Source organism: Novosphingobium subterraneum (assembly GCF_000807925.1).
Taxonomy (GTDB): Bacteria; Pseudomonadota; Alphaproteobacteria; order Sphingomonadales; family Sphingomonadaceae; genus Novosphingobium; species Novosphingobium subterraneum.
This window is the reverse complement of the sequence record NZ_JRVC01000013.1, coordinates 56,976-112,561: the sequence shown is the minus strand read 5'-3', so window position 1 is coordinate 112,561 and position 55,586 is coordinate 56,976. Positions and strand designations below refer to the sequence as shown.

Annotated in this window: 59 protein-coding genes, 2 pseudogenes and 1 other annotated feature (2 of these 62 cut by a window edge); of the genes and pseudogenes, 31 read left to right on the top strand and 30 right to left on the bottom strand. The window is 65.0% G+C overall.

Features of this window, described 5'->3' with window-relative positions; all coding sequences use genetic code 11:
* From NJ75_RS13815 to NJ75_RS13790, 6 genes are all read left to right on the top strand, one after another.
* Window positions 1-618 carry the 3' portion of a copper resistance system multicopper oxidase gene (locus tag NJ75_RS13815; protein WP_039335437.1) on the top strand. 1,311 nt of this gene lie to the left of the window's left edge, so 618 of the gene's 1,929 nt are visible here — the last part of the coding sequence; its start codon lies off the left edge, out of view; it ends in the stop codon at window positions 616-618.
* A complete protein-coding gene (locus tag NJ75_RS13810) occupies window positions 618-1,736 on the top strand; it encodes a copper resistance protein B (RefSeq protein ID WP_039335436.1) in 1,119 nt (372 codons plus the stop codon). The genes NJ75_RS13815 and NJ75_RS13810 overlap by 1 nt, the downstream gene beginning before the upstream one ends.
* A gap of 90 nt (window positions 1,737-1,826) precedes the next feature.
* On the top strand, window positions 1,827-2,300 hold the full coding sequence (locus NJ75_RS13805; RefSeq protein WP_015449253.1) for a DUF305 domain-containing protein: 474 nt from the start codon (window positions 1,827-1,829) through the stop codon (window positions 2,298-2,300).
* Window positions 2,301-2,358: 58 nt separating this feature from the next.
* On the top strand, window positions 2,359-3,894 hold the full coding sequence (locus tag NJ75_RS13800) for a PAS domain-containing sensor histidine kinase (protein ID WP_030089528.1): 1,536 nt from the start codon (window positions 2,359-2,361) through the stop codon (window positions 3,892-3,894).
* The gene (locus NJ75_RS13795; RefSeq protein ID WP_015449255.1) at window positions 3,884-4,507 is read left to right on the top strand and encodes a response regulator transcription factor; all 624 of its coding nucleotides are present in this window, start codon (window positions 3,884-3,886) and stop codon (window positions 4,505-4,507) included. Before NJ75_RS13800 ends, NJ75_RS13795 begins: the two co-directional genes overlap by 11 nt.
* A gap of 81 nt (window positions 4,508-4,588) precedes the next feature.
* The gene (locus NJ75_RS13790) at window positions 4,589-4,996 is read left to right on the top strand and encodes a response regulator (protein WP_013039094.1); all 408 of its coding nucleotides are present in this window, start codon (window positions 4,589-4,591) and stop codon (window positions 4,994-4,996) included.
* A gap of 61 nt (window positions 4,997-5,057) precedes the next feature.
* On the opposite strand, the gene NJ75_RS25115 is transcribed toward NJ75_RS13790, so the two are convergent.
* The 3 genes from NJ75_RS25115 to NJ75_RS25105 all read right to left on the bottom strand — a co-directional run bounded on the left by NJ75_RS25115 (window position 5,058) and on the right by NJ75_RS25105 (window position 6,514).
* Window positions 5,058-5,291, bottom strand: coding sequence for a hypothetical protein (locus NJ75_RS25115; protein WP_236727151.1), 234 nt, complete (start codon window positions 5,289-5,291; stop codon window positions 5,058-5,060).
* Between the two features lie 393 nt (window positions 5,292-5,684).
* Window positions 5,685-6,002: a Rossmann-fold NAD(P)-binding domain-containing protein gene (locus NJ75_RS25110; RefSeq protein ID WP_234792544.1), complete on the bottom strand. Its 318-nt coding sequence runs from the start codon at window positions 6,000-6,002 to the stop codon at window positions 5,685-5,687.
* A complete protein-coding gene (locus NJ75_RS25105; RefSeq protein WP_236727150.1) occupies window positions 5,999-6,514 on the bottom strand; it encodes an SDR family NAD(P)-dependent oxidoreductase in 516 nt (171 codons plus the stop codon). The genes NJ75_RS25110 and NJ75_RS25105 overlap by 4 nt, the downstream gene beginning before the upstream one ends.
* A gap of 69 nt (window positions 6,515-6,583) precedes the next feature.
* Between NJ75_RS25105 and NJ75_RS13775 the strand changes: the two genes are divergently transcribed.
* The 4 genes from NJ75_RS13775 to NJ75_RS13760 all read left to right on the top strand — a co-directional run bounded on the left by NJ75_RS13775 (window position 6,584) and on the right by NJ75_RS13760 (window position 12,037).
* Window positions 6,584-7,150, top strand: coding sequence for a TetR family transcriptional regulator (locus NJ75_RS13775; protein ID WP_039335533.1), 567 nt, complete (start codon window positions 6,584-6,586; stop codon window positions 7,148-7,150).
* A 738-nt stretch (window positions 7,151-7,888) separates the two neighbouring features.
* Window positions 7,889-10,591, top strand: coding sequence for a TonB-dependent receptor domain-containing protein (locus NJ75_RS13770; RefSeq protein ID WP_015449259.1), 2,703 nt, complete (start codon window positions 7,889-7,891; stop codon window positions 10,589-10,591).
* Window positions 10,592-10,601: 10 nt separating this feature from the next.
* Entirely contained in the window at window positions 10,602-11,306 is a 705-nt protein-coding gene (locus NJ75_RS13765; RefSeq protein WP_015449260.1) for a PepSY domain-containing protein, read from the top strand.
* Window positions 11,303-12,037, top strand: a complete 735-nt coding sequence (locus NJ75_RS13760) for a PepSY domain-containing protein (protein ID WP_004213137.1) — start codon at window positions 11,303-11,305, stop codon at window positions 12,035-12,037. The genes NJ75_RS13765 and NJ75_RS13760 overlap by 4 nt, the downstream gene beginning before the upstream one ends.
* A 3-nt stretch (window positions 12,038-12,040) precedes the next feature.
* Here NJ75_RS13760 and hutC read toward each other — a convergent pair whose 3' ends face one another.
* The 20 genes from hutC to NJ75_RS13660 all read right to left on the bottom strand — a co-directional run bounded on the left by hutC (window position 12,041) and on the right by NJ75_RS13660 (window position 29,306).
* A complete protein-coding gene (hutC, locus tag NJ75_RS13755) occupies window positions 12,041-12,730 on the bottom strand; it encodes a histidine utilization repressor (RefSeq protein WP_230588639.1) in 690 nt (229 codons plus the stop codon).
* A 191-nt stretch (window positions 12,731-12,921) separates the two neighbouring features.
* A complete protein-coding gene (locus tag NJ75_RS13750; protein ID WP_004213035.1) occupies window positions 12,922-13,359 on the bottom strand; it encodes a DUF411 domain-containing protein in 438 nt (145 codons plus the stop codon).
* Window positions 13,360-13,427: 68 nt separating this feature from the next.
* Complete coding sequence (locus NJ75_RS13745; RefSeq protein ID WP_015449261.1) at window positions 13,428-14,669, bottom strand: MFS transporter; 1,242 nt, start codon at window positions 14,667-14,669, stop codon at window positions 13,428-13,430.
* Complete coding sequence (locus tag NJ75_RS13740) at window positions 14,663-15,649, bottom strand: copper resistance protein B (protein ID WP_174544608.1); 987 nt, start codon at window positions 15,647-15,649, stop codon at window positions 14,663-14,665. The genes NJ75_RS13745 and NJ75_RS13740 overlap by 7 nt, the downstream gene beginning before the upstream one ends.
* Window positions 15,646-17,352 (bottom strand): copper resistance system multicopper oxidase, encoded by a 1,707-nt coding sequence (locus tag NJ75_RS13735; RefSeq protein WP_015449263.1) that lies wholly within the window; start codon window positions 17,350-17,352, stop codon window positions 15,646-15,648. The genes NJ75_RS13740 and NJ75_RS13735 overlap by 4 nt, the downstream gene beginning before the upstream one ends.
* Before the next feature lie 25 nt (window positions 17,353-17,377).
* The gene (gene adhP, locus NJ75_RS13730) at window positions 17,378-18,403 is read right to left on the bottom strand and encodes an alcohol dehydrogenase AdhP (RefSeq protein ID WP_037569599.1); all 1,026 of its coding nucleotides are present in this window, start codon (window positions 18,401-18,403) and stop codon (window positions 17,378-17,380) included.
* A 26-nt stretch (window positions 18,404-18,429) separates the two neighbouring features.
* On the bottom strand, window positions 18,430-19,950 hold the full coding sequence (locus NJ75_RS13725) for an aldehyde dehydrogenase family protein (RefSeq protein ID WP_039335428.1): 1,521 nt from the start codon (window positions 19,948-19,950) through the stop codon (window positions 18,430-18,432).
* 252 nt (window positions 19,951-20,202) lie between these two features.
* Entirely contained in the window at window positions 20,203-20,532 is a 330-nt protein-coding gene (locus NJ75_RS13720; protein ID WP_039335426.1) for a hypothetical protein, read from the bottom strand.
* Between the two features lie 147 nt (window positions 20,533-20,679).
* The gene (locus NJ75_RS24900; RefSeq protein WP_015449265.1) at window positions 20,680-21,081 is read right to left on the bottom strand and encodes a hypothetical protein; all 402 of its coding nucleotides are present in this window, start codon (window positions 21,079-21,081) and stop codon (window positions 20,680-20,682) included.
* Window positions 21,082-21,399: 318 nt separating this feature from the next.
* A complete protein-coding gene (locus NJ75_RS13710) occupies window positions 21,400-21,690 on the bottom strand; it encodes a hypothetical protein (RefSeq protein ID WP_007406388.1) in 291 nt (96 codons plus the stop codon).
* A gap of 228 nt (window positions 21,691-21,918) precedes the next feature.
* Window positions 21,919-23,220, bottom strand: coding sequence for a glycoside hydrolase family 130 protein (locus NJ75_RS13705; protein ID WP_438830636.1), 1,302 nt, complete (start codon window positions 23,218-23,220; stop codon window positions 21,919-21,921).
* 254 nt (window positions 23,221-23,474) lie between these two features.
* Entirely contained in the window at window positions 23,475-23,915 is a 441-nt protein-coding gene (locus NJ75_RS13700; RefSeq protein WP_015449267.1) for a four-helix bundle copper-binding protein, read from the bottom strand.
* A gap of 14 nt (window positions 23,916-23,929) precedes the next feature.
* Complete coding sequence (locus NJ75_RS13695) at window positions 23,930-24,373, bottom strand: DUF1622 domain-containing protein (RefSeq protein WP_007406411.1); 444 nt, start codon at window positions 24,371-24,373, stop codon at window positions 23,930-23,932.
* Entirely contained in the window at window positions 24,360-25,082 is a 723-nt protein-coding gene (locus NJ75_RS13690) for a cytochrome c3 family protein (RefSeq protein WP_039335417.1), read from the bottom strand. The genes NJ75_RS13695 and NJ75_RS13690 overlap by 14 nt, the downstream gene beginning before the upstream one ends.
* Window positions 25,079-25,807 (bottom strand): hypothetical protein, encoded by a 729-nt coding sequence (locus NJ75_RS13685; protein WP_017503491.1) that lies wholly within the window; start codon window positions 25,805-25,807, stop codon window positions 25,079-25,081. Before NJ75_RS13685 ends, NJ75_RS13690 begins: the two co-directional genes overlap by 4 nt.
* Window positions 25,807-27,723: a 2Fe-2S iron-sulfur cluster-binding protein gene (locus tag NJ75_RS13680; protein WP_039335413.1), complete on the bottom strand. Its 1,917-nt coding sequence runs from the start codon at window positions 27,721-27,723 to the stop codon at window positions 25,807-25,809. Before NJ75_RS13680 ends, NJ75_RS13685 begins: the two co-directional genes overlap by 1 nt.
* A gap of 23 nt (window positions 27,724-27,746) precedes the next feature.
* Entirely contained in the window at window positions 27,747-28,067 is a 321-nt protein-coding gene (locus NJ75_RS13675) for a hypothetical protein (protein ID WP_039335411.1), read from the bottom strand.
* Window positions 28,068-28,127: 60 nt separating this feature from the next.
* Window positions 28,128-28,349, bottom strand: coding sequence for a hypothetical protein (locus tag NJ75_RS13670; RefSeq protein ID WP_039335409.1), 222 nt, complete (start codon window positions 28,347-28,349; stop codon window positions 28,128-28,130).
* On the bottom strand, window positions 28,346-28,825 hold the full coding sequence (locus NJ75_RS13665) for a heavy metal-responsive transcriptional regulator (protein ID WP_004212654.1): 480 nt from the start codon (window positions 28,823-28,825) through the stop codon (window positions 28,346-28,348). The genes NJ75_RS13670 and NJ75_RS13665 overlap by 4 nt, the downstream gene beginning before the upstream one ends.
* Before the next feature lie 142 nt (window positions 28,826-28,967).
* Complete coding sequence (locus NJ75_RS13660) at window positions 28,968-29,306, bottom strand: hypothetical protein (protein ID WP_037447968.1); 339 nt, start codon at window positions 29,304-29,306, stop codon at window positions 28,968-28,970.
* 260 nt (window positions 29,307-29,566) lie between these two features.
* On the opposite strand from NJ75_RS13660, the gene NJ75_RS13655 reads away from it, so the two are divergent.
* The 7 genes from NJ75_RS13655 (at window position 29,567) to NJ75_RS13625 (ending at window position 38,161) form a co-directional block, all read left to right on the top strand.
* Window positions 29,567-29,929, top strand: a complete 363-nt coding sequence (locus NJ75_RS13655) for a hypothetical protein (protein WP_039335402.1) — start codon at window positions 29,567-29,569, stop codon at window positions 29,927-29,929.
* A 77-nt stretch (window positions 29,930-30,006) separates the two neighbouring features.
* Window positions 30,007-30,264, top strand: a complete 258-nt coding sequence (locus tag NJ75_RS13650) for a hypothetical protein (RefSeq protein ID WP_039335400.1) — start codon at window positions 30,007-30,009, stop codon at window positions 30,262-30,264.
* Between the two features lie 62 nt (window positions 30,265-30,326).
* Window positions 30,327-31,589, top strand: coding sequence for a TolC family protein (locus NJ75_RS13645; RefSeq protein ID WP_039335398.1), 1,263 nt, complete (start codon window positions 30,327-30,329; stop codon window positions 31,587-31,589).
* A complete protein-coding gene (locus tag NJ75_RS13640; RefSeq protein WP_039335396.1) occupies window positions 31,586-33,076 on the top strand; it encodes an efflux RND transporter periplasmic adaptor subunit in 1,491 nt (496 codons plus the stop codon). The genes NJ75_RS13645 and NJ75_RS13640 overlap by 4 nt, the downstream gene beginning before the upstream one ends.
* Window positions 33,073-36,216 (top strand): efflux RND transporter permease subunit, encoded by a 3,144-nt coding sequence (locus NJ75_RS13635; RefSeq protein WP_039335394.1) that lies wholly within the window; start codon window positions 33,073-33,075, stop codon window positions 36,214-36,216. Before NJ75_RS13640 ends, NJ75_RS13635 begins: the two co-directional genes overlap by 4 nt.
* Entirely contained in the window at window positions 36,213-36,617 is a 405-nt protein-coding gene (locus NJ75_RS13630; RefSeq protein WP_039335392.1) for a copper-binding protein, read from the top strand. Before NJ75_RS13635 ends, NJ75_RS13630 begins: the two co-directional genes overlap by 4 nt.
* A 281-nt stretch (window positions 36,618-36,898) precedes the next feature.
* A complete protein-coding gene (locus NJ75_RS13625) occupies window positions 36,899-38,161 on the top strand; it encodes a hypothetical protein (RefSeq protein WP_007683327.1) in 1,263 nt (420 codons plus the stop codon).
* A gap of 121 nt (window positions 38,162-38,282) precedes the next feature.
* On the opposite strand, the pseudogene NJ75_RS25100 reads toward NJ75_RS13625, so the two are convergent.
* Window positions 38,283-38,414 (bottom strand): annotated as a pseudogene (locus NJ75_RS25100) (integrase); the annotation flags it as partial.
* A gap of 31 nt (window positions 38,415-38,445) precedes the next feature.
* Window positions 38,446-39,617, bottom strand: a protein-coding gene (locus NJ75_RS13620) for an IS3 family transposase (RefSeq protein WP_156135803.1) whose coding sequence is annotated in 2 segments (ribosomal slippage) — window positions 38,446-39,353 and window positions 39,353-39,617 — 1,173 coding nt in all. Because the reading frame shifts where the segments join, the coding sequence is not laid out codon by codon here.
* Window positions 39,618-39,733: 116 nt separating this feature from the next.
* Between NJ75_RS13620 and NJ75_RS13610 the strand changes: the two genes are divergently transcribed.
* From NJ75_RS13610 to NJ75_RS25085, 6 genes are all read left to right on the top strand, one after another.
* Window positions 39,734-40,456: a HupE/UreJ family protein gene (locus tag NJ75_RS13610; protein ID WP_039335385.1), complete on the top strand. Its 723-nt coding sequence runs from the start codon at window positions 39,734-39,736 to the stop codon at window positions 40,454-40,456.
* Window positions 40,457-40,475: 19 nt separating this feature from the next.
* Window positions 40,476-40,736, top strand: coding sequence for a hypothetical protein (locus NJ75_RS25095; RefSeq protein WP_226018253.1), 261 nt, complete (start codon window positions 40,476-40,478; stop codon window positions 40,734-40,736).
* Complete coding sequence (locus tag NJ75_RS25090; protein ID WP_236727149.1) at window positions 40,737-41,129, top strand: hypothetical protein; 393 nt, start codon at window positions 40,737-40,739, stop codon at window positions 41,127-41,129.
* 32 nt (window positions 41,130-41,161) lie between these two features.
* On the top strand, window positions 41,162-41,680 hold the full coding sequence (locus NJ75_RS13600; RefSeq protein WP_236727148.1) for a YqaA family protein: 519 nt from the start codon (window positions 41,162-41,164) through the stop codon (window positions 41,678-41,680).
* 37 nt (window positions 41,681-41,717) lie between these two features.
* Window positions 41,718-43,052: an MFS transporter gene (locus tag NJ75_RS13595; protein WP_039335384.1), complete on the top strand. Its 1,335-nt coding sequence runs from the start codon at window positions 41,718-41,720 to the stop codon at window positions 43,050-43,052.
* Window positions 43,053-43,162: 110 nt separating this feature from the next.
* Window positions 43,163-43,504 carry a hypothetical protein gene (locus NJ75_RS25085; protein ID WP_030541579.1) on the top strand — a complete coding sequence of 114 codons (342 nt, stop codon included), beginning with the start codon at window positions 43,163-43,165 and terminating at the stop codon, window positions 43,502-43,504.
* Between the two features lie 114 nt (window positions 43,505-43,618).
* Here the strand turns inward: NJ75_RS25085 and NJ75_RS25080 are convergent, their stop codons facing one another.
* Complete coding sequence (locus tag NJ75_RS25080) at window positions 43,619-44,011, bottom strand: Rossmann-fold NAD(P)-binding domain-containing protein (protein ID WP_236727147.1); 393 nt, start codon at window positions 44,009-44,011, stop codon at window positions 43,619-43,621.
* Between the two features lie 117 nt (window positions 44,012-44,128).
* Window positions 44,129-44,323 carry a heavy-metal-associated domain-containing protein gene (locus NJ75_RS13585; RefSeq protein ID WP_030541577.1) on the bottom strand — a complete coding sequence of 65 codons (195 nt, stop codon included), beginning with the start codon at window positions 44,321-44,323 and terminating at the stop codon, window positions 44,129-44,131.
* A gap of 134 nt (window positions 44,324-44,457) precedes the next feature.
* Between NJ75_RS13585 and NJ75_RS13580 the strand changes: the two genes are divergently transcribed.
* From NJ75_RS13580 to NJ75_RS13570, 3 genes are all read left to right on the top strand, one after another.
* Window positions 44,458-46,911 carry a heavy metal translocating P-type ATPase gene (locus NJ75_RS13580; protein ID WP_052242504.1) on the top strand — a complete coding sequence of 818 codons (2,454 nt, stop codon included), beginning with the start codon at window positions 44,458-44,460 and terminating at the stop codon, window positions 46,909-46,911.
* A gap of 11 nt (window positions 46,912-46,922) precedes the next feature.
* On the top strand, window positions 46,923-47,351 hold the full coding sequence (gene cueR / locus NJ75_RS13575; protein ID WP_082013386.1) for a Cu(I)-responsive transcriptional regulator: 429 nt from the start codon (window positions 46,923-46,925) through the stop codon (window positions 47,349-47,351).
* Window positions 47,352-47,463: 112 nt separating this feature from the next.
* A complete protein-coding gene (locus NJ75_RS13570) occupies window positions 47,464-47,796 on the top strand; it encodes a four-helix bundle copper-binding protein (protein ID WP_039335527.1) in 333 nt (110 codons plus the stop codon).
* Between the two features lie 126 nt (window positions 47,797-47,922).
* Here NJ75_RS13570 and NJ75_RS13565 read toward each other — a convergent pair.
* Window positions 47,923-48,309 (bottom strand): annotated as a pseudogene (locus NJ75_RS13565) (FTR1 family protein); the annotation flags it as partial.
* Window positions 48,310-48,474: 165 nt separating this feature from the next.
* Window positions 48,475-48,529, top strand: a sequence feature (sul1 is cis-regulatory element that is thought to sense ions involved in sulfur or methionine metabolism; They are found in Alphaproteobacteria).
* Window positions 48,530-48,616: 87 nt separating this feature from the next.
* On the opposite strand from NJ75_RS13565, the gene NJ75_RS13560 reads away from it, so the two are divergent.
* From NJ75_RS13560 to NJ75_RS13540, 5 genes are all read left to right on the top strand, one after another.
* Window positions 48,617-50,101, top strand: a complete 1,485-nt coding sequence (locus tag NJ75_RS13560) for a SulP family inorganic anion transporter (protein WP_007684580.1) — start codon at window positions 48,617-48,619, stop codon at window positions 50,099-50,101.
* A gap of 11 nt (window positions 50,102-50,112) precedes the next feature.
* Window positions 50,113-50,955 carry a universal stress protein gene (locus tag NJ75_RS13555; protein ID WP_004213296.1) on the top strand — a complete coding sequence of 281 codons (843 nt, stop codon included), beginning with the start codon at window positions 50,113-50,115 and terminating at the stop codon, window positions 50,953-50,955.
* Window positions 50,956-51,109: 154 nt separating this feature from the next.
* Window positions 51,110-51,304, top strand: a complete 195-nt coding sequence (locus tag NJ75_RS13550; protein ID WP_004213295.1) for a TraR/DksA family transcriptional regulator — start codon at window positions 51,110-51,112, stop codon at window positions 51,302-51,304.
* 18 nt (window positions 51,305-51,322) lie between these two features.
* A complete protein-coding gene (locus NJ75_RS13545) occupies window positions 51,323-51,556 on the top strand; it encodes a cold-shock protein (protein WP_004213294.1) in 234 nt (77 codons plus the stop codon).
* A gap of 141 nt (window positions 51,557-51,697) precedes the next feature.
* The gene (locus NJ75_RS13540; RefSeq protein ID WP_004212894.1) at window positions 51,698-52,264 is read left to right on the top strand and encodes a recombinase family protein; all 567 of its coding nucleotides are present in this window, start codon (window positions 51,698-51,700) and stop codon (window positions 52,262-52,264) included.
* 6 nt (window positions 52,265-52,270) lie between these two features.
* On the opposite strand, the gene NJ75_RS13535 is transcribed toward NJ75_RS13540, so the two are convergent.
* Window positions 52,271-53,695: a transposase gene (locus NJ75_RS13535; protein ID WP_039335373.1), complete on the bottom strand. Its 1,425-nt coding sequence runs from the start codon at window positions 53,693-53,695 to the stop codon at window positions 52,271-52,273.
* A 130-nt stretch (window positions 53,696-53,825) separates the two neighbouring features.
* A protein-coding gene (locus NJ75_RS13530) for a heavy metal translocating P-type ATPase (RefSeq protein ID WP_004212886.1) crosses the window boundary here: on the bottom strand, window positions 53,826-55,586 show its 3' portion. 741 nt of this gene lie beyond the right edge of the window; 1,761 of the gene's 2,502 nt are visible here — the last part of the coding sequence; the start codon falls outside the window, past its right edge; its stop codon occupies window positions 53,826-53,828.

Sequence of the window (55,586 nt, the reverse complement as noted above, 5' to 3'; positions counted from 1 at the left end):
CACGGGGCGATGGGCGCCGATGGCCAGATGGCGGGCATGGATCATGGCGGGCACGCGATGGGCTCGATGAAGATGCGCGACTTCTCGAATGCGCCCCAGGTGAAGCGCGACCCGAGCGTCCAGACCATCTCGCCGATGCCCGTAGACCGCACCGGCGAGCCCGGCCAGGGCCTCGCCGACGTCGGCCACAAGGTGCTTGTCTACAGGGACCTGATGGCGCTCGATCGCAATCCGGACGTGCGCGCGCCGAGCCGCAGCATCGACATTCACCTCACCGGCAACATGGAGCGGTTCATGTGGTCGTTCGACGGCGAAAAAATGTCGGACCATCACGAGCCGATCCCCTTCATCGAAGGCGAGCGGGTGCGCGTCAATCTCATCAACGACACGATGATGGGGCATCCGATCCATATTCACGGGCATTTTTTCGAGCTGGTGACGGGGCATGGCGATCATGCGCCGCGCAAGCATACGGTGATCGTCCAGCCCGGCGGCAAGGTGACCTGGGACTTCACCGCCGACGCGGTCGGCGACTGGGCCTTCCACTGTCATCTCCTCTACCACATGCATGCAGGGATGATGCGGGTCGTGAGCGTCCGTCCGAAGGGAGACGCGTAATGACCCGCATCCTCACGCCGCTGGTGAGCGCGATCGCCCTTTTCGCTGCCGCGCCCGCCTTTGCCCAGGATCATTCGATGCACGGCATGCCCGGCATGGCGCCGCCGGGCGAAGTGGCGCCGGCGCAGGAGAAGAAGAAGGACAAGGCCGCCGCCAGGCCGCGCGCTCAGACACCAGCGCCGGACGCCACCTCGGCGATGGACCATTCGCAGCACCAGGCCAGTCCTGCGCCGCAGGGAGATGCGGCCGGTCAGCCGCAACCCGCGTCTCCCGCGATGCCGGAGATGCCGGGTATGGACCATTCGCAGCATGGCCAGACAACGATGCCGGGAATGCCCGCCATGCCCGGCATGCAAATGACCGGCACGGCGCTTCCGGCCGGCAATGCGCCCCCGCCGCCTCCCCCAAGCGACCACTTCGCCGATCGTGATTTTCCCGGCGGCGAGATGGCGCGCTCGCGCGACATCATGATGAAGGATAGCGGCGGCAACAATTTCGGGCAGGTGCTGCTCAACGTGTTCGAGTATCAGGCGCATAGCGGCCGCGATGGCTATCGCTGGGATGGCGAAGGCTTTTACGGCGGCGACATCAACCGGCTCTGGCTCAAGAGCGAGGGCGAAGGCGAGTTCGGCCGCGGCATCGACAGCGCCGAGGTGCAGGTGCTCTACAGCCGGGCCATCGACCCCTATTTCAATCTTCAGGGCGGTATCCGCCAGGACTTCGGCCGCGGGCCCGACCGCACCTACGCGACGATCGGCGTCGAGGGCCTGGCTCCTGGCATGTTCGAGGTCGAAGGCGCGCTGTTCCTCTCGACCAAGGGCGATGTTCTGGGCCGGGTCGAGGGCTATTACGACCAGCGCATCACCCAGCGCCTGATCTTGCAGCCGCGCGCCGAGGTCAATTTCGCCGCGCAGGATATTCCGGAGAACGACATCGGTTCGGGGCTGGTCAACATAGAGCTCGGCGCGCGCCTGCGCTACGAATTCAGCCGCCAGTTCGCACCTTACATCGGCGTTTCCTATCTGCGCAAAGCCGGAGACACGGCGCGGCTGTCGAGGCTTGCGGGCGAGGACGTCCATGCCACCAGCTTCGTCGCCGGCGTTCGCTTCTGGTTTTAGCATCAGGACGGTTGATGGCGGGGGCGAACAAGAGAGCGGGGCGTTACACTCATACCCAGGTCGGCCGGCGCCGAGCGAAGGAGATACGCCATGGACCATTCGTCCCACATGAACACCCGGAAGATGGGTGCCTATTGGAGCCTTGCCGTTCAGACCGTCATCAGCGGCGTCATCATGTATCTGGTGATGTTCGTCATGATCGACGGGCTCGACAGCTTCTACAACAACCTCAACATGCTCTACATGACGCTGATGATGGTCGCACCGATGGTGGTGCTGATGATCCTCGCCATGCGACACATGTTCGTGTCGAAGGCCGCCAACATCGCGCTGATCGCCGCGTCGCTGGTCGCCTTCTTCGGCAGCTTTGCACTCATCCGCACCCAGACCACGATCGGCGACACGGCCTTTCTGCGCTCGATGATCCCGCATCATTCCGGGGCGATCCTGATGTGCCAGGAAGCAAAGCTCAGCGATCCGGAAGTCATCCGGCTTTGCGAAGCGATCAAGCGCTCGCAGCGGCAGGAAATCGACGAGATGAAGGCCATACTCGCGCGGCGCTGAGTGGCACGGTCGGGCTACGCCCGGATACGTGCGCCCGGCCAGGTATGTGAGCCGGCCGATGGTCGACACGAGGCGCGGGGCGGACGAGATTGCCAGGGAGGTGGTGCGGCTTGCGCCGTTGTTCCTGCGACAGGCTGGCGGCCATGTCCTGACGCTGCTCGATCCTGCCGGGATCGTGCTGAGCTATAATGAAGAAGGCGAGCGTGCCGAATGCTGGCCCCTCGATCGCGTCCTGGGACAGCCCCATGACCTGTTCTACCCGCCCGACGAGATTGCGGCCGGCCGCCCGTGCGCAGACCTGGCGGCCGCCCTTCACGAAGGCACGCTGGAGCGCGAAGCGTGGCGGGTCTGCGAGAACGGAGCGGAGTATCTCGCGCGCCTGACGATCAGCGCCCTGTTCGAAGGCGACGCACATCGAGGCTTTGCCTGCATCAGTCGCGATGTCACCGACGAGGCGGCGGTCCGGGCGTCAATCGAGACCCGCGAGCAGCATCTCCAGTCGATCCTGGCGACCGTCCCCGATGCGATGATCATCATCGACGAGACCGGCGACATCACGTCGTTCAGCGCGGCCGCCCAACGCCTGTTCGGCTATTCGGAAACCGAGCTCGTCGGCCGCAACGTCTCCTGCCTGATGCCCCAGCCCGATCGCGACCGGCATGACGAATATATCGCGCATTATCTCCAGACCGGCGAGCGCCGGATCATCGGCCTCGGCCGCGTCGTGGTCGGCCAGCGCCGCGACGGCTCGACCTTCCCGATGCAGCTGTCGGTTGGCGAGGCCGGTGAAGACGGGCAGCGGTTGTTCACCGGCTTCATCCGGGATCTCACCGCCAAGGAGCAGGATGAGCTCAGGCTCAAGGAACTGCAGGCAGAGCTGGTCCATGTCTCCCGGCTGAGCGCGATGGGCACGATGGCCTCGACCCTCGCGCATGAGCTCAACCAGCCGCTTGCCGCGGTCGCGCTCTATCTCGAGACGATCCGCGACATGCTCGACGAGCGGGACGACGAACCCTTCGTGTCGCTACGGTCGGTGATGGATGATGCGGCACAGGAAACGCTGCGGGCCGGCCATATCGTCCGGCGCCTGCGCGATTTCGTCGCCCGCGGCGAGGTCGACAAGAGCCTCCACGATCTGCCGCAGGTTGTCGCCGAGGCGAGCGAGCTCGCGCTGGTCGGTGCACGCGAGCGCGGCATCCGCAGCTTCTTCGCGGTCGATCCCGCCGCGACGCCGGTTCTCGTCGACAGGGTGCAGATCCAGCAGGTGCTGGTCAACCTGATGCGCAACGCCATCGAGGCGATGGCGGCGTGTCCTGTTCGCGACCTCAAGGTAGCGACCAGGTTGCGCCCTGACGGGCTGATCGAGGTGACCGTGGAGGATACCGGCCCCGGCATCGCCGACGAGGTCCGGGAGCAGCTCTTCACGGCGTTCAAGTCGACAAAGGCCGACGGCATGGGCCTCGGCCTTTCGATCTGCCGGACCATCATCGAAGCGCATGGGGGCCGTATCTGGATGGAGCGCCCCGACCGCGGCGGCGCGCGCTTTCATTTTACCTTGATCCATGCGCGGGCGGAGGAGGAACATGGGGGATAGACGCGTCATCCATCTGGTCGACGACGAGGAGAGCATCCGCAAGGCGGCGAGCTTTGCGCTCAAGACCGCGGGCTACGACGTCGTGACCTATGCCTCGGGCGTGGAGTTTCTCAAGGAGGCGAAGTCGGCGGCCGTCGGCTGCGTCATCCTCGACGTGCGCATGCCCGAGATGGACGGTCTCGAGATTCAGGCCGCCATGGCAGCACGCGGGGTCAATATGCCGGTCATCGTCCTGACCGGCCATGGCGACGTGTCGGTTGCGGTGCAGGCCATGAAAGGCGGCGCGGTCGACTTTCTCGAGAAGCCCTTCGAGAAAGCCGCCCTGCTCGGCGCCGTCAGCCGCGCGTTCGCGCGTCTCGACGATGTCGACCTTCGCACTCTGGAAACCTCTGAAGCCGGCGTGCGGGTCGCTGCACTGACGCCCCGGGAGCGTGAAGTGCTGGAAGGGCTGGCGAACGGCCTGCCCAATAAGACGATCGCCTATGACCTGGGCTGTTCATCGCGAACGGTCGAGGTCCATCGCGCGAGCCTGATGGCCAAGCTCGAGGTCCGCAATTTGTCCGAAGCCCTGCGGATCGCCTTTGCCGCGGGCATGGGCCGCAAGCCGAAGTGACTGCGACCTCTACGTAGCGACGGGACGAGGCGCGATATGCGATCGATGGTGCAATCGTCACACGGGTGTCCGCTTCTCGCAATGCCATCGGTCCGTTCCACTCAGCATGATGGCAGATACACCATCCTCGTCTCCGACGACGATCCCGGCGTGCGGCGTGGCCTCCAGCTGCTGCTGAGATCGCGCGGCTATGCCGTGTGGGGATATACGACCGGCCACGCGCTGTTGGCCGACCCCCGCGCGAAGGAGGCAGACTGCGTCATCCTCGACTATCGCATGCCCGACATCGACGGATTCGCGATGCTGCGTCACCTTCGCGAGATCGGATGGTCGGGACGCGCCATCATGATCTCAGGCTTTCACGACACGCTGCTGGCCTCGCGGGCCGCCGAGGCGGGCTTCGATCACGTTCTCGCAAAGCCTTTGATCGGCAGGGCTTTGCTCGATGCGTTGGACCGGCACCGCGCCGAGACGCTTCGAAAGCATTGAATTGTGGCAACCTACCCCCGGCGGCCTCAGCCCTGCGCGATGTGGACAGCGGTCAGCGACGTCAAAGCCAGTGGTTGCGTTTGAACCGGATGTAGAGTCCGATGCAGACTGCGGCGATGACGCCGAGGATTACGCACACGAAGTCATCCTCGGCGATATGCTCGCACACCGGATCGATCAGGGTCACCGGCCGTAGCCGTTTGCCCTCATGATATAGAAAGGCGGCGACGACGCTCATGCCACTTTCCGGTGCCACCACCTGCGGCGGCGACCGGAAGCCGTGTGCCTCGCCCATTGAGACGCGTGCGCAAGCAGGCGCGCCTCGCCCTTTAACCCCAGTCGCAGGAAGACAAAGGCGGCGCGCAGCAATTCGAGCGAGAGCTTATAGAAAATGCGGCGGAGCGTTGGGTTTCGCAGAAGGCCGCTCCCGTTCATGTCGCGCGTGGCTGGGCGGCGCGCTGCCAAATCAAGGGCACGCAGACTGCGAAGGTCCACGCACCCTTGATTGGCGACCGCGAGGGTATTTTCCTCTCTTGCGATGGTACCAAGCGATTGCCCGTGTGGCGCCTCTGCAATCGTGTCGGATGACTATACCTAAGTATCGGATAACGGCGCTGACGACAGGGTTGCCGGGCCCCGGTGAGGCGCGTCGCACCGCGCGGAGACGAAAGCTGGAAGACGGAAAAGCTCAACTGTCGAAAGCGACCGAGCGCGCGAGCGCTTCCTGGGACTGCAGAAAGGCGAGCCGCGATTGCAGCGCCGCCTGGACAACGCCGAAAGCGTCACCCCCCAGAGTCACGCGCAGCGGCGGATGGTCGCTGGTTGCGACATCAACGATCGCTTGCGCGATCTTTTGCGGGTCGAGCGTGTAGAGCTCGTTTCCGGCGGTCTCGAACATCTTGCGGATATGGCCGGCGGGCGTATCGCGATACGCGGCGATCTCGCTGGCGAATTGCAGATTGTGGCTGAAGCTGGTGCGCGCCCCGCCCGGCTCGATCAGTGTCACGAACAGGTTGAAGGGTTCAAGCTCCTGGCGGAGGCATTCGCTGAAGCCTCCAGGCCCCATTTGGCCACATGATAGAGACTGCTCGTCGGAAGCGAGCCCTGACCACTAGCGCTGGAGATCTGGATGATCCGGCCGCTCCCGCGCAGCCGCATGGCGGGGACAAAGGCGCGGGTGATGTGGATGGGCGCCATGAGATTGAGCGCGATCTGGCCTTCGACCTCGGCGTCCGACATCTCTTCGGTGGCGCCGATCACGCCGCCGCCGGCGTTGTTGACCAGAATATCGACGGGTCGACGCGCCTGCGCCCGGGCCACGACCGCAGCAATATCGTCCTTGACCGTGACGTCGAGCGCTTCGACGCGCAGCTGGCTCGGATATTTCGCCGCGAGATCATCGAGGCTTTCGGGCTTGCGGGCCGTCGCGGTAAGGTCGTCGCCAGCGGCCAGGATCAGTTCGGCCAGATGGCGGCCGATGCCGCTGGACGCGCCCGTGAGAAACCAGTGATTGGACATATGTTACTCCATATATTACCAACTGGTAGGCAACTTGAAACCTGGAATGCGTCAATGCTTGGAGGTGTGATGAAGCAACGAACCCGGCGGAATGCCGCACAGAGCCGCGAGACGCTCCTGGCTGCAGCGACCGAGGAGTTCGCGTCCCATGGGCTGGCGGGCGCGCGGATCGACCGGATTGCGCAGGCGGCGGGTATCAGCAAGCCGATGCTCTACACCTATTTCGGGGACAAGGAGGCGCTCTTCGATGCCGCGCTGACGCAGGAAGTGATGGACGCGGCGCATGCCGATCGCTTCGATCCCAATGATCTTGAGGGTTATGCGGGGCGCACCTATGACTTGCTGGTCGAACGCCCGCGCCTGTGGAGGCTGCTGACCTGGCATCATTTGGAGCGTGGCCAGGATGTTCTGATGCTCCCGGCCGGCGAGGTCCTTCTCGGGGAGAAGCTGGACGGGATCGCAGCGGCGCAGGCCGAGGGGCGGATCGTCGCCGACTTCACGCCCCTGGATGTCGTCCGGCTTGTCGCCGCCCTCACCCAGCTCTGGTGCATGACCGGAGCTGCACGCGACGCTGCCGAGCACGCGGCGCGCCGGGCGACGATCATGCGGGCGGTGGGGCGACTGCTGCGCGTGTGATCGTGCGAGGCGCGAGCTGCACGCCCGCGCGCCGACCGGGACACAGCAAGCATTTTTCGCAACCTGCCGTACTGCCCAGCGGCAAAATCAGGGCGGCTCATGCACAAGCCGGCCCGTCGGCTCCGCGGATGCGATCGACGTTCGAGGACTGCGCCGCCACTGCCGAACCGGATTGGATCATCGCCAAGTGACCCAGTGGCTGCGCGACGATCTCAGGTCGCCGGACTCGTCGCACGACGTTTCGTCAGGAGTCGTTTCATCTGCCTCAAAAGGCGAACCTGCGGCTCAATCCGGAAGAAGGCGCGACACATCCAGGAAACGAGGATCAAATGCGGTCCGCATCGGTATTACTTTCCCTGGCGCGTGCAAGCTCAGCAAAGGACTAATGTTCCCGGAGCATCTCTAGCGCTATACCTAGGTATATCACGCCGACACCAATAACATGTGATCATGCCGCTTCGCATTCTTGCCGGCCAAATGTCCCGATCATCAAATCGAAGCGTGCGAGGCTGTATTACGATATGATATTCTATCTCCTATCTCAGCAGCTTTACAAATGAGCGCTCGCAAAAATATCTCTTCAGTCATGAGGGTTCGACGTCTGGCGTGCGTATTATAGCTATATCTATATCTAAATTTCACGAGAATAAGGTATTGGAAAAACAGGAAAAATACTGTTGACCTGTATATACAACTGATGTTGTCTGTGGCTGTTCTAAAACGTCAGGGGGATTGCACATGACCATCAGGATGGCCCTGCTCGGCAGCGCCGCCATCGTCGCGGGCTACGCCGCGCCGGCTCTCGCTCAGGCCGATCCGACACCGCAGCCAAAAGCACAAGTCCTGGGGGATGACAGCGACATCGTCGTTACCGGCTCACGAATCCGTCGGCAGGATCTGGCCGGGGTTGGACCGGCCACCGTGGTCACCGCCGAGCAGATCCAAAATACCGGCATCGTCAATATCGAAACCGCCTTGCAGCGTTTGCCGGCCAATGCCGGCTTCGCGGGCAACCAGACATCGGCCTACTGGACCAACAACGGTTATGGCACTGCTCAGGTCAATCTGCGCGGCCTCGGCATCAAGCGCACACTCGTGCTCCTCAACGGCCGACGCCTCGTCGCGGGCGGCACCGGCGCCAATTCCTCACCCGATCTCAACATGATCCCGGTCGTGGCGCTGGCACGCACCGATGTCCTCAAGGATGGCGCGTCCGCTATCTACGGGGCCGATGCCATGGCCGGCGTGGTCAACCTTGTCACGCGCACCGATTATGAAGGCCTGGGTCTCAGCGTCCGACAAGGCATTACCGAGCGCGGCGACGGCTCCGATCTCACCGCGGACCTACTTTGGGGCATTCGCAACGATCGTGGCGGGTTCATGGCAGCAGTCACCTACCAGAAGACCAGCGCCGTCAACATGGCCTCGCGTGCGCCCTGCTCGCTCGCTGAAACGACGCCGGGCTCGCTGAGCTGCGTCAACAGCGCCTCGACGATCGGCGGACGCGCGGTGCTGCCCAACGGCCAACAGATCAACTTCAACCAGGTACCCGGAGGGAACGGGAACTTCTACGAGCCTTACAGTCCCGCCAAGCACAACTTCAACTCGAACCCGTTTCTCAATGCGGTCAGCCCAGTCGAGCGCGTCAGCACGGCCTTCTTCGCGGACTATGCGCTGACCGACGGTATCCAGGCGTTCGGCGAGTTCCTCTATACGTTCCGCAAGTCGAATCAGATCGCTACACCCGGCACGCTGCGCAATCTCTCAATACCAGCCAGCAATCCGACCAATCCGACCGGCCAGAACCTGGTCCTGGCCCAGCGCCGCCTCGCCGAACCCGGCGCGCGCCACTTCTTCCAGGAGACCGATACCTGGCAAGGCACCTTCGGGCTGCGCGGCAAGCTGGCGAACGACTGGGCCTGGGAAGTCGCGGGCAGCTTCGGGCGTAACACGGCCGTCGACGGCTCGACCAACATCGCCAATCTCGAGCGCGTCGCGAACACGCTCGACAGGAGCAAATGCTCCAGCACGGCGGGCGCGGCCATCCCCTGCGGTGACTATCTTGGGTTCGGAGACCTGACACCTCAGGTTCTGGATTATATTCTGTTCACCTCGCGCGATCGCGGAGGCAACGAACTCGGCACGGTCACGGCTGACCTCAACGGCGATCTCTTCTCCCTTCCAGCCGGCGCGGTGTCCTTCGCCACCGGCGTGGTCTATCGGCGCGAAAAAGGCTGGCGCGATCCCGACCCGTTGACGGTGCTCGGCGTGGCGAACGTCAATCAGCAGGATCCTATTTCGGGCTCGAGCACCGCCAAGGAAGCCTATCTCGAGCTATCGGTGCCGGTGCTTGCCAACACAGCTTTCGCCAAGGCGCTCACGCTCGATGGCGCAGTCCGCTACTCAGACTATAATCTCTTCGGGAGCGACTGGAATTACAAGCTCAGTGCCGACTGGGTAGTCAATGACAGCATCCGTCTGCGCGGCACTTATGGGACGGGCTTTCGCATTCCCAACGTGCCGGAGCTTTTCGGCGGCGTCTCGGAAGGCAATCTGACCACGACCGATCCCTGCTCGCGCTACACCTCCAGCGGCAACGTGACCTTGATCGCCAATTGTCAGGCGTCCGGTGTGCCGGCCAACTATACGCAGCTCGGCACCACGATCCTCACCACAGTGGGCGGTAACCAGAGCCTTCGGCCCGAAAGCTCCACGACCTGGACCGTTGGTACGGTGATATCGCCGCGCGGCATCATCCCAGGGTTGTCGCTGACGGCAGACTGGTTCGACATCAAGATCAAGGACGCGATCCGGGCCATTCCCGGCTCGACCAAGCTCGCAGTCTGCTATGCGAGCCAGAACCTGTCGCACCCGTTCTGCAGCGACTTTACGCGCAGCGCGCTGACCGGCGAGGTCACTTACCTCTCCGCCCAGCCCATCAACACCGGCCGCGAGGAGATGAATGGTCTCGATCTGGGTCTGGTGTACAGTGGTGCGGTGGGCGAGGTGAAGATCTCCTTGGATCTCAACATGACCTATCTCAACAAATATGTCGTAAACCCCTTCCCCGGCGGCGCGCCGATCTATTTCGACGGGTTTATCGGGGGCGGCAATGGCGGCTATCCGAAATGGCGTGGTTATGGCGTGCTGACGGCGGAAAAGGACGGCATCAGCGCGACCTGGTCGACACAATGGATCGGCAAGGCGACCGACTTCAACGCATCGGCCGGCGACATCGGCTACCGCACGCCGAACGTCTTCTACCACAATCTTCAGCTTGCCTTCGCGATCGACGAGAAGACACGTTTCCAGATCGGGGCCGATAATCTGTTCGACCGCAAGGCGCCCTATATCCAGAGCTTCACCGATGCCAACACCGACACGATGACCTATGATCTGCTCGGACGGCGCTTCTACGCCGGCTTCCGAACCGCGTTCTGAAGGGCAGCACATGGCAATTCGCTGGCCTTTGGTCATCCGCCGGACGCACAAGTGGCTGGCCCTGATCGTCGGCGTCCAGGTTCTGCTCTGGACGCTGACCGGCTTCTATATGGTGGCCGTCCATATCGACATCATCCATGGCGACGATCTGGTCCGCCCACCGGTCGTCGCCCCCATCGACCTTGCGAGCTTCGTCCCGCCGGCGCGGATTGTTCAATCGGCTCCCGACGCGTCCGAGATCCGCCTGCAACGGTTCATGGATCAGCCCGTCTGGCGCGCGCAAACCTCGGGTGGTCCAAGACTCTTCGATGCAGGTTCGGGACAGCCCATCCCCGATTTGAGCGAGGCACAAATCCGCGCCGCCGCTCGGCGCATCTACAGCGGCACCGGGGACATCGTCGCAGCCCGGCTGCTGACGACGGCGCCACTGGAAATGCAGGCGCGCAAGCCTCCCTATTGGCAGGTCGAATTCGATGCCTGGAACCGGCCAACCCTGTATCTCTCTCCGCAGACCGGTGAGCTGATCTCGCGCCGCCATGCGCTGTGGCGCGTGTTCGATTTCGCGTGGATGCTGCACATCATGGACTATGACGATCGCTCCGACGTCAACAATCCGCTGCTGCGCGTGGCGACCTGGAGTGCCCTTGCCATGGCGCTGGCCGGGGCTTGGCTGCTGCTTTGGTCGTTCCCGCGGCGCAGGAAGAAGAAGGCATGAAGAAAATCCGGTTCACCCCGCTCTTTTTTCGGCGCATCCACAAATGGGTCGGCCTGATCCTGGGCGTGCAGTTTCTCCTTTGGGCTCTGAGCGGCTCGATGATGGCCTTGCTCGATCAGGAGAAGGTCGGCGGACACAGTGCGCAGGCCAGCCATCAGCACGCCCTACCTGCCGGTGACTATATTGCGCCGGCAAAGCTCGCTCTTGATGGTCCCGTGCTCGGCATCGCCTTGCGGTCCCTTGCCACACGCCCCGTCTACGAGCTTCGATCCACCACGGGCACGCGGCTAATCGACGCGACGAGCGGCGCCCCGGTTCGGGTCGACGAGCAGGTCGCGCGCGACGTCGCGACGATGGTGAATGAAGCACCGATCCGCAAGGCAACGTTGCTCGCCGAACCGAATGTGGAAGCGCGCGAGCACGAAGGCACCATGTGGCGACTGGATTTCGCGGACGCAGAGAACAGCAGCGCCTACATCTCCGCCGACACCGGCCGATTCCTGGTCATGCGCGGCGACACATGGCGCACCTGGGATTTCTTCTGGATGCTCCACAATATGGACTATGTGAACCGCACCAGCTTCAATCACCCGCTGATCGTCTTCGTTGCGTTCGGTACTTTGTGGCTGTCGGGGACGGGCTTCTACCTGCTGTTTAAGAGCTTCAGTCGCGCCGACGTGCGATGGTTGCGGCGCAGGCGCAAATCGGCCGTCAAGTTGGGCGCGGGCTGATCGCTAGGTCCCAACAGAAAAAGCCGCCGATAGCTCGAACCGATTGCCCGGGTGCGTGAGCCAAGCGTGCGATACGAGACGTCCGCGACTCCAGGTTCTGCGCGTCATCATTAGCACTGGTTCTCCTTCAGCGAGGCCCAGCATTGTTCGCATGGCTGTATCCGGCATCGCCGCGCACACCCGGTGCTCTACTCGCTCGAGCGGGGCAACACGTGTCAGATATTCATTCGGCGTCGAGGCGCTGAAATCCCTCTCTCCGTAGCGTGGCGCAGCAGATGCCAGCACAAAGCGCTCCTCGACCTGAATTGGGAATTCGGTCTCGTGATGGACGATAAGCGAATGGAAGAGGCGCGTGCCCAAGCCGACTTCCAGCAGAGCTGCCCTTTCCGCATCAGCCCGTATCTCGATATTATAAATGACGCGCGCGCGATAGGCGTGGCCCCTGCCGCGCACCTCCTCCGCGATGTTGCGGATCTCGATCAGCTGCCCGATCGGCCGGGGCTCGGCGACAAAGCTGCCCCGCCCCGCCCGCCGTACCACGACACCGGCCGATTGCAGTTCCCGCAACGCCCGGTTTGCGGTCATGCGCGAGACTTTGAACGTCTCGACGAGCTCGGCCTCTGACGGCGTCTGGTCGCCGGGCTTCAGGCGACCTTCCCGGATGTCCTCGAAAATGCTGTCTTTGATCGCCACATAGCGAGGTTGCTTCTCCGCACCGGCAGCGTCGACCGCGGGTTCGCCCACAGAAGCAGCTTTCGTCCGGGGAGCGGATGCGCGGCTATGGGGGCGAGCGGGAGCATGCATCAAATGACTATACAGGTGGGGGCGAGCAAGTCCCAGTCATTCAAACAGGAAATCACCAGCGAGAGCCGAGGCGTGCGTGATCAATGCCGCGCGAAGACCTTCTGGCCCGAACTGCCGAACGACACCACCGCATAGGGTTGGCGGGCGGCGCCTGCCACTTCCATGCCCTCCGAGCCGATCGGCATCCCCGCCACCGCAATGCCTCTGACGCCTACGGGACGGGTTGCCAGCAGGCGCTTGATATCGGCGACCGGGACATGGCCCTCGATCAGATAGCCATCAACCATCGCGCTGTGGCAGGATGCCAGCGTGCCCGGCATGCCGGCCCTCCGCTGAAGCGCCCCGCGCGACGCATCGTCGCGCATGACGACCGTGCGGCCCAGCTTCGCGCGAAGCGCCTGGGCCCACTTCTCACAGCATCCACAACCCGGGTCCCGGTGGACGACGACATCATTCGCCGCAAGCGCTGCGCCGGGCAGGGCGAGGAACAGCAAGGCGGCAGAAAGACGGGTCTTCATGAACGGCTCCCGGAAGCATGCGATAGGGTTCCTAATGATCTATACGCATTGATGCCCCCTACCCCTCATCACGCTGAAGATTTCACGATGGCGCGCGGCCTCCAGGCGAGCGGCAAGGACACAAGCAGCGCCAGCGACAGACCACCAATCCCCCACAAGACTAAGTGCTGCGCCCCGGGAGCGACGACGGCGATCGCCAGCGGCGCGAGCGCCTGCCCGATGCTGGCGGCGGAATGCTGGAGACCGAGCTTCAGACCCGAAGGGGCTGCCGCACCGCTGATCCAGAAGCTGGTGACCAATCGAAGGGTTGCCGAGCTCCAGCCGGCAGCAACGATGATCCCACTGAGTTCGGCCATGCTCGCGGCGACAGGGAACAGGAAGAGCGCCGCAGCCAGCAGGCCGAGCGTCAGCCCCGCAAGCCGCCTCGGCATGGTCACCAGCCAATCGAGCCTCGCATGGAAGATCTGTGCTGCCAGCATGCCCAATCCGCAGAGACTGAGCATCCAGGCGATCTCTTCGCGGCTCAGCGAAATGACGCTCCGCGTCACCAGGAGATTGACATGCATCGCCGCCAGCCCGCCGCCCGCGACGATCGTGACGAAAAGCAGGATCAGCGTCGCGCCGAGCGTCGGCGCGGGCAGGTCTCCGCCATCGATGCAAGGTGCACACCAGCGCGGCAGACGCACGGCGCAAAGCGCCGCCCCGACGGCACCGATGCCGAAAGCGAGGATCATGAGGGGAGCGCGGGGCAGGATCGCGGCCGAGACCTCCGCCACCAGCGGACCGGCGAGATCGCCCAGAAACAAGAAGGCGGTCAGCCAGGTGAAGCGCCGCGCCTGGTCCGCGCGCTCGTTTGCGGCAAAGCTCGCGCAGAGCAAGCCCAACGGTATGATGGCGGCCGACGCCATCCCCGCCACCAGGCGCAATGCATAAAGCTCAGGCAGCCCGACGAGGCCGATCGGCGCGGTCACCAGGGCGAGGATGACCAGCGCTGCGCGCAACATCGCCCGATAGTCGACCCGGTCCGCGATCCAGCCCCAGAGCGGCGCCGCCAGCAAGGCTGCCAGGGGATGGACCGCGGTCAGGCTCGCGACATGAAAATCATGAGCGCTTGACGATAGCGCGCCACGAGCCGGGTCGACCAGTGCCGGAAGGAAGGCGAGAATGGCCGTCTGTCCCGCCGACGCCGCAGCCGCCGCGAGCAACAAGACGAAAAAGGAGGCCGGCCAGCGACCGTTGGCTTGCGATCCAGCCTTGTCACGCGGCGCGTTCGCGGTCGACCCCTCGAGTGGCCATCCGCGGATCACCACCAGGCGCGCAAGCCGATCACCAGCCGGTGTTCGGATGACCCCTCGCCCCGCAGGCGTCGGAAGCCCGCCGTGCCATCGAACGCGCGCTCCCAGACGAAGCCGATATAGGGCGCGAACTTGCGCGACACCTCGTAGCGCAACCGTCCGCTCAGCTCGACATTGCTGAAGCCGCTGCCGAGCTGCCGATCGCTCGACCGCTTCGAATAGATATTGGTCTCCACCTGCGGCGTAAGGATCAACCGATTGGTGAACAAGACCTCATAGGACGCCTTGGCGCGCGCCGCGAGACGCCCATCGGTTCCTACATAGCCGGTGAGCTGGACGTCGAACCAATAGGGCGCCAGTCCCTCGACGCCGGCGGCCAGCCAGGTGGTCGCACCCTTGCCGAGATCCTGCCTGACCCCGAGCAGCGTGCCCCAGAACGGGTTCTTGCTGTGCCACCACAGCGCCTCGACGCTGCTCTCCGGATCGAGACGTTGGTCGCGGGAGTTCTTGAGCCCCTGGCTGCGCAGCCAGAGCTTGTCATTGTCCTGACCCTTGGTGACGAGCACGGTCCAGCCCACGCCCTGACCCTCGTTGCCGCTGGTGAACTCAAGCTCATCGACAAGTATCTTGGGGATTGAGAGCTTGTCGGCCATCTCATAGCCCGGCAGCGTCGAGTTGCGGTAGCCGTCGGCATAATCGTCCGAGTTGCGCGCGTCCGGCGGGGCCTGGCCGCCCTGCATCGAGCCCATGTCCATCGTGGCGCCGTTACCGGACGCCTTCGTGTCGGTCATATCCATGCCCGGCATGTCCATGCCCGCATGGTCCTGAGAGCCTTGCGCGGAAGGGGTGTGCTGAGCGGGAGTGGCCGTTTGGGCAGGGGTGGCGGCGGGCGACGGGGGCGAGGCATCCTGCGCGAGGGCGGGAGCCGTGATCGCCGGCGCCAGGAAGAGGGCAGCGCCAAGAGCGATGCCGCGCGAGGGGAAAATCCGGATCATGCGACCACCACCTCCCGGAACATGCCGGCCGCCATGTGATAGAGCAGATGGCAGTGGAAGGCCCATCGGCCCATGGCGTCGGCGGTGACGCGGAAGCTCACCCGCTGGGCGGGCTGGACCACGACCGTATGCTTGCGGACCTGGAAGGCGCCGTCCGGGCCTTCGACATCGCTCCACATGCCGTGCAGATGCATCGGATGCGCCATCATCGTGTCGTTGACGAAGGTGACGCGCAGCCGCTCGTTTGGCTTGAAATGAAGCGGCCTGGAATCGTTGAGCTTGATGCCGTCGAGCGACCAGATGAACCGTTCCATATTGCCCGTCAGATGCAGCTCGATGTCGCGCTCGGGCTCGCGCGGGTCGGGATCGCCGCCCGGCGTGCGCAGATCGGCCAGCGTCAGCACGCGCCAGCCGCGCCCGCGCAGCCCGGCGCCGGGATCGTCGAGATTGGTGCGCGGATAGTCGACGCGCATGTCGGTATTGGCGCCATATTCGGTGCGGGCGTGCCGTGCCCTGGCCGGCATCTCGGTCATGCCGTGCCCGGCATGCGCGTCGCCTCCCATTGCGCCCATCGTCGCCATCGCGCCCATCATGTCGACCGGCTCGAGCCAGGTCCGGGCATCGAGCGGCGGCACGGCTGCCGCCATGCCCGGGGCCGGTGCGATCGTGCCACGCGCATAGCCGCTCCGATCGATCGCCTGCGCGAAGATGGTGCGGGCGCCGCCCTCGGGCATGGTGAACTCGACGTCGTAGGTCTCGCCCGGGCCGATCCGGAATTCCTCGACCGTGACCGGCTCGACCGGCTGCCCGTCGGTCGATACGACCGTCAGCTCGACCCCGGGGATCCGCACGTCGAAGAACGTCGCCGTCCCCGCGCCGACGAAGCGCAGGCGCACGCGCTCGCCGGGCGCGGCGATACCGGTCCAGTTGCCGGCGGGCGGCGCGCCGTTCATCAGATAGGTGTAGGTCGCGGCAGAGACATCGCTGTAGTCGGTCGGGTTCATCCGCGAGCTGTTCCACATCCGCCGCCGCTCGAGCGCCTTGCCCAAGCCCATGGTGCCGACATCCTTGAGGAAATCGCCGGCGGTCGGCTGCGCAAAATTATAGTAGCTGCTCTGCTTCTTGAGATTGAGGAAGATCTGCAGCGGCGGCTCGTCCGACCAGTCGCTGAGCACGATGCAATAGTCGCGATCGGGCGCCCGCGCCGTCGGCACCTGTTTTGGCTCCACGATGATCGCTCCATAGAGTCCCGTCTGCTCGGCGAGCGTGTGAGCGTGATACCAGTAGGTTCCGCTCTGGCGGACCTCGAAGCGATAGGTGAAGGTCTCGCCCGGCGCGATGCCGGCAAAGCTGATGCCGGGCACGCCGTCCATCTCCGCCGGCACGATGATGCCGTGCCAATGGATGCTCGACATCTCCTTGAGGCCGTTGCGTACGCGCAGCGTGACCGTGTCGCCTTCGCGCAGGCGCAGGACCGGCGCGGGCACGCTGCCGTTCACGGCGGTCGCGATACGGCGTTTGCCGGTGAAGTTGACCGGCAGCTCGGCGATCTCGAGGTCGAACTCGGTCCCGCTCAGCTCAGCGGGCAAGGTTGGTGCGGATCGCGCGAGAAGCGCCGGGGCGAAACCGGCGACCGCGCCGCCGATCGCCAGCCCCTGGACGAAACGGCGCCGCGCGATCGGCCGGATATGTAAGGGAGACATGAACTGTACTTTCGCGAAGTCGGCTTCAGGCGAGGTCGAGGACGATCCGGCCCTCGATGTCGCCATGATGCATGCGGGAGAAGACGTCGTTGATGTTCTCGAGCCTGTCCGCATGGACCGTGGCCTTGACCTTGCCCTCGCCGGCGAACGCCAGTGCCTCGAGCAGATCGAGCCGCGTGCCAACGATCGAGCCGCGCACGGTAATGCCGTTCAGCACGGTGTCGAAGATCGACAACGGGAAGTCGCCCGGCGGCAGGCCGTTGAGCGCGACCGTGCCGCCGCGCCGGACCATGCCGAGCGCCTGCTGGAACGCCTTGGGCGAAACGGCGGTCACCAGCGCCCCGTGCGCGCCGCCAATGGCTTTCTTGAGCGCTGCCGAAGGGTCCTCGTTGCGCGCGTTGACCGTCAGTGTGGCGCCAAGGCGTGTAGCGAGGTCGAGCTTGCTATCGTCGATGTCGACCGCGGCCACATTGAGACCCATGGCTCGGGCATATTGCACCGCCATGTGGCCGAGCCCGCCAATGCCGGAGACGACCACCCACTCGCCGGGTCGGGCCTCGGTGGCCTTCAATCCCTTGTAGACGGTGACGCCCGCGCAGAGGATCGGCGCAATGTCGAGGAAGTCGACATTGTCGGGAAGGTGACCAACATAGTTGGGATCGGCGAGGACATATTCGGCAAAGCTGCCATTGACCGAATAGCCGGTGTTCTGCTGTTCGTGGCAAAGCGTCTCCCAGCCACCCAGGCAATGCACGCAGTGCCCGCAGGCGGTGTAGAGCCAGGGCACACCGACCCGGTCGCCTTCCTTCACATGGGTGACGCCTGCACCGACGGCGGCGACATGCCCGACGCCTTCATGGCCAGGAATGAAGGGCGGGTTGGGCTTGACCGGCCAGTCTCCTTCTGCCGCGTGCAGGTCGGTATGGCACACGCCGGTTGCCGCAATCTTGACCAGGATCTGCCCGGGGCCGACCGCCGGGATCGGCGCCTCCTCGATGACCAGGGGCTTGCCGAATTCGCGGACGACCGCCGCTTTCATGGTTTTCGCCATGTCCGTTTCTCCTTTTAAGCGGGGGGTCAGAATAGGCCGAGCGCGTGCTCGTCATAGGAGACGAGCAGATTCTTGGTCTGCTGATAATGATCGAGCATCATCCGGTGGTTTTCACGCCCGAAGCCCGATGCCTTGTATCCGCCGAAGGCGGCATGGGCGGGGTACTGATGATAGCAGTTGGTCCAGACCCGCCCGGCCTCGATCGCGCGGCCGAGCCGGTAGGCGGTGTTGCCGCTCCGGGTCCAGACGCCCGCGCCAAGACCGTAGGCGGTGTCATTGGCAAGTGCGATCGCCTCCTCGACCGTCTTGAACGTGGTGACCGACAGGACGGGACCGAAGATCTCCTCCTGGAAGATGCGCATGTGGTTCTGACCCACGAACACGGTCGGCTGCACGAAATAGCCCTGGTCGAGCGCACCGCCCGGCAGCGCCCTGGCGCCACCGACCAGACACTGCGCGCCCTCGGCCTTGCCGATATCGATATAGCCCAGGATCTTGTGGAGCTGGTCCTCCGACGCCTGCGCGCCGACCTGGACCGACGGGTCGAGCGGATCGCCCTGGCGGATCGCGGCGACGCGCGCCACGGCGCGCTCGATGAAGCGGTCGAAGATCGACTCATGGATCAGGGCGCGCGACGGGCAGGTACAGACCTCGCCCTTGTTGAAGGCGAACAAAGTAAAGCCTTCGAGCGCCTTGTCGAAGAAGGCATCGTCCTCGTCGAGCACGTCCGCCATGAAGATGTTGGGCGACTTGCCGCCAAGCTCCATCGTCTGGGGGATCAGATGGTCCGCCGCGGCGTGCATGATCTGCTTGCCGGTGACGGTCTCGCCGGTGAACGAGACCTTGGCGATGCGCGGATTGGCGGCGATCGCCTGGCCAACGGTCCGTCCCGGGCCGGTAACGACATTGAGCACGCCGGGCGGCAGGATGTCGGCGGTGAGCTCGGCGAACATCAGCAAGGTGAGCGGCGTCTGGGATGCGGGTTTGATGACGGTGCAGTTGCCCGCCGCCAGCGCCGGGGCGATCTTCCACGCCGCCATCAGCAGCGGGAAGTTCCACGGGATGATCTGGCCGACGACGCCGAGCGGCTCGCGGAAATGATAGGCGATGGTGTCCGCATCGATCGTCGAGATGCCGCCTTCCTCCGCCCGGATGCAGCCGGCGAAGTAGCGGAAATGGTCGATCGCGAGCGGCACGTCGGCAGCGCGCGTCTCGCGGATCGGCTTGCCATTGTCGATCGTCTCGGCAAGTGCCAGCAACTCCAGATTGTCTTCGAGCCGGTCGGCGACGCGATTGAGAATCCTGGCGCGTTCGGCGGGCGCGATCCTTGCCCATTGATCCTTGGCGGCGTGCGCCGCATCGAGCGCGCGCTCGACATCTTCCGGCGTCGACAGCGCGAACTCTGCGATCTGGGCGCCATTGATCGGGCTCGTGTCGGCGAAATACTCGCCGCCCGCAGGAGCGCTCCAGCGGCCTCCGATGAAATTATCATAGCGGTGTCGGAAGGAGGCCGCCGCGTTAATGGTCCCGATCGCCTCCTCGAACATAACCTGACTCCATCTCTATCGATGGCCTGACGGAGTAATCTCTTTGCCCGGGTGGCCTATAAGTAAGTTCCGCAGAAGGTAGTCTGGTATCGGGGTCGCGGGCTTGAGGGTCAGACACGCCAACAGAGCCGATGACTATTCATCGACTCCTGAACGTATTCGCGCACGCCTGATCGGAATTATGCCGAGACAGGCGTTACTCGGCCGAGTCTTCTTTTGGCGAGGGCGGCGCTTGGCATTCCAATTCTGGCGTTACGCCCGGACGCACTTTAGGCTCACCCAATCGCCTTTCTGAAGCGTCCCGTCCCTCACGCGGAAATGAGCATAATGGTCGTCGAAAATCTGGTCGACTTCGACATGACCGACAAGACGGCGGTGGCGCGGCGTTGCGTGATAGACTTCGAGTATCTGCCCGATGTGCGCGCCATCGGCCTTACCCAGGCAGGCCACTGTGCCGCCCGCATCCATACGGACGATCTTGCCGCGCATGAACAAGCTATGGCCGATACCCTGTGCGAGGAGCGGCGTGCTGCCAAAGAGCAGAAAGCCAACAGCAGCACCGACGCCAAGATGTTTTCGCATCGCTGTTTCCTCTGTCAAGTCAGACGCTCGGACCCGGTTTTGAAAGCTGGGAGCACGGGGCGACGCTGGGCATCGTCAAAGAACTGGCCCGCCGCGGGGGAACGGCGGGCCCTCAGCCCCTGGGGTCTGTTCTCGGGGCTGGAAACCTCACATGTCGCTCATCGGCTTGTCGGCCATGGGCTTGGCGGTCTTCTTCTTCGCCGCCGGCTTGGCCTTCTTCATCGGCATCTTGCAGCAGCCACTCTTCGCCTTACCGGCCATGCCCGAGCCGTTCGATGCAGGCGAGCCGCCGGACATGCCGGCCATCCCCGACATGCCCTGTTGATCCTGCTGGGCCGGTTGCCCCTGCTGCTTCTGCGCGCCGGCCTGATGATCCTTCATCATCTGATCGTGCATCTGCTGCCCGCCATGATCCATGCCCTGCTGGTGGGCATGGGCCGGCGCAGCCTGCGCGGGCGCGGGCGTCGACTGGGCGAGAGCGGTGCCGGCGGCGAAGGTTAGCGTCGCGAAGAGGCTGACGGGCGCCGCGAGAAATGTCGTCTGTCGCATTGAGGGTCTCCGAGTGTTCTTCCTGTTGCCCGATCGACGTTCCGATCCCGGCAATTCCGAAGCTTCAATGCTGCTAGCGAGACGCAGTCTGTATACGTAACTTACGAATCGAAATCCGATCGGCCGTGTGCCTGCTGGAGCAGGCGCGTAAAATGATGATCCGGGATCGATCAAAAATGTGACCCGGCCTGGTTTTCTCGTCCTGAGACCGGCCAGAAAAGCGATTGGCCCGCCGTGGGAACGGCGGACCAAGGCTTCGGTTGAAAGCGGCCATGATCTTGTCCGTCAACCTTGTCGTCTGATGGAATGATGGCAGGGTCAGCAACCACCGTCCGACCTGTGTGACATGCCGGAGGCGCCGTCCTGGTCCTGCGAATCCCGCATCGCCATTCGATGGCCCTGCATCATCTGGCCGTGCATCTGCTCCTTACCGTGAGCCATGCCCTGCATGTGGGCAGGATCGGGCTGGGCAGGCGCCGGCCTGGCCTTGAGGGTCTCCTCAAGATCGGGCATGCCCGGCGGCATCCCGTCCGCCAGCACCGGTCCGGCACTGACGGCGAGGAAGCCGAGAGCTGCGAGCGAAGCGATCATTGCCGTCTTCTTGCGCAAGTATCCATTCCTTCAAGTCTGGGTTTCCCGTTCGATCGAGCATATGCCCGGTCGATTGTCGCCCCTTCCGGAGCTTGCCCGTGAAATGGTGTCACCTTCCGCCTTGCTGTATACGTAATGTGCGAAGTCCGTCTCTGAGATGGCCATAAATTATCGCACTGGCATCGTTGTTGTGCCGATGTGTAACTATGGTTCGGACTCGAGAGCAGGACAGGTCGGCAACAGTGACTAATCCATGGCGGCCAGCAGACGCTCGAGAGGAATAGTGGCAAAAGTGGTGAAGCTGTCAGCAATGGCATAAGGCAGTACCAGCACCCGATTATGTACCATCGCGCCGCAGCTGTAGGCTACGTTTGGCACATAACCTTCGCGCTCATCCATGTCCGACCGCAAAAGCGGTAGCTTCGTCCGCGCCAGCAGCTTCGAGGGATCGTCACGGTCCAGCAGGCACGCCCCGATGCAATAGTTCCGAACGGCGCCGACTCCATGAGTTACGACCAGCCAGCCTTCGTCGATCTCGATCGGCGATCCGCAATTACCGATCTGGACAAACTCCCAAGGCCAGCGAGGTTCGATGGCTTTCGCTCCGCCACTCCAGTCGTGAATGTCCGCGGACGTCAGGAACCAGATATTTTCGTTATCCTCGCGCCCAAGCATGGCAAAGTGCCCGGCAATGCGTCGGGGGAAAAGCGCCATGCCCTTGCTACCGGTGGCATCCCCACGCAGCGGTCTGAGTTCGAATGTCCGGAAGTCCGGCGTGGACAACAACTCCTGCCGGACGGACTGGCCGCTAAATGCCGTATATGTACCGAAATAGGTGGCTCGGCCATCGTCGTCCAGGAAGCGGACCAAGCGAAGGTCTTCGATGCCACCACGCTGGCTGGGGGTTGTCGGAAAGATCACGATCTCCGAGAGATCGTGGCTGCCATCGCACTTGATCCGAATGCCCGCGTCCGGCCCGTCCTCGCCGGAGATGTTTTCAGTCTCCAGCACGAGCGGCATGGGGCTCGGAGGATTGATTGCTATGGTTCCGTCCGCGGCGCAAAACCCGGTGCGAAAGGTGACGGAGGAGATATGCCCCTCGCCCACGCCTCGCAGGGAAAGAATGAATCGGAGAGAGTTTTCAGGTACAGCAGACTGATCAGGATGCAGGACGATGCTCGGATTGAAAAGCGCTGCTGCCTCATAGGAATATTCGTTGCAAAAATGGGCACCGATCAAGAGCGCCTGTTCATGGGTGACCTCGCAATCACAGACGATGATGCCATCAACCTCGTGGAACCGCCGCAAAAACAGGGACGGAACCTCACGATGCCTTCCCGAGAAATCATCAAGAATGCGTTGCAACTCATCGTGGAGCGATGCTGGGTCGAGCGCCAGGACGCGGTCGGCGATGCGCTGCGCACGTGGCTGATCCGGTACCGCATATTTATAGGTTTCCGTCGACGGCATATAGGGTCTGATCACTACCCTTGCTGGATTGGGGCGGAGCAATTCGGGTAGCCGGTTGACAAATTCGGCGGTTGACACTGACTTCTCCAATACAGATCGACCGTGGAGCGTTCACGCAATCGTAAAGATGGTGCTCGGCATTACCCGACTATCGGGTGGCGGCACGGAAGGCTCCGGCGATGGCGGGTGCGATGATTTCCGCCGTTGCCGGATACTCGGACTTTGTGCCACGTGCCATGATCGCTGTCCTGGCGTAGTTGTCGGACACACAAGCTGTGACCGGGGGCTCTGGCCTGAACGTGACTATGTGGGGCACGTGCGAAGCGCGCCGCTCAGCTCGACATGTCCGCCATCGTTCGGCAGCTCGCCGCGCATTTCTTGCAGGTGGCCGAGCAACGCGCGATCCGCTGGTCCGCGCTATGGCGTCCGCATTCCTCGGCGCAGCGCTCGCAAGCGTCGGCGCAGGCGCGGCAGACGATGCGGTGCAGGGCAGATTCCCGCAGCATCGAGTTGGCGGTCGCCTGGCACAGTTCCGCACAGTCGTTCAGCATGGCGATCAGCGACGCCGTAGCTGACGCGCCGCCTTGCTTCGTCAGCCAAGCGGCGGTTTCCAGGCACATGCGGTGCGAAGCCACGCAATCGTCGATGCAGTCCGTCATCGACATCGCCATCCCTTCCATTCGATGCTGCTGCGCCGCCGCCGGCACAGCCAGCGTTCCGGCGGCGGCAAGGCCGGCGCCGGCCATCAGCAATTCGCGTCTCTCGATCATCATGCACCTCCCATCTGCTATCCCTTGAGCGCTGTGCCGCATCCGGCGGCCTCAGCCGTCGCAGGCGACCCATCCGACGCCGCACGCGCCTTCTCCCGCGCCATCCGGGTTTCCTCCCAGGGCCAGTGGCCGTTGATCTCGACCCCGAGCGAGATGCTCAGGAAGGTCCGCACCAGCACCAGCCCGGCCAGAACGATGAGATCGTCGAGCGTTGGGTTGATCACCAGCGACTTGACGATGTCGCCGGCGACCAGAAATTCCAGGCCGAGCAGGATGCTGCGGCCGAGCGCCGAGCGGAACGCGCTATAGGCCTCGGTCCGGTCGCCCGCCCTCGCCCGCCGCGCAAACAGAAAGGTTGCGAGCCCCGCGCCGACCAGGATGGTCAGCGTGCCCGCCAGTTCCAGGCCAATCACCGCGAGCCGGAAGAAGGCGCTCAGCCAGTCGGCCTCAATGGTGATCATACCAGCCTCGCTTGCGGATATTGTTGAAGCTGTCGGTGGCGTGACAGGCATAGCATTGGTCGACGCGCGCCTTCGATCCGGCTGCGCGCTGCGAGACCATGCTGAAATGCTCCATGAAGTGACTCGGCGGCGCCTTGTGGCACTCGGCGCACTGCGTCGAATTGACCGATGGATGGCGATAATTGACGATCTTCCAGCTGTCGGTCTTGTGGCAGCTCGCGCAGTCGGTGCCGAACAGGGCCTGGTGCGGATCGCGGAACGCATGGCAGCTCGCGCAATTGAGCGCGGTCTCGGGAGTCAGGCTTCTAGTGTTTGTCGACATGCCCGCCGAAGGCTGCCGCCACTTTGCCATGTCGAGCAAGGCGGCGTGATCCATGCGGATGATGCCGCGCTCTCCCTCATGTTCGACGTGGCAGGAGGTGCACTGCGTCGCTTTCGCGTGGAACTGAGTCGACTGCTTCGTCCCGAAATCCGTGCCCGCATGGCAGGTGAGACAGGTCCGGGTTTCGACGCCCTTGCCCGGCGTGTGGCAGGCCGTGCATTGGCCGGCGAAGGACTGGTGCGCGCTCGAGAGCGGGCCGGGCGAGACGAGCTGCGCCATCAGGCCGGCATCCCTCGGCGCGTCCGATCGCATCCGGATCGCGACCGCGGCGACCATCACCAGCAGGGCCGCGATGAAGACGGCGTAGGAAAGACGCTGCCAGCTCATAGCCAGCGCAGCCCGTAATAGATCGCCGCGCCGACGTGGAGCGCGAGCAGCGCGAAGATGAGACAGCCCAGCAGGATGTGCAGGAACCGCCATCGCGCGAACAGGGTGTTGGTCGCCTCTTCGGCGCGGATCGCGAATTCGGTATCGGCCAGCGCCGCGGCGATCCCCGCCTTGTCCTGGGGGTGCTGGCCCGCGGGCGCATCCCCGGCGACGAACAGATAGCGCCTCCAGCCCGACAGCGGCGCGGCTGCGGTATCGGCCTGCGTCGGCGCGGCCGGCTCCTCGAGGAAGGCGGCGCGAAGCGAAGCCAGTTCCGACCTGCGTCCGCGCAGCGCCCGACCAAGCTGGGCAAGCAGGTAGCGGCCGATGAAGCCGGTGATGACCGTCATCAGCAGAAGGATGGTCAGAAGCAGTCCGACCGGGCTTTCGAGCTTGTGCGCGGCGTGGACCAGACCCAGGATCGGCGCCAGCACGCCGGCATAGATGTGGATGGCGAGCAGGGTCGGCTTGCTGACGAGCCGGGAGAGCGCCTTGTCGACCCAGGCGATATGCTTGGCCGCGACATAGGGAAGCGTCAGCAGCATCAGCACGAGCGCTGCGATCCCGATGATCCCGCCGGCCAGGCTGCCCGGAAAGCGCGGTGACACATGCACGAGGTAGCCGAACGGGAACAGCAGCAGGAACGCGACCAGCAGGCCGACGGCGATGTCGCTGCGTTCGCGCATCAGGCTTCGACCACGAGCGGCGTGCCCGTGCCCTTCGCCTGGCACGCGAGCACATAGCCCTGCGCCTTGTCGGCGGGCGCGAGGCCGGACTCGACCTCCATCGTCACCTCGCCCTGCAGCAGCTTGACGACGCAGGCGCCGCATGTGCCCGCACGGCAGGCATAGGGGATCTCGACGCCCGCGCCCTCGGCCGCCTCGAGCACGGTCTCGTCCGCGGGCAAAGCCGCCGACACCCCCGACACGGAGAAGGTCACCGTGCTCGGTGCCACCTCGGCGCTCGGGGCCGGCTTAGCTGCTGGCGCGGGCGCGGGCTTGACCTCGAGATCCTCGTGGTCGGCCGGCAGCGAGGCCGGACCGAACGCCTCGGTGTGCAGCTGCGCTTCGGGGACGCCGAGTTCCGCCAGCACGCCGCGCATCGCGCCCATCATCGCCGGCGGGCCGCACATATGGATCCGCCGGCTCGCGATCTCCGGCACCGCGGCCAGGATCATCTCGCGGGTGATCGGCCCTTCGGGGCCCATCCAGACGGTGCCGGGCGCGCGCTGCATCGCGGCGACGACATGGAGGTTGGGAAAACGGCGTTCGAGCCGTTCGAGCTCGTCGCGGAACACGAATTCCTCGGTCGACCGTGCGCCGTAGAAGAAGAAGATATCACCCTTCCACGCGGTGTCGGTGAGATAGCGCAGCACCGACATCATCGGGGTGATGCCGACCCCGCCCGCGATCAGCACGATGCTCTGGGCATCCGTTCCCGTGAAGGTGAAGGCGCCGAACGGTCCGCTGACCTTCAGCAGATCGTCGGCGACGACCTTGTCGTGCAGGTATCGCGAGACCACGCCCTGCTCCTCGCGCTTGACCGTCAGTTCGACATAGGCCCGCTGGGTCGGCGAAGAGGCGATCGTGTAGGAACGGCGCGCGGTCTTGCCCGCTTCGGGCTCTACCTCGACCTGCAGGAACTGGCCCGGCAGGAAGTCGAACGGCAGCCGGTCGGCGGCCGGGTCCGCGAGCCGGAAGGTCAGCACGCTCGGCGTCTCTCGCACGATCTGGACCACGCGCAGCTGCCCCGCCCAGCTTTTGGGCTTGCGCAGCGAAGCTCCCGCGGGCGCGGCCGCATTGCTCGAGGCGAGCCCGGCGCTGCCGGCAACGGGGGCAGGTGCGTGCGCGAGCTTCGCAGCGGGCGGGACAGCCTTCGGCTCCGGCTTTTCCGAGGTCTTGGCGGTGGCGACACCGCCGGCGATCGCCCCGATCCGCCGGAGGCGGAAGATCTGCAGCGCGATCAGCGTGGCGCTCACCAGCCCCAGGAAGAGCATGAGAAGGAGGTGTGAGGGCGAGATGCCGAACCAGTGGTCGGCATGGCCGGGCGCGGCCTGGTCGATGTCGAGCTGATCGCGCAGCCAGGCAAGGCCGACCTCCCGGGGCGGCTGCAAGCCCCCGATCGCGCCCTGCGCGGCGGTGCCGGACCGGAACAGGTCGGTTCCATCGCGCAGGCGGCGCGCCGCATCGAGCCGGGCCGAGACCGTGGTTGCACGCGCGCCGTCGGCCGAGGCGGCGTTGATCATCGCCAGACCGGTGCTTACCCGTTCGCCGGCCTGCGCAGCGACCCGCTGCCTTGCCGCTTCGTCGAGCGCGGGAAAGGCGAGCAGCTGCGAGATGAAGCCGGTCCGGCGCGATTCGTGGCCGTGCTCATTCTCCCCTTCCCCATTGATCATGCGATCCATCATGGGGTTCATCATCTTCGCCATGTCCGACGACCCCGGCTCTGCCGGTGCGGACATGCCCCCGCCGGCCGGCATGCCTGCGCCATGATGCGCGGCATGATCCTCGCCCTCCTGCGCGCCCGCGCTCGCGCTCGCGGACAGGCTGAGAGCGATTGCGCAGCCGAGGCTCAAGCGTCGAAGGCTGATCCGCCTGGACATCCTCATCCCCTTAGTGTGCGAGCCTACATATCCTTCATCGGCATCGCCGCATTGCCCGGCGCGGGATCGGGTGCCGGCGCGGTCTGGTTGCCGGCCCCGGCGCGCATCGCGTCATGGTCCATCGCCTGACGGTGATGCCGCTCCATCTCGGCCTGGTTGCTCATCGCGTCCATCGACGCCGCGTCTGCAGCGTTGCCGCTGTCGGTCAGGACCGGGGTGGCGGCGACGCTGTTCGCCGCGGGCGGCACCGTCTGGTCGGCCTGGCGGTCGCAGCCCGAAAGCGCGAGCGCCAGCAACAGGCTTCCGCCGACAAGCGGAAGGGCTTTTTTCGCATGGTTGATCATAGCTTGCTCCTTGGCTTGAAAACTGTGGTCCCGGGCGCCGGGGATGGCGCCCGGACCGGCTCATTGCGCGCTGCGCAGGATCTGAAGGCACCGGTCGTGCGAGAGGTTCATCGGGTTGCGCCCCTGCCCCTTCATCTCGCCATGATCATGCGGCGTCTGGAGACCCATATTGCCCTCCATCGCCCGGCAACTCTCGACCTGCGCCGAGGTCGGCCGCGTGGTTACACAGGCGCCTAGAAGCAGCGCCGGCGTGAGGACGGCGATCAAACGCATTTTCGTCATGACAAAACCCCTTTCGCTAGTGATGATCGTTCGTCCTGCGCTGCCTGATGTTTCTTGTTATGCTGCTGGTCTTTCCGCCGCGCCGTCAGGAAGGCGAGGATCGGGCAATCGGAGACGGGCACTTCGCCCGGGCATTCGTCGGCGAGCATCCGCAGCATGTCGCGGATATCCGACAGGCGCTCGAGCCGGGCTTCGGCGTCAGCGATCTTGGCAAGCGTGATATCGAGCACGGCCTGGGCATGCGCGGTGTCCGACGCCCTGAGCGCCAGCAGCTGCCGGGCCTGTTCGAGTGTGAAACCAAGCTCCTGCGCCGAGCGGATGAAATTGACGCGCTCGAGGTCGGTCGCGTCGTAGAGCCTGTAGCCCGCTGCCGTGCGCGCGGGCTCGCGCAGCAAGCCCATCCGCTCATAATAGCGGATCGTATCGCGGCCCACGCCTGCCGCGGCGGCCAGTTCGCCGATCTTGAAATTGCCCATGTCATCCGCTCGATCATGCCGGTAGGACCATGGTCCAGGGTCAAGCGGTTTCGCCTCGATCCCGAACGGTCCGTTGCCGCCGGCAACCCGCTGCCCCGATGCCTCGCATCAGGGCAGCGTGTGCCGCCGGGCCACCGGCGCGTCAGTTCTTGCGAAGCTCGACGATGTCGTGCTTGGCAGGCGTACCGTCGGCGACGGACACATGCGCGAAGTGATCATCGAAGATATGATCGATCGTCACATGGCCGACGAGCTGGCGGTGATAGGTCGGCGCCACGCCCTTGGGCGGACCCGGATGGGTCACGACGCGATAGACCTCGAGCTTCTGGCCGACCTCGGCGCCATCGGCCTTGCCGATGCAGACGACCGTGCCGTTGCTGCCCGTGTCGACGATCGAGCCGCGCATGAACAAGCTGTGCCCGATGCCCTGGGCCATAGCGGGGACGGCAGCAAGCATCGAAATGCCGGCAAGCCCGACCATGAGAGTTTTTCTGACCATATTCACCTCCTTGGATGGTAAGCCACCGCCCGGACCTGCCGGGGGGAAGAGCGTCTCTTCAGGCTTGGGACTACGGTCCCGGGTCCAGCCTCGATATACGTAGAGGCCGCAGCCGGTCTTCTTCCCCGGGCCAGATCTTTATTGACGCGGAGTTGACGGAATCAGCCGTCAGCACTTCAAAACCCGCGCGGCGCGAGACTTTGGTTGGCTGCGCCAGCGAAACCCGCTAGATATCGAGGCTCGTGAAACGCCTGCTCGCCCTTCTGCTCGTCATCGGAGCGCTGTCCGGTCTCTTCGGAGCCCAGATGGCGGCCGCGCACAGCGTGCCGCAGGCGGCAGGCGCGCCGCTGGCCAAGGGCATGGATGCAGACTGCATGGCAATGATGGCCAAGCAGCAGCCTGCGCCCAGCGAAAAGCCTTGCAAGGGCCTGACGCTCGATTGCATCGCCGCGATGGGGTGCGTGATCCCGCTGGTCGCAGCGGACCTGGCAGGCGGCGTTGCGCCTGCGCGTCTCTACGACGCGGCCAGCTTCTGGACGACCGACACGATATTGACCGGCAAGGCGGTTGTGCCCGAGCCGGATCCTCCCACCAGCCTTGTCTGATTGAACGAGCACGGGCTGCGCGCATCGATCGATGCGTGCGCGCCCGGTTTCCTTCTTTTCAGTCAAAGGTCTTCGTGATGATCAAAATGCTTCCGGCCGCCCTTGTGGCGGCCCTCGGTCTCGCCGCGCCTGCGCTTGCAGCCGACGCGAGCCGCACGCCTCAGGGCCATTGGGAATGGCGCTCGGCGCCGCAATATGGTCCGCGGGCGACCGGCCCTGCGCGTGTCCGCATATGGGTGCCCCAGAGCCGGGACATCGCCAGCTGCGATTGCGCGATGATGCAGGCAAGCGCCGCCGACTGCATGCGCGGCGCAGTCAGGTCGGACAAGGGCTAACCCACTCCGGAGCGGCGCGTCACATGGTGGCGCGCCGCCTCTGTCATGAGGGGATGATATCCATGATCATGATGCCGAGGCGCGCTGTGCGACGCCTGTTGCTCCCACTCGGTGCGACGCTTGCGAGCGCCTGGGCCGTGCCGGTGTCGGCCGGCCCGCTCACCTACGAGCAGGCACTGAGGCTCGCTGCCGCCAATGCGCCAAGCCTCAAGGCGCGCGCGGCGGCGACAGCTGGCGCCCGCTCCTCGGCGGTCGCGGCCGATCGCCTGCCCGATCCGACGCTCGACCTGGGCCTGCAGAACTTCCCGGTGAGCGGCCCCAATGCCGGCAGCTTCACGCGCGACGATTTCACCATGGCGACGATCGGGTTCAGCCAGGCCTTCCCCAATCTCGCCAAGCGCCATGCACGCGCCGCGCGCGCCGCGGCCGATATCGGTGTCGCCGAGGCGGGCGAGCTGGTCGAAGGCCGCAACGTGCGGCTCGAGACCGCGCTCGCATGGATCGATCTCTATTATGGCGAACGCCGGCTCCGGCAGCTCGACCTGCTCGATGCCAGTCTCGACGACCTGCAGAAGACCGTGACCGCACGCCTGGCGTCGGGCAGCGCGCGCCCGAGCCAGGCGCTCGAGCCCGACCAGCTCCGCGCCGCCATCGCCGATCGCCGCGCCGAGATGGCTGCGGTGGTGGCGCAGGCGCGGGCCCGGCTCGCGCGCTATACCGGCGACCCCGACCCGCAGGCGACGGGCGACCCGCCGATGCTCGATGTCGATCCGATCCGGCTGCGGGCCGGGATCGATGCGCTTCCCGCCCTGCGCGCGCAGGACGCGCGGATCGCAGTCGCCGAAGCGGACGTGCGTCTCGCGCGCGCCGACAAGCGCCCCGACTGGAAGGTCGGCGTCACCTATGGCCGGCGCGATCCCATGTACGGCGACATGGCCTCGGTCGGCGTGTCGATCGACCTGCCGCTGTTCGCCGGCAAGCGCCAGAACCCCAGGATCGCTGCAAGCGAGAGCCTTGCGCAAGGGGGTCGGTTCGACCGCGAGGCGATCCGCCGCGAGCTGGTGGCGCAGCTCGACGCCGATCTCGCAGACCATGCCATGCATCTCTCCCGGTTGCGCAATGCCCGCGAGACGCTGGTGCCACTCGCCAGGCACCGCGCCGAGCTCGACCGCGACAGCTATGGCGCCGGCAAGCTCGACCTTGGCGCCGCGCTGCTCACGACGCTCGGGCTCGCGGAGGCCGAGGTCGAGGCGCTCAACCGCGAAGCCGACGTCGCGCGCGACGCGGTCCGCATCACTATCACCTATGGGGAGGAGCGGCCATGACGCTCGATAAATCCGCGCTGCGCTGGGGCGCATCGATCCTGGCTGTCGCGCTGCTGGCCGGCGGCACAGGCTATTGGGCTGGCCATCGCCAGACACCGCAATCGGAGGCGACCACGCCCGCCGGGGCAGGCAAAGTCCTTTACTGGTACGATCCGATGTTCCCCAACCAGAAGTTCGACAAGCCCGGCAAGTCGCCCTTCATGGATATGCAGCTCGTGCCGCGATACGCGGACGGAGGAAGCGCCGGCGCGGCCCCCACGGTCGCCGTCGATCCCGCCGCGCGGCAGAGCCTGGGATTGCGGGTCGTCGCGGCGAAGATGGGCAGCCTTGCCTCGGCCCTCGAGGTCACCGGCACGATCGACTTCAACCAGCGCGACGTCGCCGTCATCCAGGCGCGTTCGGGCGGGTTCGTGAGCCGCGTCTATGCGCGAGCGCCCGGGGACGTGGTCCGCGCCGGCGCGCCGATCGCGGACCTGCTCCTGCCCGAATGGGGCGCCGCGCAGACCGAATATCTGAGCGTCAGGCGGCTCGGCAAGCCCGACCTCACCGCGGCCGCGCGCCAGCGACTGCGGCTGATGGGCATGTCCGACGGCCTCATCGCCAGCGTCGAGCGGAGCGGACGCCCGAACGGCGTGGTGACGATCACGACGCCGATCTCGGGCACGATCCAGACGCTCGACGCCCGTGCCGGCGTGACGCTCGCCATGGGCCAGACGCTCGCCCAGGTAAGCGGGCTCAGCACCGTCTGGCTCAATGCCGCGGTGCCCGAAGCGCGCGCGGGCGATGTCCGGGTCGGCCAGAATGCCAGCACCACGCTGGCGGGCTTCCCCGGCGAGCGCTTCGCCGGCCGGGTGATCGCGATCCTGCCGACCACGCAGGCCGACAGCCGCACGCTCACCGTGCGGATCGAGCTGCCCAACCGGGACGGCCGGTTGCGGCCGGGCATGTTCGCCAGCGTCGCGCTTGGCGGCGATGCCAAGCCGGCGCTGCTGGTGCCGAGCGAAGCGGTGATCCGCACGGGCAGGCGCACGCTCGTCATGCTGGCCGCAGGCGACGGGCGCTATCATCCCGCCGAGGTCCGCATCGGCCGCGAGGCAGGCGGCGAGACCGAGATCCTTGCCGGCCTGTCGCCCGGCGAGAACGTCGTCGTCTCGGGGCAGTTCCTGATCGATTCCGAGGCGAGCCTGTCGGGAATCGAGGCGCGGCCGATCGGCGGCGGTGCGGCATCGGCGACCATCGCCGCGCCGGCGTCGAAAGCCACGCTGTACGAGACGACGGGCAAGATCGAGCGGATCACGGCCAATTCGGTGACGCTCAGCCACGAGCCCGTTCCCGCGCTCGACTGGCCGGCGATGACGATGACCTTCGCGCTCGCCAATCCGGGCATCGCGCGCGGCTTCAAGGCGGGTGACCGGGTCCGGTTCGGGTTCGACCGGCCCCCGGCGGGACCGACGCTGCGGCATATGGCGAAGGTGGCGGGCCAGTGATCGCCCATCTCATCCGCTGGTCGGTGAGGAACCGCTTCTTCGTCGTGCTCGGCATGCTCGCGCTGGTCGGCGCGGGCCTGTGGGCGGTGCGCTCGACCCCGATCGACGCGCTGCCCGATCTTTCCGACGTGCAGGTCGTGATCCGCACTTCCTATCCGGGTCAGGCGCCGCAGATCGTCGAGAACCAGATCACCTATCCGCTCACCACCACCATGCTGTCGGTGCCCGGCGCCAAGACGGTGCGCGGCTATAGCTTCTTCGGCGACAGCTTCGTCTATGTGATCTTCGAGGACGGCACCGATCTCTACTGGGCGCGCAGCCGCGTGCTCGAATATCTCAACCAGGTCCAGGGTCGGTTGCCGGCCAGCGCCCGCAGCGCGCTCGGGCCGGACGCGACCGGGGTCGGCTGGGTCTATGAATATGCGCTGGTCGACCGCACCGGCCGGCACGATCTCTCGCAGCTTCGCGGGTTGCAGGACTGGTTCCTGCGCTACGAGCTGAAGACCGTGACCGGCGTGGCCGAAGTCGCCAGCATCGGCGGCATGGTCAAGCAGTACCAGGTGCTGCTCGATCCGGTGAAGCTCGCGGCCTACGGCGTAACCCACGCCCAGGCAGTGCAGGCGATCAGCCAAGCCAATCAGGAAGCCAGCGGCTCGGTGCTGGAAATGGCCGAGGCCGAATATATGGTCCGCGCCTCGGGCTATCTGAAAACGCTCGACGATTTCCGGGCAATCCCGCTCAAGACTGCGGCGGGCGGCGTGCCCGTCCGGCTCGGCGATGTCGCCACGATCCAGGTCGGCCCCGAGATGCGGCGCGGCATCGCCGAACTGAACGGCGAAGGCGAGGTCGCCGGCGGCGTCGTTATTCTTCGGTCAGGCAAGAACGCCCGTGAGACCATCGCGGCGGTCAAGGACAAGCTCGCCGATCTCAGGAAAAGCCTGCCGCCGGGCGTCGAGGTGGTCACGGTCTATGACCGCTCGCAGCTGATCGATCGCGCGGTCGAGAACCTCACCCGCAAGCTGGTCGAGGAGTTCATCGTCGTCGCATTGGTCTGCGCCCTGTTCCTCTGGCACGTCCGCTCGGCGCTGGTCGCGATCCTGACCTTGCCGCTCGGTGTGCTGGCCGCGTTCGTCGTAATGCGGTTCCAGGGGGTGAACGCCAACATCATGTCGCTGGGCGGCATCGCCATCGCCATCGGCGCGATGGTGGATGCGGCGGTCGTCATGATCGAGAACGCCCACAAGAGGATCGAACGCTGGGAGCAGGATCACCCGGACAGACATCTCGATGGCGAGATGCGCTGGATCGTCGTCACCGAGGCGGCGGCCGAGGTCGGGCCGGCGCTGTTCTTCAGCCTGCTGATCATCACGCTGTCGTTCATTCCGGTCTTCACCCTGGAGGCGCAGGAAGGCCGGCTGTTCGCGCCGCTCGCCTTCACCAAGACCTATGCGATGGGCGCGGCCGCGATCCTGTCGGTGACCCTGGTGCCGATCCTGATGGGCTGGCTGATCCGGGGCCGCATTCCGGCCGAGCAGGCCAATCCGGTCAATCGCTGGCTCACCAATATCTACCGGCCCGCGATCGACTGGACGATGAAGCGGCCCAAGGCAGTGCTGCTGATCGCGGCTCTGGTGTTCGCCACCACGGCCTGGCCGCTCAGCCGGCTCGGCGGCGAGTTCATGCCCAATCTCGACGAGGGCGACCTGCTCTACATGCCCTCGGCGCTGCCGGGCCTCTCGGCCGCCAAGGCGAGTGAGCTGCTCCAGCAGACCGACCGCCTGATCAAGACCGTGCCCGAAGTCGAAAGCGTGTTCGGCAAGGCCGGCCGCGCCGAGACCGCGACCGATCCCGCGCCGCTCGAAATGTTCGAGACGACGATCCAATTCAAGCCCCGCGACCAGTGGCGGTCGGGCATGACGCCCGAACGCCTTGTCGACGAGCTCGATCGCCGGGTGAAGCTTCCGGGTCTCGCCAATATCTGGGTGCCGCCGATCCGCAACCGCATCGACATGCTCGCGACGGGCATCAAGAGCCCGATCGGGGTCAAGGTGTCGGGCAGTGACCTCGCCGAGCTCGACCGCATCGCGCATGATGTCGAGACCGTGGCCAGGAGCGTGCCCGGCGTCAGCTCGGCGCTCGCCGAGCGGCTGACCGGCGGACGCTATGTCGATGTCGACATAGACCGCGCCGCCGCCGCGCGGTTCGGGCTCAACATCGCCGACGTCCAGGCCATCGTCTCCGGCGCGATCGGCGGCGAGACGATCGGCGAGACGGTCGAGGGCCTCGCCCGCTATCCGATCAGCGTGCGCTATCCGCGCGAATTGCGCGACAGCCTCGAAAGGCTGCGGGCGCTACCGATCCTGACGCCCGCGGGCCAGCAGATCACCTTGGGCACCGTGGCAAACGTCTCGATCGCCGAGGGACCGCCGATGCTCAAGACCGAGAATGCCCGGCCTTCGACCTGGGTCTACGTCGATGTGCGCGGGCGCGATCTTGCCTCGGTGGTCGGCGATCTGCAGCGTGCGGTGGCGAAACAGGTCAGGCTCTCGCCTGGGGTCAGCATCGCTTACTCTGGCCAGTTCGAATATCTCGAGCGCGCGGTCGACCGCTTGAAGCTGGTCGTGCCCGCGACGCTGCTGATCATCTTCGTGCTGCTCTACCTCATCTTCGGCCGCTTCGACGAGGCGGCGCTGATCATGGGGACGCTGCCGTTTGCGCTGACCGGCGGCATCTGGACGCTTTATCTGCTGGGGTTCAACCAGTCGATCGCCACCGGGGTCGGGTTCATCGCGCTCGCCGGCGTCTCCGCCGAGTTCGGGGTGGTGATGCTGATCTATCTCAAGAACGCGCTGGCCGAGCGCGGCGCACATCCGGACGCTGCCGAGGTCGAGGCCGCCGTGCGCGAAGGCGCGCTGCTGCGCGTCCGTCCCAAGGCGATGACGGTGGCGGTGATCCTGGCCGGCCTGCTGCCGATCCTGCTGGGATCAGGCGCGGGTTCGGAGGTCATGAGCCGGATTGCCGCGCCGATGATCGGCGGCATGCTGACCGCGCCCTTGCTCTCAATGTTCGTCCTGCCCGCCGCCTACCTGCTGTTGCGCCGGCCCAAGACCGATCCCATCCCTCAACCCGTTTCATCATGAAGGAGAAGACGATGAACCATGCACGACTGACCATTGCCCTCGGCCTCGCCGCCCTGACTGCCGCGTGCGGCAAGAAGGCGGAGGCCCCCGTTGCGACTGAGACCAACGAGGCGGAGCCCGCCGCGACCATGAGCGGCGACATGGGCAACATGTCGATGGCGCCTGACGCGAACGCCGCGATCAAGGCCAAGGGCCATGGCACCGTCACCGCGATCGACAAGGCGGCAGGCACGATCACGCTCGATCATGGTCCGATCCCGGAGGCCAAGTGGCCCGCGATGACGATGGCGTTCAAGGCCGCGCCGTCGATCACCGATGCGGTCAAGGTCGGCGACAAGGTCGATTTCGACCTCTCGCTCAAGGGCAGCGATGGCGAGGTCACCGCGATCGCAAAGCAGTGATCCGCTAAGTTCGACCGGAAAAAGCTGGTTGCGTCGCCGCTCCCGGGCGGCGACGCCCGTGCCGGCCGTCTGCCTGGCTGTGCGCCCGGTCGACGGTTGCGACCGGCAACGCCCAATGCCAGCGGCGTTTCCCTGCGCGATCACCGACAATTTGAGCACGCTTCGCGGATCGCACATTGAACGTGCAAGCCGCCCTTGCTCGCGATAGCCTGAACGGCAAGGAGCCCAGTTTAGATGACCCAGCCAGTATGACCTTGTTACCCGCGACACATCATGATCTCGTGAGCGAGCTTGTCCGTCGTTGGCGAGACGATCCCGGCGCCACCTATCGCTCCTGGTTTCTGTGGGACGAACGGCTGAAAAACTTCCGCTCCATCCGTCGCGGGCTGCAGCAGGTGGTCGCAGAAATCGAAAGTGGGCGGTTCGGCGTCGCCTATCGCGGCTCGTCACTGGAAACGGTTGTCCACTCGATCGCCGAACAGCGGCAGATCTTCAAGGGCGCCGACCATGCCTGGCTGTGGAAGCCCAAGCTGCGCATTCCAGACATCTACGAAAGCCCGGACAACCAGCGGGCGTTCGGTCGCCTGCTCGACAATTGCTCGTGCTGCGATACCGCCGAGGAGATCATCAGCCACATCCGCAGCATAGACGCGCTCAAGATCAAGGGGCTGGGGCCGGCGGCGGCCAACCTGCTCTATTTCCTTCACCCGACGCTGGTGCCGCCCTTCAATACCGCGATCGTCAAGGGCTACAATGCCGTCACCGGCGCCAAGGTGAAGCTCGGGTCATGGGATCATTTTCTCGCCATGCGCGCCGGCATCCTCGACCTCAACGACCGTTACCGCGAGTTGCTCTCCAACGATCTCGGCGCGATCGGCGGACTGTTGTTCGACATTGGCTCGGGCCGCTATCCCGCGCCACCGCTGGAGGATGACGCAACGGCGGCCGACGACTGGCTCGGCAGATTGGAACATGCCAGAGCGGAGGCAAGCCGGCTCGACAAGACAGCCGCCGCGCAGGGCGAAACCGATCGCACGCACGCCGAAATCCAGGCCTGGCTGCGCGACCTCGGCCATGCCCTCGGTTACGATGTGTGGATCGCCGCCAATGACCGCGGTCGACTTCACGCTGGCTGCCCGCTTGGACAGGGATGCCTCGAGCGCCTTCCAGACGCCATTGCGACCTCTCCCGGAGCGGACTCGATCCGCCTCATCGACGTGTTGTGGCTGGCGAAGGGTGGCGACGGCGTCGCCGCCGCGTTCGAGGTTGAACATTCGACCTCGATCTACTCGGGGATCGTGCGCATGCTCGATCTGGCGCTGTCGGGGAGCGATCTGCACGCTGCCGCCGGGCTATTCCTGGTCGCACCGAATGCGCGCGAGCAGGACGTTCGCGCGCAACTCCGTCGCCCGGCTTTCAGCCGTATTGCCGATCTCGACTTCGCCTATCTGCCCTATGGCGAGCTGGAGAGAAACAGGGACGCGATCGCTCGTTTTGGAACGGGATTGAAGGCCATCAAGGCGATCTCAAGCCCCCTTCCCTGAAACACGGACCATTGTGCCGCTGCTGGCAAGGGCCACCGGCCAGCTCCATAAGCTCATGCCGGTCCGATGAGGTTGCTTGGGGAGCGACGCCCTCCTGCAATCGAGTCGACCAGCGACCCCATCAGCCGATCTTCGCCATCAGCCTGCCCGCTGCGCCCTGCTCTGCAGCAAGGTTGCGATTATAGGCGAGTGGCATTCGCGGTGACTTCCACCGCAATGCATCCATGATCCCAGCCAGATCCTCTCCGCTTGAGCAGCCCCCACCGGGTGGTCCGGGTTGATAGTTAGTGCATTGTCGTCTCCGCCGCCATTGCCGGTCGGAGGTGGAGCGAAGCGGAACCGGAGGCCGGCAATGGCGGTGTTGCCGCTTCCGGAGCCGGTGGTCGGTAGCCAAGGCTGCTGTGCGGCCGGACGGTGTTGTAGTGACGCCGCCATGCCTCGATCAGCACCCTGGCCTCGGCGAGGCTGTAGAAAATCTCGCCGTTCAGCAGTTCGTCGCGCAGCGAGCCGTTGAAGCTCTCGTTGTAGCCGTTCTCCCATGGCGAGCCCGGCGCGATGTAGAGCGTCTTCACGCCGATCTGCCCGAGCCAGGTTTGGACGGCGGTGGCGATGAACTCGCTGCCGTTGTCGGATCTGATATGCGCTGGCGGACCACGCTCGATGAACAACTCGGCCAGCGCTGCCAGCACGTCTTCGTGGCGGAGCTGGCGCGCGACGACCAGCGCCAGGCACTCGCGGCTGGCCTCGTCGATGATGGTCAGGATGCGGAACTTGCGTCCGTCATGGGTTCGTTCCTCGACGAAGTCGTAGGCCCATACATGCCCCGGATACTCCGGCCGCAGCCGGATGCATGAGCCATCGTTCAACCACAGCCGGCCGCGTTTCGGTTGGCGCTGAGGCACCTTGAGCCCCTCGCGCCGCCAGATCCGCTCGACCCGCTTATGGTTCACCGACCAGCCGGACGCATGCAGCAATGCTGTCACCCGGCGATAGCCATAGCGCCCATACTGCTTGGCCAGCGCGACGATGTCGTCGGTCAGCGCCTCCTCGTCATCTGCCCCGCATGGCACCTTGCGTTGCGTCGACCGGTGCTGGCCGAGCACGCGGCACACTCGCCGCTCGGATACATCCAGCACCTCCCGGACCTGGTCGATGCAGCGCCGACGCCGTGCGGGGCTCAGAAGTTTCCCTTGGCGGCCTCCTGAAGGATGAGCTTATCCAGCGTCAGATCGGAGATCGCGCGGCGCAGCCGCAGATTCTCCTTCTCCAGGTCCTTCATCCGCCGCACCTGATCCGTTTCCAGGCCGCCATATTCCTTGCGCCAGCGATAGTAGGTCTGTTCGCTGACCGCGATCCGCCGGCACGCCTCGGCAGTCGTGCCGCCCTGGCCCAGCATAATCTCCACCTCACGCAGCTTGCCGATGATCTCCTCCGGCTTGTGCTTCTTCGCAGGCATACGTCGTCCCTTCCTTGGTCCAGACTCTCATAGTCAATGGACCACTCAGAAGGGGGCAGCTCACCGCTCCCGCCTGCGCCCGGCGGCGCGCGAGAGACCGGCCAAGGAGTTCTCCGATGAGCTTATACGCAACCCTTACCCAGCATATCTCACGAAGCAGGCTGATGATCGCCCTCGGGCTGCTTGCTTTTTCCTTCTGCCTCAGGGTCGAGGCGTTCGCCCACAATGTCGCGGAAGGCGACAAGGGCTATATCCAGGAAAGCAGCGGCGTCCTGTTTCTCCCGTTCGTGTATCTGGGCGCCAAGCACATGGTCACGGGCTACGACCATCTGCTGTTCCTGTTCGGCGTGATCTTCTTCCTCTACCGGATGAAGGACATCGGTCTTTACGTGACGCTGTTCGCGGTCGGCCATTCGACGACCATGCTGTTCGGCGTGCTGATGGGGATCAGCGCCAACGCCTATCTCATCGACGCAATCATCGGCCTGTCGGTTGTCTATAAGGCGCTCGACAATCTTGGCGCGTTCCAGCGCTGGTTCGGCTTCCAACCCAATACCAAGGTCGCGACGCTGGTGTTCGGCTTCTTCCACGGGTTCGGCCTGGCGACAAAGATTCTTGAGTTCGAGATTTCAAGTGACGGCCTGCTCGCCAACCTGATCGCCTTCAATATCGGCGTCGAGATCGGGCAACTTCTCGCGCTCGGCGCCATCCTGATCCTGATGGGCTACTGGCGCCGGACCTCAAGTTTCATGCGCCACGCCTTCGCCGCCAACACCATCCTGATGGCCGCCGGCTTCGTGCTGGTCGGCTACCAGCTCGTCGGCTTTGCCGTCGCCTGATTTCAAGGAGGTTTCGACCATGTTCAACGCCCAACGTCCCAATCTCGACGACCTGCCCACCAATCGGCAATTGATCCGGGCGACACTCGTTGCCGCCATCTCCGCCAGCGCCCTTCTCGTCGCGGTCATTCTGCCCTCGGAATATGGTGTCGATCCCACCGGAGCCGGCCGCGCGCTGGGCCTTACCCAGATGGGCGAAATCAAAGTCCAGCTGGCTGAAGAAACAGCACAGAACGCCGCCGCCGATGCAGTGGCGGCGCAGGCGCCAGCCCTCGCATAGGTGGAGCAGGCTGCAGGCGGCAGCGTGCAACCGGTAGCCGCGCCCCCGAAGGTGCCCCTCGCGAGCGAAGCCGATGGGCGCACCGACACGACGCGCCTGACACTTGCGCCAGGCGAAGGCGCGGAGGTCAAGTTCAAGGCCAGTAAGGGCGCCCGTGTCGTCTTCAAGTGGTCGGTAGAGGGCGGCCACGTCAATTACGACACCCACGCGGACGCTCCGGGCATCTCCTATCATGGTTATGGCAAGGGCCAAGCGTCGACCGGCGAGCAAGGCGATCTCGTCGCCGCATTCGACGGCAGCCACGGCTGGTTCTGGCGCAACCGTTCGGGTGCCCCGGTGACGATCATGCTACGCACCGAGGGCGCCTATAGTGAGATCAAGCGGGTTGTCTGACATCGCTGCATCTCGTCCGATCGAATCCCGCCGTGCGAGCCCTCATGAACAGCGCGGTGGGATCGTCGGCGTCATGCGTTTTACCGGAGAGTTTTCAGCTGCCGGACATCGATCTTCTCGCGCTGGGTTATCCTGGCCTGTTTCTGGCTGCGCTGGTTGCTGCAACCCTGCTGCCGGCACAATCCGAACTGCTGCTGCTCGCCATGCTGGCTTCCGGAAGGTTCGAGCCGGTCCCGCTGCTCCTGGCCGCGTCGGTGGGCAATGTGCTGGGCTCAACACTCAACTGGGCGCTTGGCCGCTTTCTCGCGCATCATCGCGGCGCCCGCTGGTTCCCGGTCTCGGAGACCGCAATGGCGAAAGCGGAAAGGCGCTATCGCCGGTTCGGCGCGCTTTCCCTGCTGTTCTCATGGCTGCCCATCATCGGCGATCCCCTGACGCTTATCGCCGGCGTCTTGCGCACGCCGCTTTCCCGCTTCCTCCTGCTGGTCACGATCGCCAAATCCGGACGCTATCTAGTGCTGATGGTGGCGCATGGTTATCTGACCGCATGAGGCTGCAGACCAGTCTCACGGGCCCAACGAGGTAGCCATGCTCAAAATATTGGCCAACCGAACCTATCGCCATCTGTTCTTGGCCCAGATCATCGCGCTGATCGGCACCGGCCTCGCTACCGTCGCGTTGGGCCTGCTCGCCTATGACGTCGCTGGTGCTGACGCGGGTGCCGTGCTGGGCACAGCGATGGCGATCAAGATGATCGCTTATATCGGTGTGGCCCCGATTGTCGGCGCCTATGCAAACCGATTGCCGCGCCGTAGTTTCCTCATCGCGATGGACCTGATCCGTTGCCTGGTCGCGCTCGCGCTGCCCTTCATCGATCAGGTGTGGCAAATCTACGTACTGATCTTCGTGCTGCAATCGGCTTCGGCAGGGTTCACGCCGACCTTCCAGGCGACCATCCCTGACGTGCTGCCCGAGGAACAGGACTATACTAAGGCGCTGTCCCTCTCTCGCCTCGCCTATGACATGGAAAGCCTGACAAGCCCGATGCTCGCTGCCGCGCTGCTTACGGTTATGAGCTTCCACTGGCTGTTCTCAGGCACTGCAATCGGTTTTGCCTGTTCGGCCCTTCTTGTGTTGACGACCGTGCTTCCGCGGGCCGCTGCCAGCCGGCCGACGGGCGGCATCTATTATAATACCACGCGCGGCGCCCGGCTTTACCTCAAAACGCCTCGGCTTCGTGGCCTGCTCGCCGTGACTCTTGCAGCCGCCGCGGCCAGTGCGATGGTGATTGTTAATACGCCAGTGCTGGTACAGTCGGCCCTTGGGCGTGGACAGAGCGCGATGGCGATCACGCTCGCCGCTTTCGGTGGCGGCTCGATGCTGGCGGCGCTGTTGCTGCCGCGTTTGCTTGAACGGCTCTCCGATCGGACAGTGATGCTGTCGGCCGCTTCGGCTATGACGGTCACGCTGGCGGCGCTCGCCTTGTCTTGGCAGGACCACGCCGCCCCCCATTATTGGGGCGTGATCCTCGTGGGCTGGTTAGCACTTGGCATTGCCTATTCGGCCAGCATTACGCCTGGTGGCCGGCTGCTACGCCGCTCTTCGGGCGGGCAGGATCGGCCCGCCCTGTTTGCAGCGCAATTCGCGCTTAGCCATGTGTGCTGGCTAATTGCCTATCCACTGGCAGGTCAGATCGGCGCATTCGGCGGCATGGGCGCCGCGTTCGCTGCGGCCGCTGTGCTGGCGCTAATCGGCACGGTGATTGCGTTCCGCATCTGGCCCAGTGAAGACGCCGAAGTGGTAGCACACAGGCATGACGATCTGCCACTCGATCATCCCCATCTTCTCGAAGGGCATCCGGGCGGTCGCGCCCGCCACGCGTTCGTGATCGACGAGCTGCATCCACGCTGGCCGATCCAGTAGCGGCAGTGAGTGTGAAAGCGAGCGGTGACGATCGCGGGCAGCGTGTCGCGGAGACTGTGTTTCGGCTACCATCCGAGCAGCGAACGCGCGCGGGAGATATCGAGGATATAGTGGTCGTTGCTGCTGTCGATCATCCAGGGCTGGATGAAGTCGTCGCTGCCGAGCGCTTCGTTCTGCAGGATGATCCCGGCCTTCGCGAGCGGCTACGGAATCCGGATAGTCTTCCGGACCTCGCCGTCGAGCGCCTCGCCCACGATGTCCTGGATCTCGGCATAGCCGGGCGCGCCGATGAGCAGCGGCAGCTCGGCCGAAAGGTCGTGCCGCCGATCGACCAGGCGAAGCACGGCATCGGCCAAGTCGTCGCGGTGCGCCGATGCCGCACGCAGCATCCCGTGATAAAAGTGCGAGATCACGCGATGCTCGTAGATCTGGGATATCTGCTGCGCGAGTAACGCCGAGCGCCCGTCGCCGTCGTAAACTCCGGCGGCGGGGAGGAAGACGACGGGAATCTTACCGCGCCTCGCGTGCAGCAGTGCTTCGGCAACAACTTTCGACTGTGGATACGCCTAGGACGCACCGATTGGCGACTCCTCGCTGATGCGCTCTTCCGGAGTGGCGGCAGGCTTATGAACCAGCATTGTGCTGGCGAAGACGAATTGCTCGACGTCGAACGACCGGAGCCCGTCAATCAGCCGGCGGGTGTCGTGCACGGTGGCCTTGTCGTAGAGCGGATTGGGGTTGCCCGTGATGTCATAGCCGATTGCCGACGCGGGCGGCCGCGGGTCTGGAGGACCGACACGATCCAGGCCGACAACCGTGTAGCGTTCCCTCGGCTGGGCAACTAGCGCGGCGGCTGTAAAGCCGCTCGCACCTGTGATGAGGACGACTTCGAGGGCGTCCTTGTCGCTCCCTGACCCACTGCGCTCACCGTCGGTCATCAATCTGCCACCCTCATTCATTGTGCTGCGGAACGCATACAGTCCCCCTGTACTTATGATCGCGAGGCGGGCGCGTGCGGATCACCGCACAATTGTTTTACGCGCCCGCCCCGCAAATCCCTTAGGCAAAATGGGGCTTTATTGCGTCACCGCGAAGCCGGCTTTCTCGATGGCCTGCTTGAGCTGCTGTACATCGGCCGTCGAGTTTACCGAAACGGTCTTTCTCGCCAAATCGATGTTGACGACGGCATTGGCATCGACGCGCTGAAGCGCGTTGGTCACACCGCGCGCACAGCCTCCGCAGGTCATTCCCTGAACTTTGAAGTCGATCATCTTCGTTCTCCCATAAGGTGGATGAAACAAATATGGGGCTTGACACTGTGTCAGGGTCAAGAGGTGAATTTAGCTGTTGACCTTGACACAATGTGAGGGACCATAAGGCCGTCGACTCAGTAGTGGAGACGACCATGAACGCCCGGGCGCAGCTGCCAATGCAGGCACAGACGAGAAGCGACGAAAGGCTGTCGCTGGCCATCGATGGCATGACCTGCGCGACGTGCGTCGGGCGGGTGGAGCGCGCCATCGCCGGGGTGCAGGGCGTTGCCGGCGTCTCGGTCAATCTCGCGACGGAGCGCGCGAATGTCGAGTTCGTCGATGGACGATCCGATGTCGCTGCCGTAGCCGATGCGGTTCTTGCGGCGGGCTACACCCCGGTGACACAGACGACCGAGCTGACGATCACCGGCATGACCTGCGCGTCCTGCGTCACCCGGGTCGAGAAGGCGCTGCTGAAAGTGCCCGGCGTCCGCTCCGCGAGTGTCAACCTGGCGGCCGAGACGGCGCGGATCGAAACGGCGGGTGACGTCCCCGCTTATGTCTTGGTCGAGGCTGTCGAAAGTGCTGGCTACACTGCATCAGCGCGCACCGGATCGGCGGAGGCGGAACGCGGCGCCGAGGACGCCCGGCGCGACGCCGCCGCAACAAGAGAGCTCCGCCATGTGCTGATCGCCGCGGCGCTGTCGCTGCCGCTTGTCTTTCCGATGCTGCTGGCCCCGTTCGGTATCGAGGTGGCCGTGCCGGGCTGGATCCAGCTGCTGCTCGCGACGCCCGTGCAGTTCTGGCTGGGCGCGCGCTTCTATCGCGCGGGTTGGAAGGCCGCGCGCGCCCGAACCGGCAATATGGACCTGCTGGTCGCGATCGGCACATCGGCCGCCTATGGGCTCAGCCTCTACCAGCTGCTGTTCGCGCCGATGCACGGCATGGACGCGCATTATTACTTCGAGGCTTCGGCCGTCGTCATCACCCTTATCCTGCTCGGCAAATGGCTCGAAGGCCGCGCCAAGCGTCAGACCGGAGAGGCGATCCGCGCGCTGATGGCGCTGCGGCCCGACCAGGCTCGCGTTGTCGGCACCGACGGCAGCGAACGAGAGATTGCCCTGGCGGAGGTGCGCTCGGGTGACCGCGTCCGCGTCCGGCCCGGGGAGCGCATCCCCGTCGATGGACGACTGATCGAGGGAGCGACCCATGTCGATGAATCCATGCTCACCGGAGAGAGCCTTCCGGTCGCCAAGGCCGCTGGAGACCCAGTGACCGGCGGATCGATCAACGCGGACGGGCTCATCCTGGTCGAGACGACGGCGGTGGGGGCTGAGACCACCCTCGCCCGCATCGTGCGCCTGGTCGAAAGCGCGCAAGGCGCCAAGGCTCCGATCCAGCGGCTCGTCGACAAAGTCAGTGCCGTGTTCGTGCCAATCGTCCTCGTCATAGCCGCGCTTACCCTCGCCGGATGGCTGATCGCCGGCGCCGGAGTGGAAGTCGCGATCCTGAACGCGGTCGCGGTGCTCGTCATCGCCTGCCCGTGCGCGCTCGGCCTAGCCACTCCGACCGCGATCATGGCCGGTACGGGCGTTGCCGCGCGGGCCGGCGTGCTCATCAAGGATGCCGAGGCGCTGGAGACCGCGCACCGCATCAATGTCGTTGCGTTCGACAAGACCGGCACGCTGACCGAAGGCAAGCCCTCGCTGCTGGCCGGACTGCCCGCCGCCGGGGTCGAGCGCACCGATCTCATCGCGCTCGCCGCGGCGCTTCAGGCCGGAAGCGAGCATCCGCTCGCACGGGCCGTCATGGCGTGGGCCAGCTCGGAAGGCGTCGAACCCGCCCGCGCCAGCGGGATGCGCGGCCTGCCCGGCCGCGGGGTTGCTGCAGACGTCAACGGCCGCGACCTGATCCTCGGCAGCACGCGCTTGATGGAGGACGAAGCTATCGCACTGACGCCGCTGGCCACCGAGGCGGCCAGGCTGGAAGCCGAGGGACGGACGGTCTCCTGGGTTGCGGAGCGCGCGCCCGAACGCCGCCTCCTCGGCCTGCTGGCGTTCGGCGACGAGGTGAAGGCTTCCGCCGCGGCCGCCGTGGCGGCGCTGCATGGCCGCGGCATACGCAGCGTGATGCTGACCGGAGACAATGCGGGAAGCGCCCGCGCAGCCGCAGCCAAGCTCGGCATCGACGACTTCGTCGCCAATGTCCTGCCGGAAGGAAAGTCGGATGCGGTAGCGGCGTTGCGGGCCGAGGACCGCACGGTCGCCATGGTCGGCGACGGCGTCAACGATGCCCCTGCCCTCGCTGCAGCGGATGTCGGCATCGCCATGTCGACTGGCACTGACGTCGCCATGCACGCAGCGGGCATCACGCTGATGCGGGGCGATCCACGCCTGGTGGCGGACGCGATCGACATCTCGAAGCGGACCTATGCCAAGATCCGCCAAGGCTTGTTCTGGGCGTTCATCTACAATCTGATCGGCATTCCGCTGGCGGCGTTCGGTTATCTAAGCCCGGTGATCGCCGGCGCGGCGATGGCGCTGTCGAGCGTCAGCGTCGCTGCCAATGCGCTGACGCTTCGCCGTTGGCGTCCGACAGCGGCTTGAGGAGACAATACGTGAATATAGGACAAGCTGCCAAAGCTTCGGGCGTCAGCCAGCGGATGATCCGCCATTATGAGGCGATCGGCCTCATCCCCAAGGCCACGCGGCGTGATTCCGGCTACCGCGACTATGACGAACGCGAGGTGCACATGCTGCGTTTCATCCGACGCGCGCGCGATCTCGGCTTCCCAATTTCGGAGATCGGCCAGCTCGTTGCGCTGTGGCAGGACGGCGATCGGGCGAGTGGTGAGGTCAAGGCCCTCGCGCTTGCACGAGCCGCGGAGATGGAGCGCAAGGAGCACGAGCTCCGAGCGATGCGCAAGTCGCTCGAAGATCTGGCGCGTCGCTGCGCGGGCGGAGATCGGCCAGATTGCCCTATCCTGGACGATCTTGCGGTCGGAGTTCAACATGTTACTCTCCGTTGTGCGCAAGAAAAGGGTTGACCTTGGACGATGGTCCGAGCCGTAAGGACGGTGAAGTCCAAACCGCGGCGAGGGATAGCGCCAAGTACCGCGTATCTATGAGGGGAGCGGGGCGCATATGGAAGGAAAGACAATGCATCAGATCGATCCCGAGATGAAGGCGTGCATCGACGCCTGCCACGAATGCCACATCACCTGCCTTCACATGGCGATGAATCACTGCCTGGAGGCGGGAGGGCGGCACGCCGAGCCGCAGCACATGAAGCTGATGCTGGACTGTGCCCAGATTTGCAGCGTCGCGATCGACTTCATGGCGCGCAAGTCCGAACACCACCGGCATATCTGCCGCGAGTGCGCCGAGATTTGCCGGGCGTGCGCGTCGAGCTGCGAAGGGCTGGACGGCATGGAGGATTGCGTCGCCGCATGTCGCAAGTGCGCCGAGGCTTGCGACAAGATGGCCGCGTAAATGGCCCGAGGGCGGCGCTTTCCCCGCCGCCCTCCCGTTACATTGCGAGCCAAGGCGCGTGAGACGGTGCGATGCACGGTCAGGGTTGCGGCAACGCTTTAGAGAGGGGCGTTGTCTGCCCTGCCGCTAGTAGGCTAGCGGCCCGCCCGCCCGCGGCTTGGCGCGGCGGTTCCAGGCAAACCCGATCACGATCACGGCAAGCATCAGGAGTTGTGCCAGCACCGACTGAAATGTCGGGAACAGGCCCAACATCGAGATACGTGGCACGCTGGCGAGCGGCGCTATGTCGATGATCCCCGCCTCTTGGAGGGCAGCGACTCCCTTACCGGCCAGCACGACCGTCAGAGCGGCCATCAGCCACGAGCTGTAGCGGAAGAACTGCGTAATCGGCAGCGTCCGGCTGTAGCGGAGCATGGCCCAGGCGATGACGGCGAGAAGGCTGATCGCTGCGCCGGCGCCGGCCAGCAGCATCGCGGTGTTACCCTGTGTCGAGAGCGCGGCGTAGAAAAGGATCGGGGCTGTTGAAAAATGCGCCGCTCGCGGCCGGGTACGGTTGAGGGCGGAATGACACCCTAAGGTTTTGCGATCCCGTCTCGCATGGGATGGTATTATGGGAATGCAGGCTGCTGATGTTCGCAGTTGCAATATGGTCCGATCAGTGACTATCTAGAGGCCTTCGACGGACCCGGATTGATTCGGGTGGCTCGGCCCGGCGCCTATCCCCGGGATAACCTTAGCGAATTTGGGCCTCGCTTCCGAGTATCGTTGATTGAACGCGTCTGACGGCGTGCGCCCCTCGCTATTGCGATCAGGTTTCTACATGACATTTGCTACTTCGCTTCGACGCGAATGGCTCTCGAACCCGCGCGCCGACGTGCTTGCGGGTATCGTCGTCGCGCTCGCGCTGATCCCGGAGGCCATCGGCTTCTCGATCATTGCCGGCGTCGATCCAAGCGTCGGGCTGTTTGCCTCCTTCTCCATCGCCGTCATCATCTCGCTCGTGGGCGGACGCCCCGGCATGATTTCGGCCGCAACCGCCGCCATTGCGGTTCTTGTCCTGCCGCTGATCCGCGATCACGGCGTCCAGTACCTCTTTGCCGCCACCATCCTCATGGGACTGATCCAGGGCGTCGCCGGCTTCCTGAAGCTCGACCTGCTGATGCAGTATGTGTCACGCTCGGTCATCACCGGCTTCGTCAACGCGCTCGCGATCCTAATCTTCATCGCGCAGCTTCCCCAGCTAACGAACGTCGGGTGGGAAACCTACGCGATGGTCGCGGCGGGCCTGGCGATCATCTACCTGTTCCCGCGTCTGACCAAGGCGATCCCGTCGCCGCTGGTCGCGATCGTGATCCTGACGATCGTCTCGATCTATGCCGGCATCAAGGTCAACACGGTGGGCGATATGGGCAAGCTGCCCTCGTCGCTGCCAGCGTTCGGCATCCCACAGGTGCCGTTCACGCTGGAAACGCTGCGCATCATTTTCCCCTATTCGCTGACGATGGCGGCGGTTGGCCTGCTGGAATCGATGATGACCGCGCAGATCGTCGATGATCTGACCGACACGCCATCGAACAAGCGCCGCGAGATGAAGGGGCAGGGTATCGCCAATTTTCTGACCGGCTTCCTCGGCGGGATGGGCGGCTGCGCCATGATCGGGCAGTCGGTCATCAACGTGAAGTCGGGCGGCTCCACCCGCCTTTCCACCTTTGTGTCGGGCGCGTTCCTGCTGTTCCTGATCGTCGTACTGGGGCCGCTGGTCGCCCGCATTCCGATGCCGGCGCTGGTCGCGGTGATGATTATGGTGTCGATCGGCACCTTCTCCTGGGGATCGATCAGGAACCTCAAGAGCCATCCGTGGCAGTCGTCGGTTGTCATGCTGGTGACGGTGCTGGTTGTCGTCTCGACGCACGATCTGGCGCAAGGCGTGGTCGCAGGCGTGATCCTGTCCGGTCTGTTCTTCGCCAGCAAGGTCAAGCGCCTGTTCGACGTGGCATCCGAGCTGAGCGCGGATGGCAGGACGCGGACCTACCGCGTCTCGGGTCAGGTGTTCTTCGCCTCGTCCGAGCGGTTCGCCGACGCCTTCGACTTCAAGGAGGTGCTGGACAATGTGGTCATCGACCTGACCGCCGCGCACTTCTGGGACATTTCGGCGGTGGGGAGCCTCGACAAGGCGATCCTCAAGTTCCGCCGCGAAGGCACCCATGTCGAGGTCATCGGCCTCAATCAGGCGAGCGCGACGATGGTCGATCGCTTCGCCGTCCATGACAAGCCCGGCGCCGAAGCAGCGCTCGGCGCCCACTGAGGAGAGGGCTTATGAACCGCATATTGGCCTGTATCGACGCATCCACCTACGCGACCAGCGTCGTCGATCTGGCGGCCTGGGCCGCTACCCGGCTCGGGGCCGATGTCGAGCTGCTGCACGTCGTCCAGCGCAAGGATGCCGTGGCATCGCGCAACGATCATAGCGGCGCGATCGGCCTCGGTGTCAAAAGCGAGCTGCTGGAAGAGCTGACCCGCATCGAGGAAGCGGCGGGGCGTCTTGCCATCGAGGAAGGGCGCATCCTGCTGGACGCAGGCGGCACTCGCTTGAAGGAGCAGGGCATCACGGTCGCGTCGATGCACCTGCATGGAGGGATCGTGGAGACGATCGTCGAGCGTGAAGCCGATGCTGCATTGGTCATCATCGGCAAGCGCGGCGCGTCGGGCGAGTTCGCGACCGACCATATCGGCTCCAAGGTCGAACGGGTCGTGCGTGCCAGCGACAAGCCGGTGCTGATCGCCTCACGCGAAGCCAAGGCACCTGACGCGGTGGTGATCGCCTTCGACAACAGCCCCGCCGCCTGCCGCGCTGTCCGTCATGTCGCTACCTCGCCGCTGTTCGGTGGTTTGCCAGTACACCTCGTCATGGCGGGGCCGGATGATGGCAAACACCGCGACCAGCTCGGCGCAGCGGCAGCAACGCTGCCCGCCTGTTCCGAAACCGTCCTGCGTGACGGCAAGGTCGATGCGGTGATCGGCGATCATATGGCGGCGCATCCCGGCGCGATGCTGGTGATGGGTGCCTATGGACACTCGCCGCTTCGCACCCTGATCGTCGGCAGCACGACGACAACGATGATCCGCACCGTTCGCGCCCCGGTACTGTTGGTACGCTGACATAGCCGGGGACGCGCCGGACCTTGATGCGCGGCGTCGGCAACTGCTGGCGCTTCGCGATCAGCTCGTCGCCGATGATGCGGCGGCCGAGGAAACGCGCGCCCCGGTCACGCTCGATCAGGAAAGCGTCGGCCGCCTGTCGCGGATCGACGCCATGCAGGTGCAGGCAATGGCACTGGCGGCGCAGCGGCACCGGCAAGCCGAATGTAGCCGCATCGACGCCGCACTGATGCGGATCGACAGCGGCGATTATGGCTGGTGCGTCCGCTGTGGTGAGGAAATCGAGGCCAAGCGCCTCGATCGTGCGCCCGCGACGACGATGTGCCTCGCCTGCGCCAAGGAGGGCTAGGCCCGAAAGGAAGGCATCATGCCGACCGGAACGATCAAATACCTCGACCGTGGTGGGGCCTGGGGCTTCATCTCTCGTGACGACAAGCAGCCCAAGGTCTTTGTCCACGTCCGAGCGGCGGAGCGCGCCGGGTTCACTGAGCTACGGCGCGGGCAGCGATGGCGCTTCACGCTCGTCGAGCGCCCCAAGGGCGGGTTTGAGGCCGATGATCTGGAAATGCTGTTCGACGAACCGCCCCCGCCCGGACGATAAGCAGTTTCCCAAAAACGAACCTCCAACGGGAAGACCGGCACCGGCACAAAAACACGCCCTATCCCCGCTGGGGCTTTCCCAAAATATGTTCCCGAAATATAAGTCCCGAAATTCGCTGTTTGAGATGGGATAACGGGACTCATGCTGGTTGGTTATGCGCGTGTCTCGACTTCCGATCAGGACCTGACGCTACAAACCGATGCGCTGACCAAGGCTGGCTGTGAAAAGCTGTTCACCGACAAGGTGAGCGGCGCGAAGCTGAACCGTCCCGGCCTGACCGAAGCTCTCAATTTCGTGCGGGCGGGCGATACGCTGGTGATATGGAAGCTCGATCGCCTTGGCCGTTCGATTGGGGGCCTGATCGAACTGGCGGCGGACCTGTCCGCTCGCAAGATTGATTTCCGATCCCTGACGGACGGGTTCGACACGGCCACCCCATCGGGCCGGCTGCTGTTCCATATCCTCGCTTCCGTCGCGGAGATGGAGCGAGAACTGATAAAGGAACGGACGATTGCTGGTTTGGCAGCGGCACGGGCCAAGGGCGGCACGGGCGGGGGCCGCAAGTCCGTCATGACGCCCGACATGCTCGATACCGCCCGCAAGCTGCTCAAGGCCGGCGATAAACCAGCGAAGGTCGCGAAGCTGCTACAGGTCGGCCGTTCCACCTTCTATCGCCACTTCCCTGCGGCCGAGCGCGAACCTGGCTAATTGGTGTCAGAAGATCGTCGCGTAGTAAGATTGCTCGAACCGGCCCCGGCTGATCCGGGCCATGTGATCGATCCGTTCCGGCACCGGGGGTGGGCGGCGGGTCCGTGCCGGTCGTGCGGCGGGGCGGGCCAGCAGTACGAGATTGGCAATGGCCGCGCCCAACAGAAACTCTTCCTCGGCACCGCGCAGGCCGCGAAGGTGCAAACGGGTTAGCCCCCGCTTACCCTTGGCATCGGCAAACACCCGCTCGACGCCCCGACGCAGTCGCATCGACCGCTTGAATAGGGGCGTCTGCATCTCGCCGCGCACCAGCTCGCGCACGTCCTCATGTTCGCTGTGCGTCACCGACCTGTTGCTGCCTGCGGTGCATTTCCGTTTGAGGTGACAGGCGCGGCAGTCGGAGGGACTGGCGCTGTATCGGAGAAAGCCCGCCCGACGATCGGCACCACGAAAGGGCAGTATCTTGCCAGCAGGACAGACATAGCGGTCCTGCTCCCGTTCATAGCGGAAGGCTTCGCGGGGGAATTTGCCCTTGGTCTGTTCGGATCGTTCCAGCACCGGGATATGCGGGATGGTGCCGCGATCGGTGACAAACGCCAGGAACGCGGCGCTGCCGTAGGCGGTGTCAGCCGCGACGCGCTTTGGCCGGTAGCCGAACCGATCATCGGCCCGTGCCAGCATGGTCCGCCCCGCATCGACTTCCGCCGCGAAGCGGGCGGGACTGGCCTCCACGTCGATCGTCACCCCTCCCGGCGTGTCGATCAGGATATTCAGGGCATAGCCGAACCGGCCCCGCGCCGTGCGCGCAGACCAAGCCGACGCCGGATCGGTGCGTGACACCTCGGCCGGCTTGCCACGCGGCACGCCATGTTCCTGCGGTAGAGCATTGGCCTGATCCGCCAGCCATTCGCAAACCGGGCGGGGAAGCCGGGGCGCGGCTATGTCGGCGTCCCGCATCTTGCGCTGCCAGCTTGCGTCGGCCGCGACAAACGATGCGTCGATTGCGGCATCCTTGTGGGCGATCAGCCGCGCGTCGGCGCAGCGCCGAACAGTCTGCTCGAACAGGATGCGGAAGATGCCGGCATCGCGGAAGCGGCCATGCCGGTTCTTGCTAAACGTCGAGTGGTGCGGCACCCGCGCGTCGGGCGGCAATCGGCAGAACCAGCGATAAGCGAGATTGAAGCGGACTTCCTCGCACAGCCGGCGTTCCGACGTGATGCCATAGAGGCGAGCGATAAGCGCCATGCGGACCAGCAATTCAGGCGCTATCGAGGGACGCCCACGGCGACTATAATGCGGCGCGAGCGCATCGCGCAGTTCACCCAGGTCGATCAGTCCGTCTATCCTGCGTAGGATGTGATCGGCGGGGATCATCGCTCCTAGCGCCCGCCAACTTGCGCCCTTGCCGCCTCGCTGTTGCTCACCCATCATGGCCGCTGCTCCCGATGTGTCGAAGCAGGGAACCCGTTAGGAACGCGATCGGCTCACCCGGCCTTTTTCAACAGCCCCGGCCGCTTGCTCTCGGCAAGCGTGCCGTCGAGGTCGAAGGCGATCAGCCACTTCATGCCGCCTTCCCTGCCGGATCGCGGTAGGCGAGCAGCCTGAGCGCATTGATGACGACGAGCAGCGTCGATCCCTCATGAACCGCCACCGCTGGCCCAATGCCGAGGCCGAGGATGGTAGCAGGCACCAGGAAGGCGACGACACCCAGGCTGACGAAGACGTTCTGCCGGATGATTCCACGGGTATGGCGGCTAAGACCGACTGCGAATGGCAGGTGCGCCAGATCGTCGGCCATCAGCGCCACGTCGGCTGTCTCCAGCGCAACGTCCGACCCCGCCGCGCCCATCGCGATGCCGACCGTGGCGCTTGCCATCGCCGGCGCATCGTTCACGCCGTCGCCCACCATCGCGACCTTGTCTTCGCCGGCGAGCTTCTTGATCGCGGCAACCTTGTCTTCGGGCATGAGGTCGCCCCACGCTTCGTCGATCCCGACTTCGTCGGCGATCGCTTCGGCGACTTTCTGGTGATCGCCGGAGATCATTATCATCCGCGACACGCCCATCTCGTGCAGCCGACGCAACGCGGTCTTGGCAGCTTCGCGAGGCGTGTCCATCAGGCCGATCGCGCCCAGGTCGCGGTCCCCCTTGCGGACCACCATTGTCGTGCGGCCGTTCTCGCGCAGCTTCGCGATTGCGTCCTGCGCGCCCTGCCCCAGCGCCGGAATGCCCTCACTTCCGAACATCTCGGCCTTGCCGATCCACACCGTCTCGCCATCCACGCTCGCGGTGACGCCCCGACCGGTCAGGCTCTTGAGGTCGCCGGCAGTCGGCACGGCACGATCGTTCAGACGTTCGCGGCCGTCCTTGACGATCGCTTGGGCCAGGGGATGGTCGCTCAACGCTTCGACGGCGACAGCCAGCGCCAGCAACTCGCCTTCATCGGCGCCATCGACGGGCACGACATCAGTGATGCGCGGACGACCTTCGGTCAGCGTGCCCGTCTTGTCGAAAGCGATCGCTTTGAGCGACCCGAGGTTTTCGAGCGGTGCACCGCCCTTCACGAGCACGCCGCCCCGCGCTGCACGGGCAACGCCCGACAGGACCGCGCTCGGCGTTGCGATCGCGAGCGCGCACGGGCTTGCCGCCACCAGCACCGCCATCGCGCGATAGAAGCTGTCGCGGAACGGCTCGTCGACGACCACCCATGCGAACAGCAGGAGCACTGACAGGACCAGGACGGCGGGCACGAAGATCCGTTCGAACCGGTCGGTGAAGCGCTGCGTCGGCGACTTCTGCGTCTCCGCTTCGCTCACCATCTTCACGACCTTGGCAAGCGCGCTTTCATTGGAACGGCGTGTCACCTCGATCTCGATCGCGCCGCCGCCGTTGATCGTACCCGCAAAAACCCGGCTTTCCGCGTCGACTGCATCGGGCTTGGCGCGTGCCGCTGCGGCATCTGCGACCGGCACCTTGTCGACCGGGATGCTTTCACCCGTGACCGGGGCCTGGTTGATCGCGCTGGTGCCCTTGATGACGAAGCCGTCGGCAGGCAGGCGCTCGTTCGGGCGGACGATGGCAATGTCCCCGACGACCATCTGCTCGACCGGGATTTCGCTGGTCTGCCCGCCGCGTCGCACGGTCGCGGTTTCGGGCGCGAGCTTCGCCAGCGCCTCGATCGCCTTCTTGGCGCGGCCCATTGCATAATGCTCAAGCGCATGGCCGAGGCTGAACAGGAACAGCAGCAGCGCACCTTCGGCCCATGCGCCCAGCGCAGCGGCGCCGGCCGCAGCGACCAACATCAGCGTGTCGATCTCGAACTT

Excerpts from the sequence above, each read along its gene's own strand:
- NJ75_RS13810 (WP_039335436.1), top strand. The coding sequence starts at position 618 with ATGACCCGCATCCTCACGCCGCTGGTGAGCGCGATCGCCCTTTTCGCT.
- NJ75_RS13805 (WP_015449253.1), top strand. The coding sequence starts at position 1,827 with ATGGACCATTCGTCCCACATGAACACCCGGAAGATGGGTGCCTATTGG.
- NJ75_RS13800 (WP_030089528.1), top strand. The coding sequence starts at position 2,359 with ATGGTCGACACGAGGCGCGGGGCGGACGAGATTGCCAGGGAGGTGGTG.
- NJ75_RS13795 (WP_015449255.1), top strand. The coding sequence starts at position 3,884 with ATGGGGGATAGACGCGTCATCCATCTGGTCGACGACGAGGAGAGCATC.
- NJ75_RS13790 (WP_013039094.1), top strand. The coding sequence starts at position 4,589 with ATGCCATCGGTCCGTTCCACTCAGCATGATGGCAGATACACCATCCTC.
- NJ75_RS25115 (WP_236727151.1), bottom strand. The coding sequence starts at position 5,291 with ATGGGCGAGGCACACGGCTTCCGGTCGCCGCCGCAGGTGGTGGCACCG.
- NJ75_RS25105 (WP_236727150.1), bottom strand. The coding sequence starts at position 6,514 with ATGTCCAATCACTGGTTTCTCACGGGCGCGTCCAGCGGCATCGGCCGC.
- NJ75_RS13775 (WP_039335533.1), top strand. The coding sequence starts at position 6,584 with ATGAAGCAACGAACCCGGCGGAATGCCGCACAGAGCCGCGAGACGCTC.
- NJ75_RS13770 (WP_015449259.1), top strand. The coding sequence starts at position 7,889 with ATGACCATCAGGATGGCCCTGCTCGGCAGCGCCGCCATCGTCGCGGGC.
- NJ75_RS13765 (WP_015449260.1), top strand. The coding sequence starts at position 10,602 with ATGGCAATTCGCTGGCCTTTGGTCATCCGCCGGACGCACAAGTGGCTG.
- NJ75_RS13760 (WP_004213137.1), top strand. The coding sequence starts at position 11,303 with ATGAAGAAAATCCGGTTCACCCCGCTCTTTTTTCGGCGCATCCACAAA.
- NJ75_RS13750 (WP_004213035.1), bottom strand. The coding sequence starts at position 13,359 with ATGAAGACCCGTCTTTCTGCCGCCTTGCTGTTCCTCGCCCTGCCCGGC.
- NJ75_RS13740 (WP_174544608.1), bottom strand. The coding sequence starts at position 15,649 with ATGATCCGGATTTTCCCCTCGCGCGGCATCGCTCTTGGCGCTGCCCTC.
- NJ75_RS13735 (WP_015449263.1), bottom strand. The coding sequence starts at position 17,352 with ATGTCTCCCTTACATATCCGGCCGATCGCGCGGCGCCGTTTCGTCCAG.
- adhP (WP_037569599.1), bottom strand. The coding sequence starts at position 18,403 with ATGGCGAAAACCATGAAAGCGGCGGTCGTCCGCGAATTCGGCAAGCCC.
- NJ75_RS13725 (WP_039335428.1), bottom strand. The coding sequence starts at position 19,950 with ATGTTCGAGGAGGCGATCGGGACCATTAACGCGGCGGCCTCCTTCCGA.
- NJ75_RS13720 (WP_039335426.1), bottom strand. The coding sequence starts at position 20,532 with ATGCGAAAACATCTTGGCGTCGGTGCTGCTGTTGGCTTTCTGCTCTTT.
- NJ75_RS24900 (WP_015449265.1), bottom strand. The coding sequence starts at position 21,081 with ATGCGACAGACGACATTTCTCGCGGCGCCCGTCAGCCTCTTCGCGACG.
- NJ75_RS13700 (WP_015449267.1), bottom strand. The coding sequence starts at position 23,915 with ATGATGATCGAGAGACGCGAATTGCTGATGGCCGGCGCCGGCCTTGCC.
- NJ75_RS13695 (WP_007406411.1), bottom strand. The coding sequence starts at position 24,373 with ATGATCACCATTGAGGCCGACTGGCTGAGCGCCTTCTTCCGGCTCGCG.
- NJ75_RS13690 (WP_039335417.1), bottom strand. The coding sequence starts at position 25,082 with ATGAGCTGGCAGCGTCTTTCCTACGCCGTCTTCATCGCGGCCCTGCTG.
- NJ75_RS13685 (WP_017503491.1), bottom strand. The coding sequence starts at position 25,807 with ATGCGCGAACGCAGCGACATCGCCGTCGGCCTGCTGGTCGCGTTCCTG.
- NJ75_RS13680 (WP_039335413.1), bottom strand. The coding sequence starts at position 27,723 with ATGTCCAGGCGGATCAGCCTTCGACGCTTGAGCCTCGGCTGCGCAATC.
- NJ75_RS13675 (WP_039335411.1), bottom strand. The coding sequence starts at position 28,067 with ATGATCAACCATGCGAAAAAAGCCCTTCCGCTTGTCGGCGGAAGCCTG.
- NJ75_RS13670 (WP_039335409.1), bottom strand. The coding sequence starts at position 28,349 with ATGACGAAAATGCGTTTGATCGCCGTCCTCACGCCGGCGCTGCTTCTA.
- NJ75_RS13665 (WP_004212654.1), bottom strand. The coding sequence starts at position 28,825 with ATGGGCAATTTCAAGATCGGCGAACTGGCCGCCGCGGCAGGCGTGGGC.
- NJ75_RS13660 (WP_037447968.1), bottom strand. The coding sequence starts at position 29,306 with ATGGTCGGGCTTGCCGGCATTTCGATGCTTGCTGCCGTCCCCGCTATG.
- NJ75_RS13650 (WP_039335400.1), top strand. The coding sequence starts at position 30,007 with ATGATCAAAATGCTTCCGGCCGCCCTTGTGGCGGCCCTCGGTCTCGCC.
- NJ75_RS13645 (WP_039335398.1), top strand. The coding sequence starts at position 30,327 with ATGATCATGATGCCGAGGCGCGCTGTGCGACGCCTGTTGCTCCCACTC.
- NJ75_RS13640 (WP_039335396.1), top strand. The coding sequence starts at position 31,586 with ATGACGCTCGATAAATCCGCGCTGCGCTGGGGCGCATCGATCCTGGCT.
- NJ75_RS13630 (WP_039335392.1), top strand. The coding sequence starts at position 36,213 with ATGAAGGAGAAGACGATGAACCATGCACGACTGACCATTGCCCTCGGC.
- NJ75_RS13610 (WP_039335385.1), top strand. The coding sequence starts at position 39,734 with ATGAGCTTATACGCAACCCTTACCCAGCATATCTCACGAAGCAGGCTG.
- NJ75_RS25095 (WP_226018253.1), top strand. The coding sequence starts at position 40,476 with ATGTTCAACGCCCAACGTCCCAATCTCGACGACCTGCCCACCAATCGG.
- NJ75_RS13595 (WP_039335384.1), top strand. The coding sequence starts at position 41,718 with ATGCTCAAAATATTGGCCAACCGAACCTATCGCCATCTGTTCTTGGCC.
- NJ75_RS25080 (WP_236727147.1), bottom strand. The coding sequence starts at position 44,011 with ATGAATGAGGGTGGCAGATTGATGACCGACGGTGAGCGCAGTGGGTCA.
- NJ75_RS13585 (WP_030541577.1), bottom strand. The coding sequence starts at position 44,323 with ATGATCGACTTCAAAGTTCAGGGAATGACCTGCGGAGGCTGTGCGCGC.
- NJ75_RS13580 (WP_052242504.1), top strand. The coding sequence starts at position 44,458 with ATGAACGCCCGGGCGCAGCTGCCAATGCAGGCACAGACGAGAAGCGAC.
- NJ75_RS13570 (WP_039335527.1), top strand. The coding sequence starts at position 47,464 with ATGCATCAGATCGATCCCGAGATGAAGGCGTGCATCGACGCCTGCCAC.
- NJ75_RS13560 (WP_007684580.1), top strand. The coding sequence starts at position 48,617 with ATGACATTTGCTACTTCGCTTCGACGCGAATGGCTCTCGAACCCGCGC.
- NJ75_RS13555 (WP_004213296.1), top strand. The coding sequence starts at position 50,113 with ATGAACCGCATATTGGCCTGTATCGACGCATCCACCTACGCGACCAGC.
- NJ75_RS13550 (WP_004213295.1), top strand. The coding sequence starts at position 51,110 with ATGCAGGTGCAGGCAATGGCACTGGCGGCGCAGCGGCACCGGCAAGCC.
- NJ75_RS13545 (WP_004213294.1), top strand. The coding sequence starts at position 51,323 with ATGCCGACCGGAACGATCAAATACCTCGACCGTGGTGGGGCCTGGGGC.
- NJ75_RS13540 (WP_004212894.1), top strand. The coding sequence starts at position 51,698 with ATGCTGGTTGGTTATGCGCGTGTCTCGACTTCCGATCAGGACCTGACG.
- NJ75_RS13535 (WP_039335373.1), bottom strand. The coding sequence starts at position 53,695 with ATGATGGGTGAGCAACAGCGAGGCGGCAAGGGCGCAAGTTGGCGGGCG.